The organism is Caballeronia sp. LZ029, assembly GCF_031451275.1.
Taxonomy (GTDB): domain Bacteria; phylum Pseudomonadota; class Gammaproteobacteria; order Burkholderiales; family Burkholderiaceae; genus Caballeronia; species Caballeronia jiangsuensis.
Genome location: NZ_JARUXO010000001.1, coordinates 2965807 through 3022664, shown reverse-complemented (window position 1 = coordinate 3022664; position 56858 = coordinate 2965807). Strand labels below are relative to the sequence as shown.

Annotated in this window: 53 protein-coding genes, 1 tRNA gene and 2 riboswitches; of the genes, 32 read left to right on the top strand and 22 right to left on the bottom strand. The window is 63.8% G+C overall.

The features are described from left to right. Window positions 1–228: 228 nt before the first annotated feature. The 3 genes from flhF to QCE73_RS14245 are packed head-to-tail and all read left to right on the top strand — an operon-like array spanning window position 229 to window position 3691. A complete protein-coding gene (flhF, locus tag QCE73_RS14255) occupies window positions 229–2031 on the top strand; it encodes a flagellar biosynthesis protein FlhF (protein WP_309881748.1) in 1803 nt (600 codons plus the stop codon). After that, window positions 2024–2941 (top strand): flagellar biosynthesis protein FlhG, encoded by a 918-nt coding sequence (locus tag QCE73_RS14250; protein ID WP_035499323.1) that lies wholly within the window; start codon window positions 2024–2026, stop codon window positions 2939–2941. The genes flhF and QCE73_RS14250 overlap by 8 nt, the downstream gene beginning before the upstream one ends. Window positions 2942–2956: 15 nt before the next feature. After that, a complete protein-coding gene (locus tag QCE73_RS14245; protein ID WP_187608075.1) occupies window positions 2957–3691 on the top strand; it encodes an RNA polymerase sigma factor FliA in 735 nt (244 codons plus the stop codon). 1 nt (window position 3692) lies between these two features. On the opposite strand, the gene QCE73_RS14240 is transcribed toward QCE73_RS14245, so the two are convergent. Further along, window positions 3693–4787, bottom strand: coding sequence for a GGDEF domain-containing protein (locus QCE73_RS14240; RefSeq protein WP_309881747.1), 1095 nt, complete (start codon window positions 4785–4787; stop codon window positions 3693–3695). A 190-nt stretch (window positions 4788–4977) separates the two neighbouring features. Between QCE73_RS14240 and QCE73_RS14235 the strand changes: the two genes are divergently transcribed. Continuing rightward, window positions 4978–5985: an aromatic ring-hydroxylating dioxygenase subunit alpha gene (locus tag QCE73_RS14235; RefSeq protein ID WP_309881746.1), complete on the top strand. Its 1008-nt coding sequence runs from the start codon at window positions 4978–4980 to the stop codon at window positions 5983–5985. 84 nt (window positions 5986–6069) lie between these two features. Then, window positions 6070–7269: an acyltransferase gene (locus QCE73_RS14230; RefSeq protein WP_309881745.1), complete on the top strand. Its 1200-nt coding sequence runs from the start codon at window positions 6070–6072 to the stop codon at window positions 7267–7269. Window positions 7270–7316: 47 nt separating this feature from the next. Here the strand turns inward: QCE73_RS14230 and QCE73_RS14225 are convergent. Then, window positions 7317–7392 (bottom strand) — tRNA-Arg (locus QCE73_RS14225). A gap of 303 nt (window positions 7393–7695) precedes the next feature. Between QCE73_RS14225 and QCE73_RS14220 the strand changes: the two genes are divergently transcribed. Next, complete coding sequence (locus QCE73_RS14220; RefSeq protein WP_309881743.1) at window positions 7696–8604, top strand: c-type cytochrome; 909 nt, start codon at window positions 7696–7698, stop codon at window positions 8602–8604. An 84-nt stretch (window positions 8605–8688) separates the two neighbouring features. On the opposite strand, the gene QCE73_RS14215 is transcribed toward QCE73_RS14220, so the two are convergent. Beyond that, a complete protein-coding gene (locus QCE73_RS14215) occupies window positions 8689–10776 on the bottom strand; it encodes a UvrD-helicase domain-containing protein (RefSeq protein ID WP_309881741.1) in 2088 nt (695 codons plus the stop codon). A 146-nt stretch (window positions 10777–10922) separates the two neighbouring features. On the opposite strand from QCE73_RS14215, the gene QCE73_RS14210 reads away from it, so the two are divergent. The 9 genes from QCE73_RS14210 (at window position 10923) to QCE73_RS14170 (ending at window position 21990) form a co-directional block, all read left to right on the top strand. Beyond that, window positions 10923–11969, top strand: a complete 1047-nt coding sequence (locus QCE73_RS14210) for an oxidoreductase (protein ID WP_309881739.1) — start codon at window positions 10923–10925, stop codon at window positions 11967–11969. Between the two features lie 147 nt (window positions 11970–12116). Further along, entirely contained in the window at window positions 12117–12962 is an 846-nt protein-coding gene (locus QCE73_RS14205; RefSeq protein ID WP_309881738.1) for a hypothetical protein, read from the top strand. Between the two features lie 70 nt (window positions 12963–13032). After that, window positions 13033–13136, top strand: a riboswitch (glycine riboswitch). Window positions 13137–13145: 9 nt separating this feature from the next. Next, window positions 13146–13275, top strand: a riboswitch (glycine riboswitch). 118 nt (window positions 13276–13393) lie between these two features. Further along, window positions 13394–14518 carry a glycine cleavage system aminomethyltransferase GcvT gene (gene gcvT / locus QCE73_RS14200; protein ID WP_309881737.1) on the top strand — a complete coding sequence of 375 codons (1125 nt, stop codon included), beginning with the start codon at window positions 13394–13396 and terminating at the stop codon, window positions 14516–14518. A 62-nt stretch (window positions 14519–14580) separates the two neighbouring features. Beyond that, window positions 14581–14961 carry a glycine cleavage system protein GcvH gene (gcvH, locus tag QCE73_RS14195; RefSeq protein ID WP_035499312.1) on the top strand — a complete coding sequence of 127 codons (381 nt, stop codon included), beginning with the start codon at window positions 14581–14583 and terminating at the stop codon, window positions 14959–14961. A 54-nt stretch (window positions 14962–15015) separates the two neighbouring features. Next, the gene (gene gcvP / locus QCE73_RS14190; protein ID WP_309881736.1) at window positions 15016–17946 is read left to right on the top strand and encodes an aminomethyl-transferring glycine dehydrogenase; all 2931 of its coding nucleotides are present in this window, start codon (window positions 15016–15018) and stop codon (window positions 17944–17946) included. Between the two features lie 125 nt (window positions 17947–18071). Continuing rightward, entirely contained in the window at window positions 18072–19175 is a 1104-nt protein-coding gene (locus tag QCE73_RS14185) for an alginate lyase family protein (RefSeq protein WP_035499309.1), read from the top strand. A 21-nt stretch (window positions 19176–19196) separates the two neighbouring features. Next, window positions 19197–20585: an L-serine ammonia-lyase gene (locus QCE73_RS14180; protein ID WP_309881734.1), complete on the top strand. Its 1389-nt coding sequence runs from the start codon at window positions 19197–19199 to the stop codon at window positions 20583–20585. A gap of 161 nt (window positions 20586–20746) precedes the next feature. Continuing rightward, complete coding sequence (locus QCE73_RS14175; RefSeq protein ID WP_309881733.1) at window positions 20747–21244, top strand: hypothetical protein; 498 nt, start codon at window positions 20747–20749, stop codon at window positions 21242–21244. Continuing rightward, window positions 21238–21990 (top strand): hypothetical protein, encoded by a 753-nt coding sequence (locus QCE73_RS14170; protein WP_309881732.1) that lies wholly within the window; start codon window positions 21238–21240, stop codon window positions 21988–21990. Before QCE73_RS14175 ends, QCE73_RS14170 begins: the two co-directional genes overlap by 7 nt. Window positions 21991–21999: 9 nt before the next feature. On the opposite strand, the gene flhA is transcribed toward QCE73_RS14170, so the two are convergent. The 5 genes from flhA to flgA all read right to left on the bottom strand — a co-directional run bounded on the left by flhA (window position 22000) and on the right by flgA (window position 27851). After that, a complete protein-coding gene (gene flhA / locus QCE73_RS14165; RefSeq protein WP_309881731.1) occupies window positions 22000–24108 on the bottom strand; it encodes a flagellar biosynthesis protein FlhA in 2109 nt (702 codons plus the stop codon). After that, window positions 24105–25313 (bottom strand): flagellar biosynthesis protein FlhB, encoded by a 1209-nt coding sequence (flhB, locus tag QCE73_RS14160; protein ID WP_035499302.1) that lies wholly within the window; start codon window positions 25311–25313, stop codon window positions 24105–24107. The genes flhA and flhB overlap by 4 nt, the downstream gene beginning before the upstream one ends. A gap of 209 nt (window positions 25314–25522) precedes the next feature. Then, the gene (locus tag QCE73_RS14155; RefSeq protein ID WP_035499301.1) at window positions 25523–25957 is read right to left on the bottom strand and encodes a flagella synthesis protein FlgN; all 435 of its coding nucleotides are present in this window, start codon (window positions 25955–25957) and stop codon (window positions 25523–25525) included. Between the two features lie 100 nt (window positions 25958–26057). Further along, window positions 26058–26384, bottom strand: coding sequence for a flagellar biosynthesis anti-sigma factor FlgM (gene flgM, locus QCE73_RS14150; protein ID WP_309881730.1), 327 nt, complete (start codon window positions 26382–26384; stop codon window positions 26058–26060). A 180-nt stretch (window positions 26385–26564) separates the two neighbouring features. Continuing rightward, window positions 26565–27851 (bottom strand): flagellar basal body P-ring formation chaperone FlgA, encoded by a 1287-nt coding sequence (gene flgA, locus QCE73_RS14145; protein WP_309881729.1) that lies wholly within the window; start codon window positions 27849–27851, stop codon window positions 26565–26567. Window positions 27852–28055: 204 nt separating this feature from the next. Between flgA and flgB the strand changes: the two genes are divergently transcribed. From flgB to QCE73_RS14095, 10 genes are all read left to right on the top strand, one after another. Continuing rightward, complete coding sequence (gene flgB, locus QCE73_RS14140) at window positions 28056–28535, top strand: flagellar basal body rod protein FlgB (RefSeq protein WP_309881728.1); 480 nt, start codon at window positions 28056–28058, stop codon at window positions 28533–28535. Between the two features lie 9 nt (window positions 28536–28544). After that, window positions 28545–28970, top strand: coding sequence for a flagellar basal body rod protein FlgC (gene flgC, locus QCE73_RS14135; protein ID WP_309881726.1), 426 nt, complete (start codon window positions 28545–28547; stop codon window positions 28968–28970). Between the two features lie 23 nt (window positions 28971–28993). Then, window positions 28994–29713 carry a flagellar hook assembly protein FlgD gene (locus QCE73_RS14130; protein WP_035499293.1) on the top strand — a complete coding sequence of 240 codons (720 nt, stop codon included), beginning with the start codon at window positions 28994–28996 and terminating at the stop codon, window positions 29711–29713. Between the two features lie 49 nt (window positions 29714–29762). Further along, window positions 29763–30980 carry a flagellar hook protein FlgE gene (gene flgE / locus QCE73_RS14125; RefSeq protein WP_309881724.1) on the top strand — a complete coding sequence of 406 codons (1218 nt, stop codon included), beginning with the start codon at window positions 29763–29765 and terminating at the stop codon, window positions 30978–30980. Between the two features lie 47 nt (window positions 30981–31027). Further along, window positions 31028–31780: a flagellar basal-body rod protein FlgF gene (gene flgF, locus QCE73_RS14120; protein WP_035499292.1), complete on the top strand. Its 753-nt coding sequence runs from the start codon at window positions 31028–31030 to the stop codon at window positions 31778–31780. Between the two features lie 35 nt (window positions 31781–31815). After that, complete coding sequence (flgG, locus tag QCE73_RS14115) at window positions 31816–32604, top strand: flagellar basal-body rod protein FlgG (RefSeq protein ID WP_035499290.1); 789 nt, start codon at window positions 31816–31818, stop codon at window positions 32602–32604. Between the two features lie 26 nt (window positions 32605–32630). Further along, window positions 32631–33314 (top strand): flagellar basal body L-ring protein FlgH, encoded by a 684-nt coding sequence (locus QCE73_RS14110; RefSeq protein ID WP_187609648.1) that lies wholly within the window; start codon window positions 32631–32633, stop codon window positions 33312–33314. A 2-nt stretch (window positions 33315–33316) separates the two neighbouring features. Continuing rightward, window positions 33317–34444 (top strand): flagellar basal body P-ring protein FlgI, encoded by a 1128-nt coding sequence (locus QCE73_RS14105; RefSeq protein ID WP_187609647.1) that lies wholly within the window; start codon window positions 33317–33319, stop codon window positions 34442–34444. A gap of 13 nt (window positions 34445–34457) precedes the next feature. Continuing rightward, entirely contained in the window at window positions 34458–35507 is a 1050-nt protein-coding gene (gene flgJ / locus QCE73_RS14100) for a flagellar assembly peptidoglycan hydrolase FlgJ (protein WP_309881720.1), read from the top strand. A gap of 282 nt (window positions 35508–35789) precedes the next feature. Continuing rightward, entirely contained in the window at window positions 35790–36542 is a 753-nt protein-coding gene (locus tag QCE73_RS14095) for a flagellar regulator YcgR PilZN domain-containing protein (RefSeq protein WP_309881719.1), read from the top strand. Window positions 36543–37133: 591 nt separating this feature from the next. Here the strand turns inward: QCE73_RS14095 and QCE73_RS14090 are convergent. Further along, window positions 37134–37364 carry a hypothetical protein gene (locus QCE73_RS14090; RefSeq protein WP_309881718.1) on the bottom strand — a complete coding sequence of 77 codons (231 nt, stop codon included), beginning with the start codon at window positions 37362–37364 and terminating at the stop codon, window positions 37134–37136. 2 nt (window positions 37365–37366) lie between these two features. On the opposite strand from QCE73_RS14090, the gene flgK reads away from it, so the two are divergent. Both flgK and flgL read left to right on the top strand, forming a co-directional pair. Continuing rightward, window positions 37367–39310, top strand: coding sequence for a flagellar hook-associated protein FlgK (flgK, locus tag QCE73_RS14085; protein WP_309881717.1), 1944 nt, complete (start codon window positions 37367–37369; stop codon window positions 39308–39310). Window positions 39311–39321: 11 nt separating this feature from the next. Next, window positions 39322–40557, top strand: a complete 1236-nt coding sequence (gene flgL, locus QCE73_RS14080; protein WP_035499282.1) for a flagellar hook-associated protein FlgL — start codon at window positions 39322–39324, stop codon at window positions 40555–40557. A 682-nt stretch (window positions 40558–41239) separates the two neighbouring features. On the opposite strand, the gene fliR is transcribed toward flgL, so the two are convergent. From fliR to fliF, 13 genes are all read right to left on the bottom strand, one after another. Continuing rightward, the gene (fliR, locus tag QCE73_RS14075) at window positions 41240–42031 is read right to left on the bottom strand and encodes a flagellar biosynthetic protein FliR (RefSeq protein WP_035499279.1); all 792 of its coding nucleotides are present in this window, start codon (window positions 42029–42031) and stop codon (window positions 41240–41242) included. Between the two features lie 10 nt (window positions 42032–42041). Next, entirely contained in the window at window positions 42042–42311 is a 270-nt protein-coding gene (fliQ, locus tag QCE73_RS14070) for a flagellar biosynthesis protein FliQ (RefSeq protein ID WP_008352562.1), read from the bottom strand. A gap of 10 nt (window positions 42312–42321) precedes the next feature. Further along, window positions 42322–43092, bottom strand: a complete 771-nt coding sequence (gene fliP, locus QCE73_RS14065) for a flagellar type III secretion system pore protein FliP (protein ID WP_309881715.1) — start codon at window positions 43090–43092, stop codon at window positions 42322–42324. A 185-nt stretch (window positions 43093–43277) separates the two neighbouring features. After that, complete coding sequence (gene fliO / locus QCE73_RS14060) at window positions 43278–43772, bottom strand: flagellar biosynthetic protein FliO (protein ID WP_035499277.1); 495 nt, start codon at window positions 43770–43772, stop codon at window positions 43278–43280. After that, complete coding sequence (gene fliN / locus QCE73_RS14055) at window positions 43769–44188, bottom strand: flagellar motor switch protein FliN (RefSeq protein WP_371881045.1); 420 nt, start codon at window positions 44186–44188, stop codon at window positions 43769–43771. The genes fliO and fliN overlap by 4 nt, the downstream gene beginning before the upstream one ends. 4 nt (window positions 44189–44192) lie before the next feature. Beyond that, window positions 44193–45191 (bottom strand): flagellar motor switch protein FliM, encoded by a 999-nt coding sequence (gene fliM, locus QCE73_RS14050; protein ID WP_035499274.1) that lies wholly within the window; start codon window positions 45189–45191, stop codon window positions 44193–44195. A 25-nt stretch (window positions 45192–45216) separates the two neighbouring features. Continuing rightward, window positions 45217–45705 (bottom strand): flagellar basal body-associated protein FliL, encoded by a 489-nt coding sequence (gene fliL / locus QCE73_RS14045; RefSeq protein ID WP_035499273.1) that lies wholly within the window; start codon window positions 45703–45705, stop codon window positions 45217–45219. A 761-nt stretch (window positions 45706–46466) separates the two neighbouring features. Then, window positions 46467–47813 carry a flagellar hook-length control protein FliK gene (locus QCE73_RS14040; RefSeq protein ID WP_309881712.1) on the bottom strand — a complete coding sequence of 449 codons (1347 nt, stop codon included), beginning with the start codon at window positions 47811–47813 and terminating at the stop codon, window positions 46467–46469. 34 nt (window positions 47814–47847) lie between these two features. Next, window positions 47848–48297, bottom strand: a complete 450-nt coding sequence (fliJ, locus tag QCE73_RS14035; RefSeq protein ID WP_035499270.1) for a flagellar export protein FliJ — start codon at window positions 48295–48297, stop codon at window positions 47848–47850. Window positions 48298–48362: 65 nt separating this feature from the next. Next, window positions 48363–49925 carry a flagellar protein export ATPase FliI gene (gene fliI, locus QCE73_RS14030; protein WP_051626713.1) on the bottom strand — a complete coding sequence of 521 codons (1563 nt, stop codon included), beginning with the start codon at window positions 49923–49925 and terminating at the stop codon, window positions 48363–48365. Further along, on the bottom strand, window positions 49880–50554 hold the full coding sequence (fliH, locus tag QCE73_RS14025) for a flagellar assembly protein FliH (protein ID WP_309881709.1): 675 nt from the start codon (window positions 50552–50554) through the stop codon (window positions 49880–49882). The genes fliI and fliH overlap by 46 nt, the downstream gene beginning before the upstream one ends. Then, window positions 50547–51542, bottom strand: a complete 996-nt coding sequence (fliG, locus tag QCE73_RS14020; RefSeq protein WP_035499267.1) for a flagellar motor switch protein FliG — start codon at window positions 51540–51542, stop codon at window positions 50547–50549. Before fliG ends, fliH begins: the two co-directional genes overlap by 8 nt. Further along, complete coding sequence (fliF, locus tag QCE73_RS14015) at window positions 51532–53304, bottom strand: flagellar basal-body MS-ring/collar protein FliF (RefSeq protein WP_035499266.1); 1773 nt, start codon at window positions 53302–53304, stop codon at window positions 51532–51534. Before fliF ends, fliG begins: the two co-directional genes overlap by 11 nt. A gap of 276 nt (window positions 53305–53580) precedes the next feature. On the opposite strand from fliF, the gene fliE reads away from it, so the two are divergent. The 5 genes from fliE to QCE73_RS13990 all read left to right on the top strand — a co-directional run bounded on the left by fliE (window position 53581) and on the right by QCE73_RS13990 (window position 56624). Continuing rightward, window positions 53581–53946, top strand: coding sequence for a flagellar hook-basal body complex protein FliE (gene fliE / locus QCE73_RS14010; protein WP_035499265.1), 366 nt, complete (start codon window positions 53581–53583; stop codon window positions 53944–53946). Between the two features lie 223 nt (window positions 53947–54169). Beyond that, complete coding sequence (fliS, locus tag QCE73_RS14005; protein ID WP_035499264.1) at window positions 54170–54589, top strand: flagellar export chaperone FliS; 420 nt, start codon at window positions 54170–54172, stop codon at window positions 54587–54589. A gap of 28 nt (window positions 54590–54617) precedes the next feature. Beyond that, entirely contained in the window at window positions 54618–54947 is a 330-nt protein-coding gene (locus QCE73_RS14000; protein WP_035499541.1) for a flagellar protein FliT, read from the top strand. A 43-nt stretch (window positions 54948–54990) separates the two neighbouring features. Then, entirely contained in the window at window positions 54991–56313 is a 1323-nt protein-coding gene (locus QCE73_RS13995) for a flagellar hook-length control protein FliK (protein ID WP_309881705.1), read from the top strand. Continuing rightward, window positions 56310–56624 carry an EscU/YscU/HrcU family type III secretion system export apparatus switch protein gene (locus tag QCE73_RS13990; RefSeq protein WP_309881703.1) on the top strand — a complete coding sequence of 105 codons (315 nt, stop codon included), beginning with the start codon at window positions 56310–56312 and terminating at the stop codon, window positions 56622–56624. Before QCE73_RS13995 ends, QCE73_RS13990 begins: the two co-directional genes overlap by 4 nt. Window positions 56625–56858: the final 234 nt, after the last annotated feature.

The window sequence follows — 56858 nt, the reverse complement described above, 5'->3', positions numbered from 1 at the left end:
GGCGAGCGCGCGGCCAGAAGCAAAGCGGAATTTTTTCCCGGCGAGCGCGGCCTGTTCGCGCCGTCCGCGGCATTTCCATCAGCCGAAATACCCCTTTTTCTCGCCCCTTATCCAGCGATGGAGAAAGGGTGGAGTTCGCAATAATGGCTTCACTGAAAAGCGGACACGGCAACGAGCCAAGCGGGTCCGCCTCGCAAAGATCGCAGTCTCACCTCATCGGGGGCAAGTTTGAACATTCGTAAATTCATCGGCGCGAACAGCCGCGACGCACTGCGCCAGGTTCGTGAAGCGCTCGGCCCCGATGCCGTGGTGCTGTCCAATCGCACGCTGGATGATGGTTCCGTGGAGATCGTCGGCGTCGCGGACAGCGATATCGCGTCGATCTCGCCGGCCGCGAAGGAACAGGCCGTGCGCTCGGCGGGCTCGTCGCGCGCCGCACTGGCCGCCGCGGCCGCCGCGCTGCCGGCGAAGCAATCCGCCGCGAATCCCTACACGAGCGGCGACGTGTTTTCGTCGGTCTTCGGCGCGAACACCGACGCCGACGATGAAGACGATTTCGCGCACGAACACGAAGCCGCTTCCGACGAAGAAGCGCCGCGCACGATGGCCGACTCGAATCCGTGGCTGATCGAGCACGCGAAGCGCATCGCGCAGCAGGCGACGATGCCGTCGAACCGTCCGCTGACGGCGTCCGCCGCGATCGCTCGCGGAATGGGCGTGCCGGTTCCGGTCGCTGCGCAAGAGACCCGCGCCGAGAGGACCCCAGAAGCAGGCAAGTACGCGATTCGCCAGCAAGCGCAAGCGCAGGCTAACCGCGCGGAAGCGATCGCTCAGGCGCGCGTTCAATCGACCGTCGAAACGCCCGACTGGGCACGCGAAGCCGCGCAGGTCGCCGCACGCCGCGCTGCGCAGAAGATCAACGCGAGCGCGCCGCACTCCGAAGCACCGGCGGCGAGCACCGCGCCGGCTGCGCAGGAAGGCGCCTTCGAAGGTCTGCCGGCGAACGCGGCGGCGGTCGTGACCGAAGCGATTCGCGCACGCATGGAGCAGGTCGTCAACGAAACGGTGATGAACGAGCTTTCGTCGATGCGCTCGATGATGGAAGAGCACTTCTCCGGTCTGCTCTGGGGCGAGCGCCAGCGCCGCAACCCGACGGGCGGCGCGCTGACCAAGCGTCTGTTCGCCGCCGGTTTCTCCGCGCAACTCGTCCGCATGATGGTGGACAACATGCCGGAGATGGAAAGCGTGGAAGGCGCGCTCGAATGGGTGCAGGAAGTGCTCGAATCGAACATCCCGGTGATGGATAGCGAAGATGCACTGATGGAACGCGGCGGCGTGTTCGCGCTGATGGGCCCGACGGGCGTCGGCAAGACGACGACCACCGCGAAGCTCGCGGCGCGCTGCGTGATGCGCTTCGGCGCGAGCAAGGTCGCGCTGCTCACGACCGACAGCTACCGGATCGGCGCGCACGAGCAACTGCGCATCTTCGGCAAGATTCTCGGCGTGTCGGTTCACGCGGTGAAGGACGCCGCCGACCTGCAGCTCGCGCTTTCCGAACTGCGCAACAAACATATCGTGCTGATCGACACGATCGGCATGAGCCAGCGCGACCGCATGGTTTCCGACCAGATCGCGATGCTGTGCGGCGCGGGCCATCCGGTGCAGCGCATCCTGCTGCTCAACGCGACGAGCCACGGCGACACGCTCAACGAAGTCGTGCAGGCATACAAGAGCGCGGCGGATCAGCCGCCGCTCGCGGGCTGCATCCTGACCAAGCTCGACGAAGCGACGAATCTCGGCGGCGTGCTCGATACGGTCATCCGCTACAAGCTGCCGGTGCATTACGTGTCGACCGGCCAGAAGGTGCCGGAGAACCTGTACGTCGCGACCAAGCGTTTTCTCATCAAGAGCGCATTCTGCATTCCCCGCGACGGCTCGCCGTTCGTGCCGCAGGACGAAGAAGTGCCGGCGCTGCTCTCCGCGCTGTCCGCGCGCGCCACGACCGAACTGCATGGGGTGCACTTTGGATAAGTTCGTGCTCGACCAGGCGGAAGGTCTGCGACGGCTGCTCACGCGTGCCGGTTCGCGCGTGGTGGCGGTTGCGGGCGGGCCGGCGGGCATCGGGTGCACGTCGGCGGTGGTGAATCTCGGCGCGGCGCTGTCCGTGCACGGCAAGGATGTGCTCGTGATCGACGAGCATCAGGACGCGGGATCGGTGAGCCGCATGCTGGGTTTGTCCGATGCAGGCGCGCTCGCCGCGGTGATGTCCGGCCGCCGCGCGCTCGCCGATGTCGTCGAGCGCACGCCGTTCGGCTTCTCGCAGATCGCCGCACCGCGCGACGAGCGCATCAGCCATGACGCCGCGCAGTGCCGCGCATTGCTCGATGGTCCGGCCGACATCGTTCTGATCGATGCGCAACTGGACCGTCACGGCGCGCTGTCGACGCTCGCGGCTCAGGCGCATGACTTTCTCATCGTGACGCGGGTAGCCGCGTCGGCGATCACCGAGGCGTATGCGTGCATGAAGCGGCTGCATTACGCCCATGCGATCGGCCAGTTCCGCGTGCTTATCAATCACGTGCAGAACCCGGCTGACGCGGCGGTCGCGTTCGACAACCTGTCGGGCGTCGCGAGCCGGTATCTGGCCGTGTCGCTCGTGCAGGCAGGGTATGTGTCCGAGGATGCGCGCGTCGCTCGGGCAAAGGAACTCTCACGCTGCGCAGTCGAAGCGTTCCCGGCCACGGCCGCGGCCCGCGACTACCGCGCGATCGCGGCGGAGCTCCTCCACTGGCCGATGCGTCCCGCGCCGTACATGCGCGCGGCGAACGGCCAGCCAGACGCGCGAATTCCGGTTGGCGACTCTGAACAGGGCGGGCGGGAGGCGGCGCATCGTGTGGCCGCGCTTCACGACTTTGCAATGAGCAGCACGGCGTCGATGTGATCAAGATAGGTGACCATGATGTATAACGCCCAAGGCAAACTCTCACAGTCGGACGTCCTGACGAAATATGCGCCGCTCGTTCGTCGGCTGGGGCTTCAGCTCGTCGCCAAGATGCCGGCGAGCGTCGATCTCGACGATCTCATCCAGGCCGGCATGATCGGTCTGCTGGACGCGGCGAGCCGCTACAAGGAAGATCAAGGCGCGCAATTCGAAACCTACGCGAGCCAGCGCATTCGCGGCGCGATGCTCGACGAGCTGCGCGCCAACGACTGGCTGCCGCGCAGCATGCGCAAGACGTCGCGCGAAGTGGAATCGGCGGTGCATAAGGTCGAGCAGAACCTCGGCCGCTCCGCGAGCGAGACGGAGATCGCCGAGCACATGAAGATGCCGCTCGACGAATATCAGTCGATGCTCCAGGATCTGCACGGCAGCCAATTGATCTACTACGAAGACTTCGACCGTTCCGCCGACGACGAGCCGTTCCTCGACCGCTATTGCGTCGATCGCTCGGACCCGCTTTCGGCGCTGCTCGACGACAGCCTGCGCGGCGCGCTGATCGAAGCGATCGACAAGCTGCCCGAGCGCGAGAAGCTGCTGATGAGCCTCTACTACGAACGCGGCCTGAACCTGCGCGAAATCGGCGCAGTGATGGAAGTGAGCGAGTCGCGCGTGTGCCAGTTGCACAGCCAGGCGGTCGCGCGTCTGCGCACGAAGCTGCGCGAGCAGGCGTGGACGAGCGTCGAGGCCTGATTCAGCTCGTTTCGAAGTCGCGCGTTTCGGCGAAGACCGTTTTCCCTTCGCCGAGACTTTTCGCGCGATACATCGCACGATCGGCGGCACGCAGCACGGCGGTGATGCCGGATTGCTGCGCGCTCGTCGCGCTGGAAAGCAGACACGCGCCGATGCTCGCCGATACCGACACCGGCCGCTCCTGCACCGATGTCATCGCGCCGAGAATCGAGTGAATGCTGTCGGCCACCGACAGCACCGCCGCGCGGTCGCGCACCTGATGCGCAAGCACGACGAACTCGTCGCCGCCCAGACGCGCGATGGTGTCGGACTTGCGCATGCGCTTCGCGAGCGATTGCGCGAAGGCCTGCAGCAGCATGTCGCCGACGGCGTGACCGTAGGTATCGTTCACTTCCTTGAAGCCGTCGAGATCGATGAGAAGGAGCGCGGTGGCATCGTCGCCATCGGTTTCGCGCGCGGTCATCGCACGATCGACGATCCGTTCGAGCGCGTATCGGTTGGACAGGCCCGTGAGCGGATCGGTCGATGCCTGACGCGCGAGATCGCGATTCGCATTGCCGAGGCGATCGACGAGCACGCTCAAATACACCGATGCGCCCAGCACGCTCAATCCCAGCCCGATCGCGGCGGGAAGATTGGCGCGCCACCACGGCTGCCAGACGCCGAGCGCCATCACGACGACGAGCGCCGTCGCGCATGACACCGCGAGCGTGCGCTTGCCGTAACGGCATCCCGAGCCGATCAGAAACCAGAACATCACCCAGATGAGCGGCAGCGCGATTGCGCCGCCCGCCGCGAGCGCGAGCCCGAGCAGGGTTTGATCGGCGATGGTCGTGACAGTGAGACGCTTCTCCGACGGCGTGCTCATGCGGTTGACGATCAGCAGCGTGGCCGCACCGTAAGACACGTAGAGCGCGATGAGACGCGCGACCGCCAGTGCATCGTAGGAAGGGCGGAGCCACGCGAAGATGCCGTAGGCCAGAAGAACCGCCGCTCCCATCCAGACCCGCAGCGTGGCCTGCTCGCGTTCGGGATTCCGGTGCTCGGACCATGCGAAGGCATAAGGCCGGCGTGCCGGTTGATGCGCCTGCTCCATACTGAACCCCTGGATGGTGATTTCTTTCTTTTATCTTGCTGTCTTTACTGCGGCCCCGTCGCGTGGCATCGGCTGAATGGAGTGGTATCGAATTGCGCCGAGCGAGCGATCCGCTATTTTGCAACGTTTTGCGAAGACGCTGTGTTTCGTGTAATAACGGCTTTCGCACTTCTATTTCCGATTCACCGTGATGCGCGACGAATCCATTTCTCTGGCCGGCGAATGGCTGCCGGTCTGCAATAGCGAAGACGTTCCCGAAGGCGGCGCGCGCGGCTTTGTCGTCGCCGATGAGCGCATCGTCGTGTGGCGCGACAGTATCGGCGCGGCGCATGTGTGGCGCGATTACTGTCCGCATCGCGGCGCGCAGTTGTCGCTCGGGCATGTGATGCGCGATCAGATCGTGTGCCCGTATCACGGCTGGCGTTACGACATCGAAGGGCAGTGCTTGCGGATTCCATCGAATCCGTCTTTGCGTCCTCCGAAACGTGCCTGCGCGACGACGTTCGTCAGCGAGGAGAAGTACGGCGTCGTGTGGATGTGCTTCGGCGAGCCGGCTGACGCGCTCGACTTCTTTCCCGAAGCCGCGATTCCCGGTGGCCGGCGCATCAATCTCGCGCCGCAGACGGTGAGGTCATCGGCGCCGCGCGTCGTCGAAAATTTTCTCGATATGGCGCACTTTTCGTTCGTGCATGTGGGGATTCTGGGCGAGGACGCGCATACGGAAGTGCCGGATTACGAAGTCGTGCAGACTTCCGATGGCGGGCTGGAGGCGCGGCAGTGTCGATACTGGCAACCCGCGGGGATTCCGGGACAGGGCGGCGGCGCGATGATCGATTATGTGTATCGCGTGAAGCGGCCGTTGATCGCGAGTCTCACGAAGATGGCGTCGGGTGGGCAGGGTGCGCTGCATATCCTGCTGGCGGCGTCGCCGGTGACGCAGACGGAGACGCGCGCGTGGCTCGTGTCGATTCACGAGGACGAGACGACGCATTCGGATCAGGCGCTTTACGACTTCAATATGGAAATACTGATGCAGGATACGCCGATCGTCGAGTCGCAATGGCCCCGGCGTCTGCCGCTCGATCTCGATGCGGAGTTGCATCAGCGGTGTGATCGGATGGCGGTGGCTTACCGCAGATGGCTGGCGGGGATGGGGTTTGGGTGGGGGACGTGCGCGGGCGAAGATGTCGAGCGATAGACGACGGCACGCCTGTGCCAAGCCGAAGGTCGTTTCGCGTAATATGCCGTATGAATCGCCAGTCAGTGGATCGGGTTTGTCAACATGAAGCAAGACTTTCGTACCGCACGCGCACAGGAAGATGGTCGTCAGATTCCTGCGCTGGATGGCCTGCGCGGACTCGCGGCGCTATGGGTCTTTCTTTCGCACGTCCGCATTCTGACTGGAATGACGCCCGTGCCGACCCTGCTGGCCTATGGCGAACTCGCGGTCGATCTTTTCATGTTCGTTTCCGGCTTTCTGATGGCGTTCCATTACCTAGAACGCCGTGAGCAGGAACCGTGGAACGCGGGCCGAACATGGCTGCGGTTCTGGTGTCGCCGCTTCTTTCGGATCACGCCGGCGTATTACGTGCTGCTGCTGATCTCGTTGCTCACGGGCGCTTATCTGGGCGATGCGCGCAATGCCGTCGCGCATGTCTGGCCGGAAACGGCCACGGCTGCATCGCGCTATCTGGATCACGGCGTGTGGAACGTCGTGACGCACGTTACCTACACCTTCGGGCTGATTCCACGATACGCGTTCAATACGCCGTTGCCGGACTGGTCGATCGGGCTCGAAATGCAGTTCTATGCGGTCTTTCCGCTGCTCATGCTGTTGATCGCGAGATACGGCGCCTTGCTTGTGATCGCGACGCTCGCCGTCGCCATGTTCGGCGTTCAGATCATTGCACCGGGCTTCTTTTCCTCATTTCCGATGCCGGCCTTCCTGCCGATGAAGCTTTATATGTTCATGACCGGCATGGCCGCTGCACTGACGCGCGGTACGCCTCGGGCAAGCGTCGGCTTTCTGCTGGCGGCGAGTCTACCCGCGATCGAGTTTGCGCTGCATCCCGTCGCTGTCTCGGCAGCGCGCATCGCGATGGTCGCGGTGCTCTTTATCCTTTTTTCCGCGGAATCCATGCGGTTCGGGGCGCTTGCGCTGCCCGTCGTGCGAATCTTGCGGCGCGCACTGGGCATCCGCTTCGGCAAGGTGATGGGCGATCTTGCCTACAGCTTTTACCTCATTCACTTGCTGGTGCTTCTGCCGGTCGCTGGATTTCTGACAAAGTTCGAGAGATATTTGAACGCTCCCGGTGCCGTTCGATTCATCGCAGTCGCCTTGATCGTGGGGACGATCACATTCGGGCTGTCATGGCTGCTACATCGGGCCGTCGAGCAGCCTGGCATCGCGCTGGGCAAACGCCTGCTTAAACGGCGTATCGTGATGACCGGGCGCGAAGGCGCGATCTCGTTTCGTCGCTAGCGAGGGCGGAGAAACGGGGGCTCGGTGAAGTCGTAGTGGTGCTTTCATGGCGCGCCCGGCTGGGATCGAACCAGCAACCCCTGCCTTCGGAGGGCAGTACTCTATCCATTGAGCTACGGGCGCATCGGGGAGAGGCCTTGCGTGAGGGAAGCGCCAAAAGACAAACGGCTGCTGCAAGGCCCAACGAATCCGAGAGAATACCTGTTTTCCGTGACTTCGTCCATCGCACGGGGCTGGGCGCATCGCGCGAAGCATCACACGATTCGGGTAAACGCCCGCACCGCCGCCACAGCCACCTCGCGCCGACAGTTAAGCGTTCCGTCTATAATCGACCGTGCCTTTCCCCAGGCGCGCCCAAGCGCAATGCGGTAGCTGTCACGCTGTCACTGAACCGACTCACACCAAAAAACGGGAGACGAGACAAGCATGAGCGAAGCACCCCACGGAGCCCCGATCAAGACGCCCGGCCAACTCATCGCCGCGATCATCGCGGGATTCGGCATCCCGGTCGCCATCATCATCCTGCTCGCGGTTTATGTGAACAACTCGACGCGTACCGGCGCGGGCACGGACATCGAGCAGTCGGTGAACGAGCGCATCGCGCCCGCCGCGCAGGTCGATATCCGCGACGCCAACGCGCCGCGCGTCTACAAGACCGGCGAGGACGTATTCAAAGCCGTGTGCTCCGCCTGTCACGCAGCGGGCACCGCCGGCGCACCCAAGTTCGGCGATGCCGGCGCGTGGGCACCGCGCATGGGTGAAGGCTACGACACGCTCCTGCACAACGCGCTCAACGGCAAGGGCGCGATGCCCGCGCGCGGCGGCACCAGCCCCGACGATTACAGCGACTTCGAAATTGCGCGCGCGGTCGTCTATATGGCCAACGGCAGCGGCGGCAAACTGGCGGAACCGGCGCAACCTGCGTCGGGTGCGGCGGCGAGCGCGGGCGCATCGGGTGCGGCAGCGGCATCGGGCGCAGCGGCTCCGGCAGGCGCGAGCGCGAATGAGAACGCACAGGCGGCGGCAGCCGTCGCGGCGCTGGCATCGGTGCCGCAGGCTGCGGCGCCGGCGGCGGGCGGCCAAAGCGCGGACGCGGCTCAAGCCGGCAAGGCGCTCTACGAGCAAGTCTGCCAGGCATGTCACGCGGCCGGCGTGCTCAACGCGCCGAAGTTCGGCGACAAGGCCGCCTGGGCGCCGCGCCTGAAGGAGCCGATGGACACCGTCTACAACTACGCATTGCACGGCAAAGGCGCGATGCCGCCGAAGGGCGGATCGAATGCGCCGGATGCGGATGTGAAGGCCGCCGTCGATTACATGGTGAACGCGGCGAAGTAACGTTCACGCGTGCAATGAAAGAACCCTGCGTCGGTTCAAGTGGCGCAGGGTTTTTCATTTTGAAGCGCGAAGAAAGCGAAAGCGTCAGGTCTTCTGCAACATCGCCTTGAGCATCGCCATTCGATCTTTCGGCGACAGCGGTTTTTCCTCGGGCGTCGGCGGCGGTGCATCGTCGAGCAGCATCTCGGGTATGAAGCGCGACGGCTCGCACACCACCGTCTCCCGCGCGCGTTTTCTCTTCTTGCACCAGTTCAGATGCAGACTGCGCTGCGCCCGCGTGATCGCGACATACATCAGCCGGCGTTCTTCCTCGATGCGCGAATCGTCGACGGGCGCGTCATCATCCGAGCTGCCGCGATGCGGCATGATCCCTTCTTCGACGCCCACCAGAAACACGTGCGGATACTCCAGTCCCTTCGACGCATGCACCGTCGAGAGCCGCACCGCGTCCGGATCTTCTTCCTTGCCTTCGAGCATGGACATCAGCGCGACGGTCTGGATCAGGCCGAGCAGGTTCTTGCCTTCGTCGGCGAAACCGTCGGCGGTGTCGTAGCCTGTCTGCTCCGCGCCCGGCGCGGCTTCCGGCTTCGTGCCCTTGCGCTTCAACCATTCGAGAAACTCGAGCACGTTCTGCCACTTCGACTGCGCCTGCCGCTCGTCGTACGCATCGTAGAGATACGACTCGTAGTGGATGGCTTCCATCATGTCGTCGAGCACTTCGGTCGCCGGATCGCGCGCCGCGCGGTCGGACAGCCGCCGAATCCATTCGCAGAATGTGCGTAGCGGCTCGACCTGCCGCGCCGACAGACGCGCCTCGATGCCGCCCATGAACACCGCCTCGAACAGCGACACCTTCGCCGCGCCCGCGAACGCGCCGAGCGCTTCGAGCGTCGTATTGCCGACGCCCCGCCGCGGAGTCGTGATCGCGCGGATGAACGCGGGATCGTCGTCGGGATTGGCGATCAGACGCAGATACGCGATGAGATCCTTGATCTCCGCCTTGTCGAAGAACGACTGCCCGCCCGACAGCACATAAGGAATGCGCTCGCGTCGCAGCACCTGCTCGAAGATGCGCGCCTGAAAGTTGCCGCGATAGAGAATGGCGTAGTCGCGAAACTGCGTGCGCCGCTCGAACTTGTGCGCCGAGAGCCGGAACACCACGGACTCGGCCTCGTGCTCTTCGTCGTTGCAGCCGGTGACGGTGATCGTGTCGCCCATGCCGTGCTCGGACCACAGCTTCTTCTCGAACAGCTTCGGATTGTTCGCGATGACGTTATTCGCCGCCGTCAGAATGCGCACCGTCGAGCGATAGTTCTGCTCCAGCTTGACGACGTGCAGCTTCGGAAAATCCTTGCCGAGCTGCGCGAGGTTTTCGAGGGTCGCGCCGCGCCATCCGTAGATGGCCTGATCGTCGTCGCCGACGGCCGTGAACGCCGCACGCGGGCCGGCAAGCTGCTTCAGCAATTCGTACTGACAGGCGTTGGTGTCCTGATATTCGTCGATCAGCAGATAGCGCAAGCGGTTCTGCCACTTGTCGCGCACCTGCTCGTTCTCGGCGAAAAGCTGCGCGGGCCGTAGGATCAGATCGTCGAAATCGAGCGCCTGATACGCGTGCAGCGTCGCCGCGTAGCTGCGAAAGACGATCGCCGCCTGATGCTCGTCCTCGTTATTCGCGAGCACGGACGCCTGATCCGGCGACACCATCGCGTTCTTCCACAGCGAGATGATCGACTGGATCTTGCGAATCAGGCCCTTGTCGGTCGTGCCGAGCTGTTCCTGCACCATGCCGAAGCAGTCGTCCGAATCCATGATCGAGAACTGCGGCTTCAGTCCGACATGTTCCGCTTCCTGCCGCATGATCTGCACGCCGAGCGAGTGGAAGGTGCAGATCGTCAATTGATTGACGGGAATCTTGCGGCCTTCCTTGCCGGGCGTGGTGAGCGTCTTGCCCTCGAGCAGCTTCGCGGTGCGCTCGCGCATTTCGAGCGCGGCCTTGTTCGTGAAGGTGAGCGCGGCGATGTGCTTCGGCTCGAAGCCGCGTCCTTCGATCAGATGCGCGATCTTCTGCGTGATCACGCGCGTCTTGCCGCTGCCCGCGCCGGCGAGCACGAGACAGGGACCATCGAGATAGCGCACGGCTTCGCTTTGCGCGGCGTTCAGACCAGCGGACATCGTTTTGGGCTTTTGGAGTTCGGGCGCGCTTAGCTGAAAACCTGCGCGCGGAGGAGAGCGCGATGTTAACACGATAGCGGCGGCGCGGTTCCGGCCCCTGTTCGTGCCACAATATCCGATCGAATTCACGACAGGACGATGCCCGCATGAGCACAGCACTGAAAGTCGGCGTAATGGGCTACGGCCTCGCCGGCGCGACGTTTCACGCGCCCGTCATCGAGCACTGCGGCCGGGCGGAAGTCACGGCCATCGCGACGAGCCAGGCCGAACGCGCGTCGGCGGATTATCCGAACGCGCAGATCGTCGCGGACTTCGACGCGCTGCTCGCCGTCGACGGCCTCGAATGCGTGGTCGTGGCGACGCCGAACGACACGCACTTCGATCTCGCGCACCGCGCGTTGTCGGCGGGCAAGCATGTGGTCGTCGACAAGCCGGTCACGCTTTCCGCGCGCGACGCCCGCACGCTCGCCGATCTCGCGCAGCAGAAAGGGCTCGTGTTCGCGCCGTTCCACAATCGCCGCTGGGACGGCGATTTCATGACCGTGCGCGCGCTCGTCGAAAGCGGGCGGCTCGGGCGAGTCACGCATTACGAATCGCATTTCGACCGTTTTCGCCCGAAAGTGCCGCAGCGCTGGCGCGAGGAAGCGGAGCGCGGCGGCGGCCTGCTGTTCGATCTGGGGCCGCATCTGATCGATCAGGCGCTGACGCTCTTCGGCGCGCCGCAGACGGTCACGGCGTTCGTGAAGGCGCATCGCGATCACGCGCACGCGCCGGATTACGTGCATCTCGTGCTCGGTTACGAGGACAAGGAAGTGATCCTGCACGCGAGCGCGCTCGCGGCGCTGGAGCCGCCGCGTTTCGCGATCCACGGCACGCGCGGCAGTTACGTGAAGAACGGGCTCGACACGCAGGAAGATCAGTTGCGTTCCGGCATGCGGCCGGGCAATCCGGAGTTCGCGAAGAATCCGCCGGGCGCGCTGCGCGAAGTCGATGGCGATCACGACCTGCGTCAAGAATTCGCCACGAAAGATGGTGCTTATGTCGAGTTTTATCGCGCGCTGGCGGCGTCGATTCAGGACGGCAAGCCGTTTCCGGTTTCGCCGCAGGACGCGGTTGATACGATGACGATCATCGAGCTGGCGATTCAGAGCGACAGGGAAGGAAGGCGGGTGGAGTTCGCCCGATTGCGCTGACGCGAAGCGGCATCAACATGGTGTGACCGAGTGGAATATGACAAACATTAACTCGCTTTGACTCTTGGAGATGGCGGACAATATTTCTGATTTTCATCTGTCATTTGTCGTGAGGCAGAGTAAAGTCAATAACGGGTCGAATTCGTCATGTCTGTCACATTCAAACATTCCGGTCATCTGGGCGATATCGTCTATTCGCTGCCTGCAATGCGGACGATCGCCCGGCAGTGCGGCGTCCGCGTGACGCTTTACATTCCGAACGACGTCGATTCGGGTTACGGCCCGGACAGGCGTCACCCCGCCGGCGACAAGATGATAGATGACGCGACGTTCGATTTCGTCGCGCCATTGCTGCGGTCTCAGGCTTATATCGAGGCCGTGCATTTCGTTCCCGGCAACGACATTCCATGCGACGCCGTCAACTTCGATGCTTTTCGCGGCGGAAGCGTTAATGTTTTGGCCGGAAACATTAAGGATTACTATTTCAAGATTTTCGCGCTGCTCGCCGAGTCGCCGTCTCGCTGGCCCAAACGGTCCGGCGGAGTCCACTCGTACGCGAAACCCTATGACATCCTGATTGGCCGTTCGATGCGCTATTTGAATCAGGCGATCGATTACGGCGTGCTCGCGCAATTGGACTTGCGTATCGGATTTATCGGACTGGAGAATGAATTTACGGAATTCCGTTCACGCTTTCCTTCCTTGGCGATCGAACATGTGCCGACGCGCCACGCACAGGACGCCTGCGATCGGATTGCGGAGGCGTCGCTCTTTATTGGCAATCAGTCGGTTTTCTTCGCAATCGCCGAAGGATTGCAGTCAAACAGGCTGCTCGAGGTATTCGAACCGGTTCCGAACGTCGTGCCATCCGGGGGCCGCACAGGCCAGTTTCTGACGACCGCGGGGCTGGCGCGGCTGGTCAGCGCCTTTTTTTCACGAACGATCACACTGCCGGATCCCGACGCGGCGTTGAGAAGCGAATATATGCACTGAGCAATACCTGACGCGGTCGCCCGGAATTTCGAACGAAATTGACATTGCGCGAGGCGTCGCGTAAATTCTGCCGCACGCGTCGGGAGAGCGCGTGGTCTCGTTCATGCAGCGAAGATCGCGCCGCCGAAGGGGCACACCCGCAAACTCTCAGGCAAAAGGACCGACTGCGTCGAGGAATTCGTTTCCTCGCACTCTGGAGAGCGGCAGCGGCTTCAACATGAAGCCAGTTGCCCACCGAAGGGGCGCGCGATGAACCATCAGTCACGCTGATGGTTCGCGCAATCTCTCAGGTACCGAGGACAGAGGGGTCACGCATCGCAACCGCTTCGCGGCATGCGCCTTGCGCGCTGCATCAGGCAGCGCGAAAGGCGCATCCGGCCAGGCGAAATGTGCGCTGCGTGGCCTTTTTTGTTTCGCGAACCGAGGCCCTGATGACCGAACTCCAACACACGCCCCTGCACGCCGCCCACCTCGCGCTCAACGCGCGCATGGTCGATTTCGGCGGCTGGGACATGCCCGTCAACTACGGTTCGCAGATCGACGAGCATCGCGCGGTGCGCACCGACGCCGGCATGTTCGACGTATCGCATATGCGCGTCGTCGATTTCGAGGGCGACGCCGTCCGCGAATTCTTCAAGCACGCGATCGCCAATAACGTCGACAAACTCACGACGCCGGGCAAAGCGCTCTACTCGTGCCTGCTCAACGGCAACGGCGGCGTGATCGACGATCTGATCGTCTACTACTTCTCCGAAACGAATTTCCGCGTCGTCGTGAACGCGGGCACGGCGGAGAAGGACATCGCCTGGTTCGGGCAGTTGAACGCCGAAGGCAAATTCAATCTTTCGATTACACCGCGCCGCGATCTCGCGATCATCGCCGTGCAAGGCCCGAACGCGCGCGAAAAGACCTGGCAAGTGCTGCCGGACACGCGCGCGCAAACCGAATCGATCAAGCCGTTCAACGCGGCCGTTTTCCCGTCGACGCAATACGGCGAACTGATGCTCGCGCGCACCGGCTACACCGGCGAGGACGGTTTCGAGATCGTCGTTCCGGCGACGCAAGTCGAGGCGTTGTGGAACGCGCTCGCCGCCGCGGGCGTGAAGCCCGCAGGCCTCGGCGCGCGCGACACGCTGCGCCTCGAAGCCGGCATGAATCTGTACGGCCAGGACATGGACGAGAACGTGTCGCCGCTCGACGCCGGCCTCGCGTGGACCGTCGATCTGAAAACGGAACGCGATTTCGTCGGCCGCAGCGCGCTGGAGGCGAACGGCTCGAAGGCGAATTTCGTCGGGCTCGTGCTGATCAAGGAAAACGGCAAGGCGGGCGGCGTGCTGCGCGCGCATCAGAAAGTCGTCACGCAACACGGCGACGGCGAGATTACGAGCGGCACTTTTTCGCCGTCGATGCAGGAATCCATCGCGTTCGCACGCGTGCCGACGGGCGTTGCCGTCGGGGACACGGTGCAGGTCGTCATCCGCGACAAGCAACTTCCGGCGCGCGTGGTAAAACTTCCGTTCGTGCGCAACGGCCGAGTGTTGGTCGAGCTTTCGTAACGCCGTCGCGCCCGTTCCCTCCGATCAAGAAACTCACGAAAGAACCACGCAAGGAGCATCCAATGAGCATCCCGGCCGATCTGAAATACACCGAATCGCACGAATGGGTCCGCACCGAATCCGATGGCACGCTGACCATCGGCATCACCGATCACGCGCAGGAAGCGCTCGGTGACATCGTGTTCGTCGAACTGCCCGCGGCGGGCAAGACCGTTACGGCGGGCGATGCGATCGCCGTCATCGAATCGGTGAAGGCGGCATCCGACATTTACGCGCCGGTTTCGGGCGAGATCGTCGAATCGAACGACGCGCTCACCTCGGCGCCCGATCAGGTGAACGGCGCGCCGTACGAAAGCTGGCTCTTCAAGATCAAGCCGGCGGGCGACGCCGGTCTGGACAAGCTGCTCGACGCCGAAGGCTACGGCAAGTCGATCGGCGAATAACTCATCTCAATGACGATTGCGGCTCGGTCGCGAGCCGCAATCGCAGGACAAAACATGAAGCTCGAACACCCGGATCGCCTGATGAACCGCACCTCCCTGTCACTCGCCGCGCTCGAATGCCACGACGCATTCGCCGAGCGGCACATCGGCCCCGATGACGCGGACCAGCGCGCAATGCTCGATGCGCTCGGTTTCGCGTCGCGCGCGGCCTTCATCGACGCGGTGATTCCTGAATCGATCCGCCGCAAGGAAACGCTGCCGCTCGGCGCGTTCACGCAGCCGAAAAGCGAGGCGGAAGCGCTCGCGTCGCTGCGCAAGCTGGCGGACGAGAATCTGGTGTTTCGAACCTGGATCGGACAGGGTTACTACGGCACGCACACGCCGGCGGTGATCCTGCGCAACGTGCTCGAAAATCCGGCGTGGTACACGGCATACACGCCGTATCAGCCGGAGATTTCGCAAGGCCGTCTCGAAGCGCTGCTCAATTTCCAGCAGATGGTGATGGATCTGACGGGCCTCGCGATGGCGAACGCCTCGCTGCTCGACGAAGCCACCGCCGCAGCCGAAGCGATGACGCTTCTGCAACGCGTCGGCAAGCCGAAATCGAACGTGTTCTACGTCGCCGACGACGTGCTGCCGCAGACCATCGAAGTGGTGCAGACGCGCGCGAAGCCCGCGGGCATTGAAGTGAAGGTCGGTCCGGCCGCGGATGCCGCGAGTGCGAATGCGTTCGGCGTGCTGCTGCAATATCCCGGCGCGAATGGCGATGTGCGCGACTATCGCGCGCTCGCGGAAGCAATCCACGCGGCGGGCGGCCATGTCGTCGCGGCGGCGGATCTGCTCGCGCTGACGCTCATCACGCCGCCGGGCGAATGGGGCGCGGATGTCGCGATCGGCAATACGCAGCGTTTCGGCGTGCCGGTCGGCTTCGGCGGCCCGCACGCGGCCTACATGGCCGTGCGCGACGAATTCAAGCGCCAGATGCCGGGGCGTCTCGTCGGCGTGACCGTCGATGCTCAAGGCAACTCCGCGCTGCGCCTCGCGCTGCAAACGCGCGAACAGCATATTCGCCGCGAGAAGGCGACGTCGAATGTCTGCACGGCGCAGGCGCTGCTCGCGATCATGGCCAGCATGTATGCCGTCTATCACGGTCCGCGCGGCCTGAAGACGATCGCGTCGCGCGTGAACCGCGTGGCGTCCATCTTCGCGGCGGGCGTGAAGAAGCTCGGCTACACGATCGCCAACGACACGTTCTTCGACACGATCACGATCGACAGCGGCGCGAGCACGACCGCGCTGCATCAGGCTGCTTACGCCGCGCATGTCAATCTGCGCCACGTGAGCGCGACGCAAGTCGGCGTATCGCTCGATGAAACCACCACGCGCGACGATCTGCTCAAGCTCTTCGCGTTGTTCGCCGAAGTCGCGGGCAAGACCGAAACATTCGATATCGACGCGCTCGATCAGGCCGCTGCCGATTCGCTGCCTGCCGAACTGCATCGCACGAGCGAGTACCTCACGCATCCGGTCTTCAACCGCCATCATTCCGAACATGAAATGCTGCGCTATCTGCGCAGCCTCGCCGACAAGGACCTCGCGCTCGACCGCACGATGATCCCGCTCGGCTCCTGCACGATGAAGCTCAACGCGACATCGGAAATGCTGCCCGTCACGTGGCCCGAGTTCGCGCAGATTCACCCGTTCGCGCCGGCGGAGCAGACGCTCGGCTATCGCACGATGATCGATCAGCTCGAACAGATGCTCGTCGCGTGCACGGGTTACGCGGCCGTCTCGCTGCAGCCGAACGCGGGCTCGCAAGGCGAATACGCGGGCCTGCTCATCATCCACGCGTATCACGAATCGCGCGGCGAAGGGCATCGCAACGTGTGTCTGATTCCGGCGTCCGCGCACGGCACGAATCCGGCGTCGGCGCAGATGGCGGGCATGCAGGTCGTCGTCGTCGCTTGCGATGCGAACGGCAACGTCGATATCGAAGATCTGAAGGCGAAGGCCGGGAAGCATTCCGCGAATCTCGCGGCGATCATGATCACGTATCCGTCGACGCACGGCGTGTTCGAGCGCAACGTTCGCGAGATTTGCGACATCGTGCATTCGCACGGCGGCCAGGTGTATGTCGATGGCGCGAACATGAACGCAATGGTCGGCCTGTGCGCACCCGGCCAGTTCGGTGGCGACGTGTCGCACCTGAACCTGCACAAGACGTTCTGCATTCCGCACGGCGGAGGCGGACCGGGCGTCGGTCCGGTCGCGGTCGGCGCGCATCTGGCGAAGTTCCTGCCGAATCAGGCATCGACCGGATACAAGCGCGATGACGCGGGCATCGGCGCGGTGTCGTCGGCGCCTTACGGCTCGGCCGCGATCCTGCCGATCTCGTGGATGTACATCGCGATGATGGGCGCACAAGGTCTCACCGCCGCCACCGAAAGCGCGATTCTCGCCGCGAACTATGTCGCGAAGCGACTCGCGCCGCACTATCCGGTGCTGTACAGCGGCTCGGGCGGACTCGTCGCGCACGAATGCATTCTCGATGTGCGGCCGATCAAGGAATCGAGCGGCATCTCGGTGGAAGACGTGGCGAAGCGTCTGATCGACTACGGCTTCCACGCGCCGACGATGAGCTTCCCGGTGCCCGGCACGCTGATGGTCGAGCCGACGGAATCGGAATCGAAGGAAGAGCTCGACCGCTTCATCGACGCGATGATCGCGATCCGCGAAGAAATTCGCGCGGTGGAAGAAGGCCGCGCCGACCGCGACGACAACGTGCTGAAGAACGCGCCGCACACGGCGGCGGTCGTCACTGCGGACGACTGGACACACAAGTACACGCGCGAAGCGGCGGCGTATCCGGTGAAGTCGCTGGTGGCGCGCAAGTACTGGTCGCCGGTGGGCCGCGCGGACAACGCGTATGGCGATCGCAACCTGATGTGCTCGTGCGTGCCGGTATCGGAGTATGCGGACGAGTAAGGTTCGCGCAGAACCTGAGAGAAAGCGCCGCCCGAAAGCGTAAAGCATTGTCGGGCGGTTTTGCGGCGCGTTCCAGAACAGCTAACATCTCACCCCGGACCAAAAAGCCAAACCAGGGAGTTCACATGGCGTTCAAGGTGCGAGAGGTGAAAGGGACAATCCGCGCGCGCGGGGTGCGGGCGATGTTGGCGGCGATGCTCATCGTCGCGTCGTCCGCGCAGGCCGCGATGAATTTCTGCGCCGCGCCCGCGATGCAGACGAGCGAGCGCACCAATGCCGATCCCGGCGTGAAGGCGCTGGTGAAGATGGTGCAGTCGCACGTGAACGATCAGCCGAAGGCGCGCGCGAAGCTGCACACCGAAGGCACGCTGCCGCACGAGGGCATCTACGACGAGAGCGTCGAAGCGGAGAAGGACCTCGGCCTGATGCGCGATGCCGCGCTCGCGTGGCGCGCGACCGGCGACGAACGCTATCTGCGGCTCGTCGACCGCTTCCTGCTCGCATGGACGACGACCTATCAGCCGAGCTTCAATCCGATCGACGAGACGAATTTCGAATCGCTGATCCTCGCATACGACCTCACGGCAAGCGCGTTGCCGGTCAGGACGCGCAACACGGCGAACGCGTTCATCACGAAAATGGTGACCGGCTACATCGCCGATATGGACAAGCAGCCCCGGCCGCTCACGGGCAATTACCGGAACAACTGGCAGAGCCATCGCGTGAAACTGGTGGCGATGGGCGCGTTCACGATCGACGACCGCAAGCTCATCAACGCGGCGCAGCGGCTGTTCGTCGAGCATATCGGCGACAACATCGCGCCGGATGGATCGACGGTCGATTTCGCCGAACGCGACGCGCTCCGCTACGTCACATACGATCTTCAGCCGCTCGTGACGGCGGCGCTCGCCGCGCGGCGGCACAACCGCAACTGGCTGCCGGAACGCGCGCAGTCGGGCGCGACGCTCGCCGAAGCGCTCAACTGGCTCACGCCTTACGCGCTCGGCACGAAGACGCACGATGAATTCGTGAAGTCGTCCGTGCCGTTCGACGCCAAGCGTCGCGAGGCGGGCTTGCCGGGCTTTTCGGGTCAATGGGACCCGAAGAACGCGGCGGAACTCTTTCATCTGGCGGCGCGGCTCGACGGCCGCTACGCGCCGGTCGCGCTGCGGCTCGCGCCGACACCGCCCGCGTGGCTCGCGGTGTGTCTGCCGCTGCCGGCGCGCTAACTCTTACAGGCAGGAGCAGTCATGGCAGTCAGCGTATTCGACCTCTTCAAGATCGGCATCGGACCTTCCAGCTCGCACACCGTGGGACCGATGCGCGCCGCGTTGATGTTCGCGCAAGGGCTCGAGCGCGACGAGCTGCTGGAATCGACCGCATCCGTGAAATGCGAGCTGTACGGCTCGCTCGGCGCGACGGGCAAGGGCCACGGCACGGACCGCGGCGTGATGCTCGGCCTGATGGGCGACGCGCCCGATACCGTCGATGCATCGGGCATCGTTCCCCGGCTCGAAACCGTGCGTACATCGAAGACGCTCGCGCTCCTGGACAAGCGCAAGATTCCGTTCACGATCAAGGAGAACATCGCGTTCTATCGGCAGGCGTTGCCGGAGCATCCGAACGGCATGAAGCTCTACGCTTTCGATGCGAACGGCGCGTTGCTGCGCGAAGCGACGTATCTGTCGGTTGGCGGCGGTTTCGTCGTGACGGCGGGCGCGGCGAACACGGCGGTGCTGACGGCGCACGAGCACTTGCCGTATCCGTTCCATACCGGCGACGAGTTGATGAAGATGTGCGCGGAATCGGGCAAATCGATCGCGCAACTGATGTGGGAAAACGAGCGCGTCTGGCGCAGCGAAGACGAGATTCGCGCCGGGCTTCTGCGCATCTGGGACGTGATGCAGGATTGCGTCGCGCGCGGGTGCGGCATCGGCAATCCGGCGGCGGAAGGACACTTGCCGGGGCCGTTTCAGGTGAAGCGACGCGCGCCGCAGTTGTACAAGGCGCTCACGGGCAAGCCGGAGCAGGCGCTGCGCGATCCGCTTTCCATGATCGACTGGATCAATCTCTACGCGATCGCGGTGAATGAAGAGAACGCAATCGGCGGGCGCGTCGTCACGGCGCCGACCAATGGCGCGGCGGGGATCATTCCGGCAGTGCTGCACTACTACGACCGGTTCGTGCCGGGATCGAACACGCAGGGCGTCGTCGATTTTCTGCTGACGGCGGCCGCCATCGGCATTCTGTACAAGATGAATGCGTCCATCTCCGGTGCGGAAGTCGGATGCCAGGGGGAAGTCGGCGTCGCCTGTTCGATGGGGGCGGGTGCGTTGGCTGCGGTGCTCGGTGGAACGCCGGCGCAGGTGGAGAACGCCGCCGAGATCGGTATGGAGCATAACCTCGGGCTGACTTGCGATCCGGTCGGCGGGATGGTGCAGATTCCGTGCATCGAACGAAATGCGATGGGTTCGGTGAAAGCCGTCAACGCCGCGCGGATGGCGATGCGCGGCGACGGGTCTCACTACGTTTCGCTCGATTCGGTCATCAAGACGATGAGGGAGACTGGCGCGGATATGAAGACCAAATATAAGGAAACGTCGCGCGGGGGGTTGGCGGTGAATATTGTGGAGTGTTGAGAAATCGATGCCTTCGGGCAGGCGTCATCTCGACGACTGAAACATTCGTTGGATGGCGCTCGAAGCGCGGAATGAAGCAGTTAGCATCGGTAGAACAAGAACGCCTCTACCGATCGCGATCTCGAACCCATGCGCTCGGTAGAAATACCTGAGAGATCGCATTGGAACCGAAGGAACTTGCTGCGCATAGAAAACTGCGCAAGACGTTGAGCGGCGCATTGCCATTCAAGCCAATGAACAAGACGAAGTGGCCGAAGCCGTTCAACAGAATGGCGCGGCCACGCGTTCACGCTACTGAGCTTACTCGCGTTTCCGACGATCACTCCGTGCTTTTCATGTGGCGCGATGGAGACGAGCTCGAAGATCGCTCATTCTATGGGCATCTGGTTTGCGTGTTGCCGCGCGGCGATCTGTACCCGCTGCTCGAATTTCACTATCACCCGAGTCACAAGGGCTTGCATTGCAAAATGCCTTGTCAGACTGCCTTCGATTACCGGAATCGCTTGCTGCCCGGAGCGCCCGAGCTTAACCTGAAAACTTCGAGACGTTTCGATCCGCGTATGGCCGAAGATCGGGCTGCGTTGATCGTCCTGTTCTGCGAGACGGCGGGCATATCGATTTCAAACGAACAATACGGGCAAGGCGACTTGTTGTGCTGACGGACATTCTCAAGCGAACGATCTGCACGCTGTTCGAGGTGCACGACGACAGCAACGGTGTGCAGCGTATCGTCACGCCTCTGCAGTATCCCGGAACGGGAGATCACGTCATCGTCCGCATTCGCCCTCGCGACGACGGTTGGGTCATAGACGAGAACGGCGAAGCCTGCTTTTCCGCGAGCATGGCGGGCGGCGACGTCGAATCCGGCACCGTCGAGCATTGGGCTAAAGAACACGCGCGACTCAGTCCGGCGCGACTGTGTGACGACGAGGTGATTCGCGCGACGACCACCGACGAGCGGTTTATCGTGCCGTACGTGTTTCGCGTGGCCGAGGCAGCCCAGCAGCTTTACGCGGTCGCGACCTCGCGGCCCGAGCGTCAGTCGAGCAGCGATTTCAAGGAGCGGCTGACTCGCATCATCGCCGAGATAGCCGACGAGTTCGGTCTCGGACACCGCTCCGAAGTCGAACTGCCGATTTCGGGCGGCTTGATTGCGGACCACGTGATCGAGACACCCACGCCGTCGATCATCATCGCCGCGACCAGCGCGAACCGGTTGCTCCAGGGTGAACTCATACACATGCAGTATCGCGCCATGCACATGCCGGGACATGTGCTTGCCATTGCGGAAAATCAGCAGGCAGTAGGCAAGACCGAGTTCGAGCGTGCGAACTATTACACGTGGAAGACCGTCGTCTTCGATGCGAAGAACCTTCGGAGTCTGATCGGTTCAGTGCTTCATTGACGCGTTGCTTCACGCTCCAATCAAATTCACCACCTTCACATTCCTGGTATCCGGCACTTCCGCATAAGACAGCACCTTCAACTGCGGCAGACTTCTGCGCAGGAACCTCGCCAGCATCGCACGCAGCGAGTGCTGCACGAGCAACACCGGCGGCAAGCCCAGATTCTGCTGACGCATGATCGCGTTCTGCGTCGAGTTCATCAGCGTCTGCGCGAGGCCCGGTTCGAGCCCGGGATTCGTCCCCGTCGACAAAGCCTGCGACAACACACGCTCCAGCGTCGGATCGAGGCCCATCACCTGTAAATCGTCGGCGCCGGGATACCACTGCTGCGTGATCGCGCGGCCCAGCGCGAGACGCACCGCCGCCGTGAGATCGTACGGATCGGACATGCGCGGCGCGTGCTCCTGCAACGCGTCGAGGATCGTGCGCATATCGCGGATCGGCACGCTTTCGTCGAGCAGGTTCTGCAACACCTTCTGCAGCGTCGTAAGCGACAGCACCTTCGGCACCAGATCGTCCGTGAGCGATGGCGTGTCCTTGCCGATGCGCTCCAGCAGCGCCTGCACTTCCTGACGCCCGAGCAACTCGGCCGCGTGAGTCACCACGAGATGATTCAAATGCGTCGCGACGACCGTGCTCGCATCGACGACCGTATAGCCATAGACCTGAGCCTGCTCGCGCAGATTCGTGTCGATCCACACCGCCGGCAGGCCGAACGCCGGATCCTGCGTCTGCGTGCCCGGCAGCGCGGCCGACACCTGACCCGGATTGATCGCGAGCCACTGGCCCGGGAACGCTTCGCCGACACCCACCTCGACGCCCTTCAGCGCGATGCGATAGCCATTCGGCCGAAGTTCGAGATTGTCGCGAATATGAATGACCGGCGGCAGAAACCCGATTTCCTGCGCGAACTTCTTGCGAATGCCCTTGATGCGCTTGAGCAGTTCACCGTCGCTGTTGCGATCGACGAGCGGAATCAGCCGATAGCCCACTTCCAGCCCGAGCGGATCGATGAGCGATACATCTTCCCAGCTCGCTTCCGCATTCTCCGCCGACGCGGCCGCCGCGCTTGCCGTGAGCGGCGTCACATCGGTGACGGCGCCCGCTTTCTTCTTCGCTTCGGCGCGCTTGTTCATCGAGCGCGCGCCGTAGATGAGACCGCCGCCGAGCAGCATGAACGCGAAGTGCGGCATGCCCGGAATCAGACCCATGATGCCGATGATCACGCCCGTGATCATCAGCACGCGCGGATTCTGGAACAACTGGCCGGTAAGCTGCGTGCCGATGTCCTCTTCGGTCGCGACGCGCGAGACGATCACGCCCGCCGCCGTCGAGATGATGAGCGACGGAATCTGCGCGACGAGACCATCGCCGATGGTAAGCAGCGTGTAGTTGGTCGCCGCGTGCGCGAAGTCCATGTCGTGCTGGAGCATGCCGACGATCAGCCCGCCCACCACGTTGATCACCATGATCAAAAGGCCGGCGATCGCATCGCCGCGCACGAACTTGCTCGCACCGTCCATCGAGCCGTAGAACTCGGCTTCCTGCGCCACGCTCTGGCGGCGCTTCTTCGCGGTTTCTTCGTTGATGAGGCCGGCGTTCAAATCGGCGTCGATGGCCATCTGCTTGCCGGGCATCGCGTCGAGGGTGAAGCGCGCGCCCACTTCCGCGATACGTCCCGCGCCCTTCGTGATCACCATGAAGTTGATGATCATCAGAATCACGAACACGACGATCCCGACCGCGAAGTTCCCGCCGACGAGAAAGTGCCCGAACGATTCGATCACCTGACCCGCGGCATCCGGGCCGGTGTGGCCTTCAAGCAGCACGATACGCGTCGACGCGACGTTCAGCGACAGGCGCAGCAACGTCGAGAACAGCAGCACGCTCGGGAACGCCGCGAAGTCGAGCGGCTTTTGCGTGTACATGCTGACGAGCAGCACCATCACCGCCAGCGCGATGTTGAAGGTGAACAGCAGATCGAGCAGGAACGCAGGCAAGGGCAGAATCATCATGCCCAAGATCATGCAGATCAGGATCGGGCCGGCGAGGGCTCGCAAGTTCTGCGTGCCCAGCGCGTCGGGCCGTTTGGCGAAAAATCCAGCGCGCGCGTTCATGCGGCGGCTCCATTGTCAGTGTTGTCGCCAGCCAGGGCCTCTGCGGCTTCCTGATCGGCGTCGGCGTCGGATACGCCGCCTTTGTCGAGTTCCTTCGGCACGTCGAGATCGGACGGTTCGTCCGGCTTCACGCCGCCATCTTCCTTGTAGCGCTTGAGCTGGTAGACCCACGCCAGCACCTGCGCCACCGCGCCGTAGAGCGCGCCCGGAATCTCGCGATTGATCTCGACGTTGTGATACAGCGCGCGCGCCAGCGGCGGCGCTTCGAGCAGCGGCACGTTGTGCTCGCGGCCCAATTCGCGGATGCGCCCCGCCACCAGATTCACGCCCTTCGCGACGACCTTCGGCGCGCGCATCTGGCCATCGGCGTACTTCAGCGCGACGGCGAAGTGCGTCGGGTTCGTGACGATCACGTCGGCGGTCGGAATCGCCTGCATCATGCGGCGGCGGGCGGCCGCGCGCTGCTGTGCGCGAATCTTGCCCTTGATGTGCGGATCGCCTTCGTTTTCCTTGTGCTCGCGCTTCACTTCTTCCTTCGTCATGCGCAGCTTCTTCGCGTGCGAGTAGAGCTGATACGGCACGTCGACGGCCGCGACGAGAAAGAGCCCGCCGATCGCCATGCCGCAGCACACGAAGATCAGGTGCATCGCATCGGCGAGCGCGAGATCGAGCGGCTTCGTCAGAAGGCCGAGCACTTCGGCCTTGCGGCTCCAGATCGCCGAGCCCGCCATGCCGCCGACGACGATCGTCTTCAGCATCGACATGCCGAGCTGAACCGGTCCTTGCACCGAGAAAATCTTGCCGAGACCGCTGATCGGATTCAGACGGCCGAAGTTCGGCGCGAGCGGCTTCGTCGTGATGAGCCAGCCGCCGAGCGCCATCGGCGCGGCGAGCGCGGCGAAACCCGTCAGCAGCAGAACCGGCAGGACCGCGAACATCCCTTCCTTGCCCGCGTTCGCCGCGCCGATCATCATCTGGCGCGAGTCGAGCACGGTCGCGTGATCGAAGGTGAACGCGCCGCGCAGAATCGACTGCAAATGCTGACTGATCGGCCCCGACAAACCCCACACGCCGAAAAATCCCGCCGCCAGCAACGCGAACGACGCGAGTTCCCGCGAACGCGCAACCTGGCCTTCCTCCCGCGCCTTTTCCAGGCGCTTGGGAGTGGCTGATTCGGTTTTTTCGAGATCGCTTTCTTCTGCCACCGGGCCTTACTCCGTTGCTTCCATCGTTTGCACATGCGAGCGGCGCGAAGCCGCTTTTGGATGAAAGCGATTATTGCGGAAGGCGTCGAGCGGCCATCGGCGGATAAAGCCGGGGAAAAGGGGGTTATTCGGTAGATGAAAGCGCGGGAAACGAAAGCGGCGCGTGCCTCGCGGGAAGCACGCGCCGTTCGGAATGCGCAAAACGGTGATCAGGCGCCGGGTACGCGGCCATCCGGTCCGTAGAAGCCGCTTTTCGACGGCGCGACCTGCAAAGCGGCGAGCGCCTTGCGGTTGTATTCCATGCGCGTGCGGATCAGGACGCCGTTGTTGTTGTTGCCTTGTTTCGCGCGACGCGCGGCGGCGGTCAAGAGCGCCCATTGCGCGGCGATCGCGTCGTCGTCCGCGGCGGCGGCTTCCATGCCGACGAAGCCGCCGGGGAAACCGAGCGCGTTCAACTGCTCGTCGCGCGCCTGTTCGAGCGCGGAAATGCGCTCGGTGAGCGCGGTCTTGTGCTCGATGATTCCAGGCAGCGCCGGCAGCGGTTGCGCCGCGATCAGCGCTTTTTCCTCATCGACGAGGAGGGATTCGAAGGCCAGAACAGCGGCGACTTCTTCGGTGACAGTGGCAAGCAGGGCGTCTCTCATTGCATCGCTCGAATAGCGGTTTCACAAAAGCCGCCGGTGCCATGAACGCCGCTTGCCGCCGCGCGCCTGTTTCTCGCAAGGCGCGGCCGGGTCACTGCGTTCAGCCGCCGGTCGGCGGGGTTCTCGTTTGCAGCAGATCGCGGGCGGTGCTCAGAATGCCGTCGGCGATCTTGCTCGTGTCCATCTTCAGCCTGCCGTCGCGGATCGCGGCCTTGATCGACTCGACTTTCGCCGTGTCGATGTCCGAGCTGTTCGATGCGCGCAGGTCCGTCGACAGCGACGACAGGCTCACCGTCGAATTCTTCGCCGTGCTCGTGCCCGATTGCTGCACGGTGCTCGCGGCGCCCTTCGCGTCGTTTTGCGACGCGCGTTGCAGGTTGTCTTGAAGGCCTGCCAGTGTGGTGTTGCTAGTCGTATCGATCTTCACGATGTCCATTCCCGAACGTGTTGAGTCCTTTAACGGCGAGGGAGCTTGAAAACTTTACCCTGCCGGGGGAACCGCAACCGCCGTTCGGCGCGCTCATCGCCCTCAAAGCCTTGTCGGGCGGGCCTTCAGCGCATTTGAAACAAAATGAAACAAGCGTGGGGAACCGAACATAAGCCCGCTTCAGAGGGCGATTTCCACCGTCTGACTGTCCTTCAATATGCCGGTGATGATCTGGCCGCCGGCAGTTTTTACACGTACTTGCTGGCCGGGCGCCGCGTTGTTCATCGCGGTGCCTTCGGCCGAAATCGAAAAGCCGGAGCCGCCGGCGACCACATGCACGCTCTGGCCGATCGCCACCGAGCTTGCCGCGCGCAGCATGTCGGTGCGCAACGGCAGGCCCGCGGGCACGCGCGACAGCGCGACCGCGCCGACGGCCTGCGCCGGATCGGTGACGATGGCCTGCGGCATCGCGGTGATGTCGCCGTCGCGGGCGACCAGATCGGCGTTGCTCAGCACTTCGCCCGGCGCGATGGCGCGTGCGGCTGTATAGAAAGTGGCGTTGATCGATACGCGCGCCTGCACGTAGAGCGTCCACGGGCGCTCGCCGACGCAGCGCACGCCGACGGTCATGCGGCCCCAGAGGCGCGCGCCGGTCGGCATGAACGGATCGAGCGCGGAACAGGCGGCGAGGCCGCGCGGGAAAACGGGCGTGACGGTGATTTCGACCTTGCCCGGCAAGCCGGCCGCCTGCTGCTGCAGAAAACCGAGCGCGGCGACGCGGATCGATTCGCCGTCCTGCATCGTCGCGGGTGCGCCCGGCGCTTGCGGCAACGCGGCGGCGACGGGCGCGGCTACTGCCGCCGATGGATTGAAGCTCACGCGTCTCATCGGCGAAGCGGCGCCGGCGACGGGCGTCGCAGGACTCGCCGCGACGGGTTTCGCATTCGTGCCGCGAGCGATGCCATCGTCGCGCGTCACGACGACAGGCGTCACATCGCGCGATGGAGAAAGCGCGGGCGCCCTGACGAGCGCGGGAGCCGGAGCAGCGGCCGCGCGCGCGGGCTTCGCTTCGCTCGGGCCGGGAATTACGATCATGCCGCTCGCATCGTTCATCGATTCATCGGCGGCGTCGGCGCGGGCGTCTAGTTCGAGCGCGGCGTTGCGCATCGCGGCGTCGGCGGCTTTCGTCGCGGCGCGATAGCCGCTCGCACGCGCGATTTCAGACGCGGGCATCGCCGCGACGGGAGCCGATGCGCGCGAAACGGGCGCATTCAGGCTCTTCGCCATATCGGCAGCTGCGGCCGGATTGGTTTCGGCGTTGCCCGGAATGACGATCGGGCCGTCGCTCTGCTGGGCATGCGCGAGCAGAGCGACGCCCATGAAAAGGGATGCGCCCAGCGTGCGGCGCGCGAACGTCGCTGCGACGCGAGCCGTGGGGTTCGATGCACGCTTCGCCGACCTGCTCATCAACTTTCTCCGTACCTGATCCGATCGAGCCGCGAAAAACACGCGGCAACTTCCAACGAAACGAATTCTAGATATCGGCGGGCGCGGGCAAGCGTCGAATAGAGGCCCCGTTTCCCGGTTATTCGTCGGATTAGTTCTTGCGCGCCGCTCCTAAGATTCGTGTCATGCAAAAAGGCCTCGGCGCTGCCGACAGGAGAAACCGCAATGCTAGACAGACTCGACAAGGAATTCGCTTTTGGCCGTGAGGCGCTCGATGTGCGCGCGTATCGGCAGGAATTGCTGTCGTCGAATATCGCCAACGCCGACACGCCCGGCTACAAGGCGCGCGACGTCGATTTCTCGAGCGCGCTCGCGGGTGCGCTCAAGCAGGGCGGCGGCGCGACGAACAACACGACGCTCAAGATGGCGCAACCGGTCAGCGTGAGCATGAGCGGCGGCCTGGCCGCGACGGCCAAAGGCCACATGAGCGGCACGTCGACGCTTTCGGCATCGGGCGGTTCGAGCGACGACTACGGCAAGCTCGCCTACCGCGTGCCGAACCAGCCGTCGCTCGACGGCAACACGGTCGACCTCGACGCCGAGCGCGTGCAGTTCGCGGACAACGCGTTGCACTTCGAGGCGGGCATGACGGTGCTGTCGTCGCAGATCAAGTCGATGCTCTCGGCGATCACATCGAACAGTTAAGGAACAGCGATGCCCTCTTTGATGAACATCTTCAACGTCGCCGGCTCGGCGATGTCCGCTCAGGCGCAGCGCCTGAACGTCACCGCGTCGAACCTCGCGAACGCGGACAGCACGACCGGCCCGGACGGCCAGCCGTACAAGGCGAAGCAGGTCGTGTTCGCGGTCGATCCGCTCGGCGGCGCGCGCACCGCGTCGGGCCAGCAGGTCGGCGGCGTGCAGGTGACCGGCGTGATCGACGATCCGAGCCCGATGAAGACCAGCTACGACCCGAGCAACGCGGCGGCGAACGCGGACGGCTACGTGACGCTGCCCAACGTCGATCCGGTGCAGGAGATGGTCAACATGATTTCCGCGTCGCGTTCCTATCAGGCGAACGTCGAGACGCTCAATACCGCCAAGCAATTGATGCTCAAGACTTTGACCATCGGAACCTGATCGAGAAACTTAAGGAACACCACGTGAGCTCCTCCAGCACCACTATCGGCAGCAACGGCACGACCGTCTCGCAGACGCTGCTCGACACCATGAACGGCGCGTCGTCGTCGAGTTCGTCGACGTCATCCACGTCGGGCACGTCGGCGCAGGATCTGCAGAACACTTTCCTCACGCTGCTCGTGACGCAGTTGAAGAACCAGGACCCGACCAATCCCGCCGACAGCTCGCAGATGACCTCGCAGCTCGCGCAGATCAACACGGTGTCGGGCATCGGCCAGCTGAACACGTCGCTGTCCTCGCTCGCGACGCAGCTTTCCGCCGGACAGCAGACGCAGGCCGCGCTGCTCATCGGCTCGAACGTGCTCGCGGCGGGTAACGGCGTGACCGTGTCGAAGGGCGCGTCGTCGAGCTTCGGCGTGCAACTGGCGAGCGACGTGAGCGACCTGCAGATCGTCGTGAAGAACTCGTCGGGCCAGATCGTCAACACGCTCGATCTCGGCGCGCAGGGCGCGGGCGTCGTGCCGGTGACGGGCTGGACGCCGGTCGATTCGAAGGGCGCCACGCTCGCCGACGGCAGCTACACGATCACCGCGCAAGGCACGATCAACGGCCAGCAGGCGACCGCGACGACGCTGTCGGCTTCGCAGGTGCAAAGCGTCGTGCAGATGTCGGGCGGTGCGCCGGGTCTCAAGCTCTCGAACGGCTCGACGGTCGCGCTGACGGGCGTCGCTTCGATCCTCTGATTCCACATTCATTTTGGACGAGCGTGGTCTCGTCACGGAGAAACATCAAATGAGTTACCAACAAGCACTGAGCGGTCTGGGCGCTGCATCGAGCGATCTCGACGTGATCGGCAACAACATCGCGAACGCGAACACGGTCGGCTTCAAGCAAGGCGCGGCGCAGTTCGCCGACATGTACGCGAACTCGATGGCCACGGCCGTCAGCAACCAGATCGGCATCGGCACGCGTCTCGCCGAAGTGCAGCAGCAGTTTTCGCAAGGCACGATCACCACGACCAATCAGGCGCTCGACGTCGCGATCAACGGCAACGGTTTCTATCAGTTGTCGAACAACGGCTCGGTCGTGTACTCGCGCAACGGCGTGTTCCATCTCGATAACACCGGCAACATCGTCAATTCGTCGGGCCTGCAACTGATGGGCTACGCGGCGGATTCGGGCGGCGTCGTCAACAGCGCGAGCACGGTGCCGCTCACGGTGCCGACGGCGAACATCGCGCCGACCGCGACCAAGAAGATCACCGCCGCGTTCAACCTGAACTCGCAGGACGACGTCAAGGCAGCCGCCGACTTCGACCCGACCAACGGCAACACCTACAACGCGTCGACCTCCGTCGATGCATACGACTCGGTCGGCGGCACGCAGAAGGTGTCGGTGTACTTCACGAAGTCCGGCACGAACTCGTGGGAAGCATTCGCGGGCTACGGCGATCCGGTCTCGCAGAAGACGGATCTCGGCCCCGTCACGTTCGATTCGTCGGGCAACCTGACCTCGGGCAAGACGTTCTCGTTCACGATCCCCGACGGCGCGAGCGCGACCTCCGGCGCGACCCAGACGCTCACGCTCGATCTCTCCGGCACGACACAGTACGGCGCGAAGAGCGGCCTCACGAACCTGCATCAGGACGGCAACAGCACGGGCGAACTGACGGGCTTCACGGTCGGCAGCGACGGCATGCTGACGGGCAACTACTCGAACGGCGAAACCAAGGCGCTCGGCCAGATCGCGATCGCCAACTTCAACAACCAGAACGGCCTCCAGAACCTCGGCGGCAACGTGTACGCGCAGACGGCGGCTTCGGGCGCGGCGCAGGTTTCCGTGCCGGGCTCGACCAACCACGGCACGCTGCAGGGCGGCGCGGTGGAGAACTCGAACGTGGACCTGACGAGCGAGCTCGTGAACCTGATCACCGCGCAGCGCAACTATCAGGCGAACGCGCAAACGATCAAGACACAGCAGACCGTCGATCAGACGCTGATCAATCTGTAAGCATCGGTCGCACGCAATAAACGCATCAGGGAAGAAGGAAGCGATTCATGGACCGTCTGATCTACACCGCGATGACTGGCGCAAGCCAGGCGCTCGAACAGCAAGCCGTCGTGGCGAACAACCTCGCGAACGCGTCGACCACCGGTTTCAAGGCGCAGCTCGCCGCGTTCCGCCAGGTGCCGATGTCGTTCGAGAACCAGTCCGCCGATGGCACGACGCGCACCTTCGTGCTGTCGTCCACGCCGAACGCGGACTACTCGGCGGGGCCGGTGCAGCAGACCGGCAATCCGCTCGATGTCGCGGTTCAGGGCCCCGGCTGGCTGTCCGTGCAGGCGGCGGACGGCAGCGAGGCGTACACGCGCGCGGGCAATCTGCACGTCGATCAGAACGGCCAGCTCGTCACGGCGAACAATCAGCCGGTGCTCGGCGGCGGCGGTCCGCTGTCGATTCCGCCGGGCGCGGAAGTGACGATCGGCAAGGACGGCACGATCTCCGCGCTGATTCCGGGCGACCCGCCGACGGCGATCGCGGTCGTGGATCAACTGAAGCTCGTGAATCCCGATCCGGCGACGCTCACGCGCGGCGACGATGGCCTCTTCCGGACCGCGACCGGCGACCCCGCCGATGCGGACCCGAACGTGGTCGTCGCGGGCGGCGCGCTCGAAGGCAGCAACGTGAATCCCGTCTCCGCGATGGTCTCGATGATCACCAACGCGCGGCAGTTCCAGATGCAGACCAAGCTGATGGAATCGGCGGACCAGAACGAACAGTCGGCCAACAAGCTGCTCAACTTCTCCTAAGCGGCGAACGCAAGCTAAACAGGACACGAAAGAACATGAATCGCTCTCTCTACATCGCCGCGACCGGCATGAATGCGCAACAGGCGCAAATGGACGTGATCTCGAACAACCTCGCCAACGTGGGCACGAACGGCTTCAAGGGCTCGCGCGCGGTGTTCGAGGATCTGCTGTATCAGACCACGCGCCAGCCGGGCGCGAACTCGACGCAGCAAACCGAACTCGCATCGGGCGTGCAGCTCGGCACCGGCGTGCAACAGGTCGCGACCGAGCGCCTCTACACGCAGGGCAATCTGCAGCAGACCGGCAATTCGAAGGACGTCGCGATCAACGGCCAGGGCTTCTTCCAGGTGACGATGCCCGACGGCACGACCGCCTACACGCGTGACGGCTCGTTCCAGACCAATGCGCAAGGTCAGCTCGTCACGTCGAGCGGCTATCAGCTGAACCCGGCCATCACGATTCCGCAGAACGCGACGTCGATCACCATCGGTTCCGACGGCACGGTGTCCATCACGCAGCCGAGCAGCACGGCGAACACGACGGTCGGCGCGATCCAGCTCGCGACCTTCATCAACCCGGCCGGCCTCGAAGCGCGCGGCGAAAACCTGTTCTCCGAGACGGGCAGCTCGGGCGCGCCGAACGTGTCGCAGCCGGGCCTGAACGGCGCGGGCTCGCTCCAGCAGGGTTACGTGGAAGCGTCGAACGTGAACGTGGTGCAGGAACTCGTCAACATGATCCAGACGCAGCGCGCCTACGAGATCAACAGCAAGGCCGTGACCACGTCCGACCAGATGCTGCAGACGCTCTCGCAGATGCAGGTTTGAAGTAACGCTTAACCAGAGTCACCACGATGTCGCCTACTCAAATCCTCTCGCGTGCAACGATTGCCGCGCTCATTGCAGCGCTCGGCGCGTGCGGCCTCGTGCCGAAAGAGCCGATCGTCCAGCAGCCGATGACCGCGCGTCCGCCGCAGCCGCCCGTCGGCACGCGTTCGCCCGGCGCGATCTACAACGCGGGCTACGCGGGACGGCCGCTGTTCGAAGATCAGCGTCCGCGCAACGTGGGCGACATCCTGACCATCGTGATTTCGGAAAACGTCAACGCGACGAAGTCGTCGGCGGCGAACACCAACCGCGCCGGCAACGGCTCCTTCGCCGTGCCGACGACGCCGGCCCTCTTCGGCGGCCTCTTCAACAACACGAACCTGTCGGCCACCGGCGCCAACAAGTTCGCCGCGACGGGCGGCGCGAGCGCGGCCAACACGTTCAGCGGCACGCTCACGGTTACCGTCACGGACGTGCTGCCCAACGGCAACCTGATGGTGAGCGGCGAAAAGCAGATGCTCATCAACCAGGGCAACGAATTCGTGCGCTTCTCGGGCGTCGTCAATCCGACGACCATTTCGGGCACCAACACCGTGTTCTCCACGCAAGTCGCCGACGCGAAGATCGAATACTCGGCGAAGGGTTACATCGACGAAGCGCAGAACATGGGCTGGCTCCAGCGCTTCTTCCTCAACGTCGCGCCGTTCTGATCATGAATCCGTTTCTTCGTTTCGTTTCGTTCTCGCTCGCGGCCGCGCTCGTCGCGATCGGCTCCGCACCGCACGCACACGCCGAGCGTCTGAAAGACCTCGTCTCGTTCCAGGGCGTGCGTGACAATCCGCTGATCGGTTACGGTCTCGTCGTCGGTCTCGACGGCACCGGCGACCAGACGATGCAGACCCCGTTCACGACGCAGTCGCTCACCAACATGCTCGGCAATCTCGGCATCACGGTGAATTCGGCGACCACGCAAAACATGCAGTTGAAGAACGTCGCCGCCGTGATGGTGACCGCGACGCTGCCGCCGTTCGCGCGCCCCGGCGAAGCGATCGACGTGACCGTGTCCTCGCTCGGCAACGCGAAAAGCCTGCGCGGCGGCACGCTGCTGATGTCGCCGCTGAAGGGCGCGGACGGCCAGGTGTACGCGATGGCGCAGGGCAACCTCGTCGTCGGCGGCGCGGGCGCGAGCGCGAACGGCAGCAAGGTGCAGGTGAACCAGCTCGCGGTCGGGCGCATCTCGGCGGGCGCGATCGTCGAGCGCGCGGTGCCGTCGGCGTTGCAGCAGCAGGGCGGCGTCATGCAGATGGAGCTGCGCGAGATGGACTTCGACACGACGCAGCGCATCGTCGCGGCGGTGAACAATCAGTTCGGCATGGGCACGGCGCTCGCGCTCGACGGCCGCACGATCCAGTTGCGCGCGCCGCAGGATGCGAGCGAGCAGGTGTCGTTCATGGCGCAGTTGCAGAACATCGACGTGCGTCCGGCGCAGGCCGCCGCGAAGGTGATTCTGAACGCGCGCACCGGCTCGATCGTGATGAACCAGATGGTCACGCTGCAGAACTGCGCGGTCGCGCACGGCAACCTTTCGGTGGTCATCAACACGAAGACGGCGGTGAGCCAGCCGGGCGCGTTCTCGAACGGGCAGACGGTGGCGGCGAAGGAATCGTCGATTCAACTGAAGCAGGACAGCGGCGCGCTCAAGATGCTGAACGCGGGCGCGAATCTCGCGGATGTCGTGAAGGCGCTCAACGCCCTCGGCGCGACGCCGGCGGATCTCATCTCGATCCTTCAGTCGATGAAGGCCGCGGGCGCGCTGCGCGCAGACCTCGAAATCATCTAAGGAACGAAAGCGCATGAACTCGAACACGACCGGCATCGCCAGCACCGCGTTGGCATCGACCGATACGACGAGCGGCTTTTCGAGCCTGTCGAACCGTTTCGCGCTCGACACGCAGGGCTTCGACGCGCTGCGTGCACAGGCCGGCGCGAATCCGCAGCAGGGACTCAAGGAAGCGGCGAAGCAATTCGACGCGGTCTTCACGCAGATGATGCTCAAGAGCATGCGCGACGCGACGCCTTCGGACAGCCCGTTCGAATCGAACGATACGAAGTCGTTCACGTCGATGCTCGATCAGCAGCTCTCGCAGCAGATGTCGTCGAAGGGAATCGGCGTCGCTGACATGATGTTGAAACAGCTCATGCGCAACGCGGGCGGCCAGCCCGACGCGAGCGGCAAGGGCGGCGCCGGCGCGATGAACGCGATGCAGGCGCTCGGCGGCATGTCGGGCGGCGGCGGCGACCTCGAAGCGAACGCGGGCAACATCGCCGCGATGAACGCGATGGCGAAGGCGTACGCGGCGGCGCAGGCCAACAAGAGCCAGGCGTCGCTCGCGGGCAAGGGCTACACGGCGGCGGATTCGCTCGAAGCGCCGGCGCGCGGCAACGGTTCGGACAAGGTCAACGCGTTCGTCGACCGCCTTGCGGTGCCGGCGCAGGCCGCGAGCGCGGCGACGGGCATTCCGGCGCGCTTCATCATCGGTCAGGCGGCGCTCGAATCGGGCTGGGGCAAGCGCGAGATCAAGAACGCGAACGGTTCGACGAGCCACAATATCTTCGGCATCAAGGCGTCGAGCAACTGGACCGGCAAGACCGTCGATTCGGTCACGACCGAATACGTCAACGGCCGGCCGCAAAAGGTCGTCGAGAAGTTCCGCGCCTACGATTCGTACGAGGAAGCGCTGACCGATTACGCGAGCGTCATCAAGAACAATCCGCGCTATGCGCCGGTGATTCAGGCTTCGCGCGATGTCGCAGGCTTCGCGCACGGCATGCAGAAGGCGGGCTACGCGACCGATCCGCAGTACGCGAAGAAGCTCATCTCGATCATGCGCCAGATCGTCTGACGCAATCAGCCGATGTTTGCGGCCGTCCTTTTGCTGGAGACGGCGTCGCGCGCGCGGATTCCGGTGCGCGGACAGCGCAATTGTTCGGATCTTTTACGGCAGCAAACGTTTTACGTTCGTAGGGACGGCGCACCACATACATTTTTCGGTGGCCAACCCTAAACTTTTGAAGACGTATGCCGCTAACCTGAATAATCGAAGTGCCGGACCGATACTGGTTCGGATCGACGCGCGACGTCCGACGATTCGGGCGGCGCGAGCACAATGAACACGGCTAGCACCATGAACACCTATCTCAAGCATGACGTTGCCGACGATGACATTGCGCCGAACGTGGATTTCGGCCGGCGCAATCCGCTCGAAATCGGCGTGGCGCTGCGCAATCTCGCCAATCGCGGCGACTTTCTGACGGCGCAATATGGCGACGGGCAAATCGTCACGCGTTTGCTTGACGTCGATGTGACCGCGCATCGATTCACTTTCGACTGGGGCGGCGTGGCGGAGCAGAACCGCGGCGTGCTCGCATCGCAGAAGCTCATTTTCAACGCGGCGCCGGAAGGCGTGCGGGTAGAGTTCACGACGCCGACGCCGCGTGAGACGGTGTTCGACGGACGCCCGGCGTTCGAGGCCGAGTTTCCGACGGTGCTGTATTACATGCAGCGGCGCGAGTATTTCCGCGTCGAGGCGCCGGTGCTCGATCCGTACATCTGCACGGGCTCGCTGCCAGAAGGGGAGCGGTTTCGCTTCGAGGTGCATGATTTGTCGCTGGGCGGTGTCGCTTTGCGTACGACGGATGAGCGCGTTGCGAATCTCGAAATGGGCATCGTGATTCAGGATGCCGAGCTGCATTTCAGCGCTAATGGGAAGGTTACGCTGGATATGAAGCTTGTTTCGCATCGGGAATCGACTACGGCGAAGGGTGATTGCCGGTATACCATCGGGTTCAAGTTTGTTTCGATGCCGGGGTCGGCGGAGAATACGCTGCAGCGGCTTATTACTCAGTTGGAGATGAAGCGGCGGTCGTTGGCGAAGTAGGGTTTTTGGTTTTGCTTTCGCTGGATCCCGTTATCGCGTCGGTCTATTAGCACTGCCCCTCCCCGGGGCGGGGGTCACTTTCTTTGCTGCTGCAAAGAAAGTAACCAAAGAAAGCAGCTTCTCATCGCCCGCGGTCACACGCACGTTGGCCATGCTTGCCAGCCCGCGGTGACACTCGCCTAAGTGTCGCCCTCAAAGACCCAACCGGGCTTGGCTCGCGCACGGTCTGCCACCTCGCATCGCTTGCGTCACTGGTTCAGCACCAAACGGCTCCGGCCCGCTTCGCGGCCGATGGGTCAAGCGGATCGGCGTGCGCTTCTTCGACGGTTTCCCCTGCATACCCCACGGCAGCGCGTAGCGCTGTGCCGATGCTCTTTTGTGCTGAACCAGCGCGCTGAATCGTCTCGGGCGGCAGAACGTGCGCGATCCAAGCCCTTGTCTGCTTGTGGGGGCACTCTCTACTGCCGGGCCATTCAGCCAATCGTCTGTGCCGCGGCCGGTGTGAAGTGCTTAGGCTGGGGATAGCTGTTTCTTTGGTTACTTTCTTTGCAGCAGCAAAGAAAGTGACTGCCGCCCCGCACAGGGGCAGTGCTAATAGACCACCACGAACACGGGATCCGGCGAAAAAAAACCAAAACCAAAGAAATAAGCCATAAAACCGCCGCTCTTCCGGCAATAGCCATTGCCGCCCCCCTCCGATAATGGCCCCATCGCGACAACCGTCCGCAAAGCGCGCAAACGCTCAACTTCCCCGGCAATCGGCCGATATACAAAACAGCCATGCGGCAGCGCACGCTCAAACGCCGCCTCACCAGGATTCACGCATGTCCAATAACATCTTCAGCATTGGTCTTTCCGGTCTGAATGCGGCCCAGTGGGGCCTGACGACCACGGGACAGAACATCAGCAACGCCGCGACGCCGGGCTATACGCTCGAGAAGGTCTCGTATCAGGAGTCGTCCGGTCAGTTCACCGGCTCGGGTTATCTCGGCAATGGCGTTCAGGCCGTCACCGTCACGCGTCAGTACAGCCAGTACCTGACGACGCAAGTGAACAACACGCAGGCGTCGAGCAGCGCGGCGAGCACGTATTACTCGCTGATCTCGCAGCTCAACAATCTCGTCGGCGATCCGACCAAAGGCATTGCGCAAGGCATCACGAATTACTTTTCCGGCCTGCAGTCGGTGGCGAATTCCGCGAGCAGCACCGCCGCGCGCCAGTCGCTGATGAGCAGCGCGCAGACGCTCGCGGATCAGATCAACTCGGCCGGCCAGCAATACGACCAGTTGCGTCAGAGCGTCAACACGCAACTGACGAGCGCCGTCTCGCAGATCAACAGCTACTCGCAACAGATCGCCGATCTCAACAAGCAGATCAACATCGCCAGCGCGAGCGGCCAGCAGCCGAACCAGTTGCTCGATCAACGCGATCAGCTCGTCACGAACCTGAGCTCGATGATCGGCGTGCAAGTCGTGCAGCAGGACGGCAACTACAACGTGTTCATCGGCAACGGGCAGCCGCTCGTCGTCGGCAATACGCAATACGGGCTGCAAGCGGTGCCGTCGGCTTCCGATCCGAGCGAACTCGCGGTCGCGTTCAAGAGCCGCGACGGCACCACGCAAACCGCCGCAAACACGCAATACGTCGACAACTCGGCGCTCACGGGCGGCGTGGTCGGCGGGCTCATCGACTTTCGCACGCAAACGCTCGATCCGGCGCAGGCGCAACTCGGCGCCATCGCGACGAGCTTCGCCAGCCAGTTGAACGGCCAGAACGCGCTCGGCCTCGACCTGAACGGCCAGCCCGGCGGCAAGCTGTTCGCGACCGGCGATCCGAACATCATCGCCAACGCGCGCAACAAGGGCACCGGCACGCCGACGGCGACGATCGTCGATGGCACGCAGCCGCCCGCCAACGATTTCACCGTCACCTACGACGGCAGCAAGTACACAGTGACCGACCCGGCGACCGGCCAGCAGCTCGGCTCGATCGATCCGGCGACGGAGACGCAGAAGACGATCAACGGCCTGAACATCGACGTGTCTTCGCTGACCGGCGTGCAGAAGGGCGATTCGTTCACGATCCAGCCGACACGCGCCTCGCTCGACAACTTCAAGCTCACGACGAGCAACGGCGCGGCGATCGCGGCGGCATCGCCCGCGGTGACGTCGGCGGCGAGCACGAACACGGGCACGGCGTCGATCTCGTCGGCGACAGTGACGAGCAACGCGATGTCGTCGGACATCAACCTCACGTACAGCGCGGCGGCGAACGGCTTCACGTCGGACGTCGCGGTGACCGTCGGCGGGACGAGTTACGCCGTCGGCCAGACGATTCCCTTCGATGCGACGAAGGGCCTGACGGTCTCGGCGAACGGCGTTTCCGCGACCATCAGCGGCACGCCGAAGGACGGCGACGCGTTCAAGATCGCGCAGAACAAGGGCGGCACGAGCGACGGCAGCAACGCGCTCGCGATGGCGAACCTGGTGTCGGCGAAGTCGCTCAACGGCGGCACCGACACGCTGACGAGCTCGTACGCGAGCTACATCAACACGATCGGCAACACGACCAACCAGCTCAAGGCGACGAGCACGGCGCAGACCGCGCTCCTGACTCAAGCAACTTCGGCGCAGCAATCGGTGCAGGGCGTGAACCTGAACGAAGAAGCGGCCAACCTGATTCAGTATCAGCAGCTCTATCAAGCGAACAGCAAGGTGATTCAGACCGCCGCGACGCTGTTCCAGTCGCTGCTCGGCATGTTCAACTGAGGTTAAACGCGATGCGTATTTCCAGTTCCCAGTACTTCAACATGAACGTCGCTTCGATGAGCGACCAGCAGAGCACGCTCGCGTCGATGTATCAGCAGATCTCATCGGGCAAGCGCATTCTCACCGCGTCCGACGATCCGCTCGGCGCGGCGCAGGCCGTGCAGCTCACGTTGAAGAGCGGCGCGCTCGCGCAGTACGGCACGAACCAGACGATCGCGCTGTCGTCGCTGCAGCAGGAAGACTCCACGTTGAGCAACGTGAGCAACGTGATCCAGAGCATCCAGACGCAGATCGTGCATGCGGGCGACGGTTCGCTCACCGATTCGGATCGCTCGGCGGTCGCGGACACGATCAAGGGTTTGCGCGATCAGCTCTTCGGTCTTGCGAACACTACGGACAGCAACGGCAACTACATCTTCTCGGGGCTCAAGGGCGGGACGGCGCCGTTCTCGAACAATGCGTCGGGCACCGGCGCGAGCTATTCCGGCGACCAGGGCCAGCGCACGGTGCAGATCAGCGACGGGCGTTCGATTCCTGTCGGCGACACGGGCCAGTCGATCTTCCAGAGCGTATCGCCGATGGAAAGCGATCCGGTGTCGCGCGCGGCCGACACGAACACGGGCACGGCGACGATCAGCGCGGTAAGCGTGAGCGACACGAGCAATCCGGGCAACGCGAGCAAGTACACGATCTCGTTCTCGGTTTCGCAGACGGATGGATCGACGACGTATTCGATCACGTCGGACCCGGCGGACAACACGCTGCCGACTAACGTGGCCTACACGGGCAAGACCGACATCACGCTCGGCGGCCAGAAGGTGACGCTCGACGGCACGCCCGCGGACAAGGACTCGTTCACCGTGCAGCCGGCTGCGACCGACAACAACGACATCTTCGCGACGCTCGACACGATCGTGAGCGCGCTCAAGCAGCCGACAGGATCGCCGAGCGCCCAGGCAGCGTTGACGAACGCGTTGACGACGGCGGGCACGAAGATCAACAACACGTTCAACAACGTGCTGTCGGCGCAGACGGTGGTGGGCGGACGCGAGCAGCAAGTGCAGTCGACGCAGACCGCGATGCAGACGAGCCAGACGCAGACGGCGAGCGATATCGCGAATTTGACGAGCATCGATCTGGTATCGGCGATCAGTGGGTATGAGTTGACGCAGAACTCGTTGCAGGCTGCGCAGATGGCTTTTTCGCAGATTCAGAAGATGTCGTTGTTTGATTACATCGGGAGTTGATTGGGGGTTTTTTTGCCCTTTGGTATCGGGGGGACCGCGGTGCTCTTTTTTTCGCTGGATCCCGTTATCGTGGTGGTCTATTAGCACTGCCCCTCCCCGGGGCGGGGGTCACTTTCTTTGCTGCTGCAAAGAAAGTAACCAAAGAAAGCAGCTTCTCATCGCCCGCGGTCACACGCACGTTGGCCATGCTTGCCAGCCGCCAATGGCACTCGCCTAAGTGTCGCCCTCACAGGCCCACTCGGGCTTGGCTCGCGCACGGTCTGCCGCCCGAGACGTTTCAGCGCGCTGGTTCAGCACCAAAGAGCTTCGGCACAGCGCTACGCGCTGCCGTGGGGTATGCGAGGGAAACCGTCGAGGAAAAAGCGCACGCGCACCCGCACCCGATTGACCCATCGGCCGCGTAGCGGGCCGGAACTATTTGGTGCTGAACCAGTTTGTTCTGTGGTGCGATGTGTCAGACCGTGCGCGAGCCAAGCCCTTGTCTGCTTGTGGGGGCACTCGCTACAGCCGGGCCATTAGGCCAATCGCCTGTGCCGCGGCCGGTGTGAAGTGCTTAGGCTGGGGATAGCTGTTTCTTTGGTTACTTTCTTTGCAGCAGCAAAGAAAGTGACTGCCGCCCCGCACAGGGGCAGTGCTAATAAACCGACACGAAATCGGGATCCGGCGAAAGCAAAAGCCCCCCCTAAAGCCCCCCCACCACCCGCCCCACCTCCCCAATCCCCACATCGAAAATCCGCTGAAAAAACGGCATCAAATTCGGCACCATAAGCTGCAACAAAAGCAACCCGACGAGCATCGTCACCGGAAACCCAACCTGAAAAATCCCGATCTGCGGCGCCGCCCGATTGAGAATCCCGAGCGCGAGATTGGCGATCAACAACGCCGCCACGATCGGCAACGCGAGCAGCAGTCCCGTCGAAAAAACACTGCCGCCATATCCCACAAGAACGCGCCACCCTTGCGCATGCGACGCCGCCGCAACGACGTTCGCCTCGATCGGCACGCTGTGAAACGTAGCGATAAGCGCACTGATCAACTGCAAATGCCCATCGAACACGAGAAACGCGAGCATCGCGAGCGTGTTCAGATAGCGCGAAACGACCACCGCATTGCCGCCCGCACGCGGATCGTAAAGCATCGCGAAGCCGAGGCCCATCTGCTGGCCGATGAACTCGCCGGCCGCATCGACGGCGGCGAACGCGATCTGCATCACCATGCCGATGGCCGCGCCGATCAGAAACTGATTGACGATGATCCACACGCCCGCCGCGGAAAACACCGTCGCCTGCGGCATGGCGGGAAGCGTCGGCGCGACGATCAGCGAAATGAACGCGGCGACCGCAATCTTCACGCGCATCGGAATCGCCATATGGCTCAGCACGGGCGCCGTGGCGATCAGCGCGAGGATGCGCACGAACGGCCATAGAAACGCCGTGAGCCAGCCGTTCAGTTGCGCATAGGTGACGGAGAACATCGAACGAAACTCAGCCCGTGATCGCAGGCGTGATCGTGAAAACGTGACGCATGTAATCGAGCAATGTCGACAGCATCCACGGTCCCGCGATCACCAGCGTCACCGCGACGGCGATCAGCTTCGGAATGAACGACAGCGTCGATTCGTTGATCTGCGTCGCCGCCTGGAACAGGCTCACGACCAGACCGACGACGAGCGCGACCAGCAACAACGGCGCGGCGAGCAACAAGGCGACGTACATCGCCTGATGCGCCATCGTCATGACGGATTCGGGTGTCATGCGCGTCTCCTCAGGATACGAAGCTTTGAGCCAGCGAGCCGATCAGCAACTGCCAGCCATCGACGAGCACGAACAGCATCAGCTTGAACGGCAGCGCGATGGTCGTGGGCGACACCATCATCATGCCCATCGACATCAGCACGCTCGCCACCACCATGTCGATGATGAGAAACGGAATGAAGATCGTGAAGCCGATCTGGAAGCCCGTCTTCAACTCGCTCGTGATGAACGAAGGCACGAGCAGCGAAAGCGGCACGTCCTCCGGACCGTTCATCGGCGCGGCCTTCGAAATGCGTGCGAAGAGCGCGAGATCCGTTTCGCGCGTCTGCTTGAGCATGAACTGCTTGAACGGCGCGACGCCGCGCGTCATCGCCTGATCCATCGCGATCTGGCCTTCGGAGAAGGGCTTGTACGCGTCGTTGTACGCGCGATCGAGCACGGGCGACATCACGAAGAACGAGAGAAACAGCGCGAGGCCGACGAGCACCTGATTCGGCGGCGTGCTCGTCGTGCCGAGCGCCTGGCGCAACAGCGACAGCACGATGATGATGCGCGTGAAGCTCGTCATCATCAGGACCATCGCGGGAAGGAACGAGAGCATCGTCAGCAGCAGCATCGTCTGCACGCTGAGCGAATACGTGGTGCCGCCGTTCGGGCCGGGGCTCGTGTTGAAGGCCGGCAGACCCGCCGTGCTCTGCGCGAACGCGAGATACGGCATCAAGCCGAGGATGACCGGAAGCGCGATCTTCAAACTACGCGCGATGTTACGACTGACCTGCATTAAGTGCTCCTGCCGACGAACTCTTTCGATAGGCTGGATTGTCGGCCACGCGGATGCCGGACGATGGCGCGAACAGAGGGGAAAACCCGCGCCAACTCGTTCTATTGCGAAGCGCCCGCCGTAAACGAACATCGGGCGTCGATCCTTGCGGACCACGCCCGATGTATCGGTCGAACCGAACGAACTTACTTGACGAACTTCTGGAGCCTCTTGTTGGCTTCGCCTGCAAGGGCGTCGCGGAACTTCGCGCCGAAGCTGCCGGCCGACGACGGCGCCGTAACGCCCACGCCTTCCACTTCGGCCGATCCGGCGGGCATCGTGTGCAGGAGACGCACGTTGCCGGGACCCGCGCCGAGCACGAGCCACGTATCGCCCACTTCGACGACCGCGACGCGTTCCTTGTTGCCGAGCGATGCGCCGCCCACCACCTTCACGAGACCGCCGCGCTTGCCGCCGTGAACGCCGAACTTGCGCGCAAGCCACGCGCAGCCGAATACGAAGCCGATGACGACGACGAGTCCGACGAGCGTCTGCAGCACCGCGCCGAAACCGAGCGACGGCACCGCCGTGCCCGCGCCGACGCCCGAGGCGATCTGCGCGGCGTGGTTCACCGCGTTCATGTCGGCGGCGACGGAAAGAAGAGGCGCCGAGCAGAGCAGCGCGACGGCCAGGCGTTTCATCGATTCAGCTTCCGGATACGTTCGGACGGCGTGATGATGTCGGTCAGGCGGATGCCGAACTTGTCGTTCACCACGACCACTTCGCCCTGCGCGATGAGACAGCCGTTCACGAGCACGTCCATCGGTTCGCCGGCGAGGCCGTCGAGTTCCACGACCGAACCCTGCGCGAGTTGCAGCAGGTTGCGGATCGCGATCTTCGTGCGCCCGAGCTCCACCGTCATCTGCACGGGGATGTCGAGAATCATGTCGATGTCGTTGCGCGTCGAGGGCGCCGCCGCCTTCGACAGCGGCTGAAACACGCCTGCGCTCGCTGCCACCGGCGCATCGTTGCCGTTCTGCTCGGCGAGCGCGCTCGCCCAGTCGTCCAACAGGAGCTCGTCGCCTTTTTCCTGCGCGCCGGGCGCATCGTTCTGCATCAGATCACTCATATCCACCTTCCTTCATCGTGTCGCTTGCGCTGATCATCTTTTGCACGCGCAGCGCGTATTGACCATTGAACATTCCGTAGCCGCATTCCATGACCGGCACGCCATCCACTTTCGCGACGACCTGCTCCGGTATATCGATCGGCAGCACGTCGCCCGCGCGCATGTTGAGAATCTGTTCGAACGACGAGCGAATCTCGGCGAGATCCACCGTCAACTCCACTTCGGCCGATTGCACCTGCTGCGACAGCACGCGCACCCAGCGGCGGTCCACTTCGAGCGCTTCGCCCTGAATCGGCGATGAGAGCACGTCGCGGATCGGCTCGATCATCGAGTACGGCATGCAGATGTGCAGCGTGCCGCCTGTCGAGCCGAATTCGATCGTGAACTGCGTCACGATGACGATTTCGTTCGGCGTCGCCACGTTGGCGAACTGCGTGTGCATCTCCGAGCGCATGTATTCGAATTGCAGCGGCTTCACGCTGCGCCACGACGTCGCGTAGTGCTCGAACACCAGATTCAGCAGCTTGCTGATGATGCGCTGCTCGGTCTGCGTGAATTCGCGGCCTTCGACGCGCGTGTGAAAGCGCCCGTCGCCGCCGAACAGGTTGTCGACCACGAAGAACACGAGGTTCGGGTCGAACACGAACAGCGACGTGCCGCGCAGGGGCTTCACATGGACCAGGTTGAGGTTGGTCGGGATCGGCAGGTTGCGCGTGAATTCGCTGTACTTCTGCACCTTCACCGGCCCGACGGAAATTTCCGCCGAGCGCCGCATGAAGTTGAAGATGCCCACGCGCATCAGGCGCGCGAAGCGATCGTTGATGATTTCGAGGCCGGGCATCCGGCCCCGGACGATGCGTTCCTGCGTCGCGATGTTGTACGGACGTACACCGACTGGCTTTTTCTCGTCAGCTTCCTGATCGATTTCGCCGGTGACGCCTTTGAGGAGGGCATCGACCTCCTCCTGCGACATGAACTCTTCGTGGCCCATGACTCTTTTACTCGCTGATGCGGCGTTACTGGACGACGAATTCGGTGAACAGCACCTCTTCGACTCGCACTGGCTTCTCGGCCGAGCTCGCCGCGGTTTCGACCGCTGCGCGCAGCTCGCCCGCGAGCTGTTTCTTGCCGTCGACGGTCGCGAGATCGTCGGGGCGCTTGCCGGAGAGCAGGAGCAGCACGCGGCTGCGGACTTCTGGCATGTGCTCGGTGACGAGCAACTGGACCTTTTCGTCCTTGAGCTTGAGCGTGAGGCCGGCGCGCAGATAGTGCATGGTGCCGTCGTCGGACTGGAGGTTCACCGTGAGCGATTCGAGCGGGAAGAACACGGGCGGCGGTTCGGGCGCGGGTTTCGCCGCGCCGTGATTTTTACCGAGGAAAAAGTAAGCGCCGCCGGCTCCCGCGCCGAGGAGCACGATCGCGCCGACGGCGATGATCAGGATCTTTTTGAGCTTGCCGCTCTTTGCGGGAACGATGGGTTGCTGGTTTGCGGTCGTGGTAGCCATGAATGCGTGCCTCTTTCGATAGGTTGAATTGTTGGCTATCGCCGTGTAAAGCGATGGGTCGAACAGAGGGGGGATTTGGGGTTATTCCATCTGATTGCTTTTGTCTTTCGACTTTGGGGGCTTGGTTGGGTTAACGGGGCGTTTTCGGGAAACTTGTGTTCGTGGTGGTCTATTGGCACTGCCCCTCCCCGGGGCGGGGGTCACTTTCTTTGCTGCTGCAAAGAAAGTAACCAAAGAAACAGCTATCCCCAGCCTAAGCACTTCACACCGGCCGCGGCACAGACGATTGGCTGAATGGCCCGGCAGTAGAGAGTGCCCTCACAAGCAGACAAGGACTTGGCTCGCGCACGGTCTGCCGAGCCGTAACATTAAGCGCGCTGGTTCAGCACGAAAGAGCATCGGCACAGCGCTACGCGCTGCCGTTGGGTATGCAGGGGAAACCGTCGAAGAAGCGCACGCGGACCCGATTGACCCATCGGCCGCGAAGCGGGCCGGAGCTATTTCGTGCTGAACCCGTGACGCAAGCGATGCGAGGTGGCAGACCGTGCGCGAGCCAAGCCCGGTTGGGTCTTTGAGGGCGACACTTAGGCGAGTGTCACCGCGGGCTGGCAAGCATGGCCAACGTGCGTGTGACCGCGGGCGCTGAGAAGCTGCTTTCTTTGGTTACTTTCTTTGCAGCAGCAAAGAAAGTGACCCCCGCCCCAGGGAGGGGCAGTGCTAATAGACCACCACGCTAACGGGATCCAGCGAAAAACCGAAAATCAAGCAAACGTATCAACAAGCCCCACGGTGCGCCGCACCGGCACACTCACACTGGCGGAAGCCGAAGAATCGACCCCACCAATCCCACCAGCGCCCCCACCCCCGCGCGAGCCCGACGAGCGCTCCTCCTGCTGCGATTGCCTTCCAAACGCCGACCCATCCGAAACCGAAGCACTCCCGAGACTGATGCCATTCGCCTCCATCGCCTCACGCAGCTTCGGCATGGCGGCCTCGACCGCCTCGCGCACCTGCGCATGCTGCGACACGAACAGCGCGTGCGCGTGGCTTTCGGAAACCTGCAACGTCACCTGCAACGGCCCGAGATCTCTCGGATTCAAAGTCAGCTCGGCGCTCTGCTGATCCGCCTTCGACAGAAACACGACCTTCTGACTGAACGCATCGTCCCAGCCGGACGCGCCCACGTGCGGCGCAATCGCCGCGCTCGTCGCCGATGCCATCGCGCCTTGCGGACTCGACACCGCCGAATTCGCCGATGCCGCCTGCATCGACACCGCGTGCGCAGCCGCATCGGCGGCTTGCTTGTACGCGGCAGTCGCGGCATCCGCGGGCATCGTCGCGACAGCCAGCGCGGTCGCGTCGGTCGCCTTCGAATCCGCGTTCACGTTGTTCGCCAGCACGGCGAGACTCGCGCCCTTTCCACCCTTGGCAAACAAACCGCCCTGATCCTCGCTGTCCGCACCCTCGCGCGCCGTCGCCACGGAACCGTTCGCCGGCACTGCGTTCGGCGCAACGTTGTTCATCGCCGCGAGCGCCGCCTGAAGCGCGTCCTGCGCCGGTTTTGCATCGGCGCTCTTGTGCGTCTCGCCGGTCGATTTGGTGTCGTCGGTCGAAGCGGTGGCCGTCGCCGCAGTGGCCGCGTCCGTCAGATCGGCGAGCGTGGTGTCCGCGTCGGCATCGTCGGCGTTGGCGGCGTCGGCGCGTGCCTTCGCCTGCGCCGCAGCCGTCGCCGCATCCGACGCGGAACCGGGCGTCTGCGCCGCCGGCTTCGATGCGTCCGCCGTATCGGCCTTGCCCGTATTCTTCGATGCCTCTTTCGGCGCGTCGGCATGATCGGGCTTCGCGGCGGCCTGCGCATCCGATGCGTCATCGCTCTTCGACGCAGCCACGGACGCGCTGTCATCCGGCTTCGGCGCGTCATGCACGCTCGATTTGTCGGCGGAAGAATCCGCCAGCGCCTTCGCCGCCTGCGCGTCGGCATTGGCGCGGTCGGTGATGCCTTGCAGCGTCATGCCGAACGACGCGCCCGCGCTCGCCGCGCGCTGCGCCGCAGCCTTGCTCGATGACGTGGCGGCGGTCATCGCGCCGAGAAGTGATACGGAGGACATACGAGTCTCTCAAATGCAATGGTTGGGTAACGGCTCAGGCACGCTCGGCGCGCATGCGCAGTATCTTCGCGGCGTGCTCGTCGGATTCGCGCTGCTCGACGCGCGCGGCCTTCTTCGCGAGCATCGCCTCGCCGCGCGCGGCCAGCACTTCGTAACTGCCGAGCTTCTGTTTCTTGAGACGCCAGTCGGGTTTCGCCGCCTCGATGCGCTGATCGGCCATGACGAGCGCCGTGCGTTGCTGCGCGATCGCCGAATCGAGCGTGTCGACGAACGCCTGGAAGTTGCGCAGCGTCTGCGCCGTGGTGCCCTCCTGCGCCGATGCCGTGAATCGTGCGTGGTACTCGTCACGGTAGGTGATGAGCGAGTTCAATTGCGTTTCGACTTCGTTGCGTTCCTGCTGCAGCTTGCCTAGCTTCTTCGTGGCGGCGTCGAGTTCCTCTTCGGCAAGGCCGATGAGGGTGTTGATCGGCAGATTCTTGGACATGGCGTGGCGGTCCCGTATGGTCTTTTGGCTTTCTTGTGATGAATGATTCGGATACTAGTCGAAAACTATTCGAAGAGTTGATTCAACATCGCGATGCTCGGCTCGAACGGCGCCTGCTCGCGAAAACCCTGCTGCAAAAACGACTCCATGCGCGGATACAGCGCGATCGCGCGGTCGAGGAGCTGATCGCGCCCGCTCGAATACGCGCCCACGTTGATCAGATCCTTGTTGCGCTGATAGCGCGAAAGCATCTGTTTGAAGAGGCGCACGCGTTCGAGATGCTTGTCGTCGATGAGCGCGGTCATCGCGCGGCTGATCGATTGTTCGATATCGATGGCCGGATAGTGCCCCGCCTCCGCGAGCGAGCGGTTCAGCACGATATGGCCGTCGAGAATCGCGCGCGCCGAGTCGGCGATCGGGTCCTGCTGATCGTCGCCTTCGGTGAGCACGGTGTAGAACGCGGTGATCGAGCCGCCGCCTTCCGGTCCATTCCCGGTGCGCTCGACGAGCGCCGGCAGCTTCGCGAACACCGAAGGCGGATAACCCTTCGTCGCCGGCGGCTCGCCGATCGCGAGCGCGATCTCGCGCTGAGCCATCGCGTAGCGTGTCAGCGAATCCATCAGCATCAGCACATGCTTGCCCTGATCGCGGAAATATTCGGCGAGCGAGGTCGTGTACGCGGCGGCCTGCATGCGCAGCACGGGCGATACATCCGCCGGCGCCGCGACGACGACCGAGCGCGCGAGACCTTCCTCGCCGAGAATCTGCTCGATGAATTCCTTCACTTCGCGGCCACGTTCGCCGATCAGCCCGATCACGATCACTTCCGCGCTCGTGTAGCGCGCCATCGTGCCGAGCAGCACCGACTTGCCGACGCCCGAACCCGCGAACAGGCCCATGCGCTGGCCGCGCCCGACCGTCAGCAGCGTGTTGATCGCGCGCACGCCGACATCGAGCACCTTGTGGATCGGTTCGCGGTTCAGCGGATTGATGACCGGCGAGGAGAGCGGCGCATCGACCTTCGCGCCGAGCGGGCCAAGCCCGTCGAGCGGACGGCCGGACGCATCGACGACGCGGCCGAGCATTTCCCAGCCCACGGGCAAACGCTTCGCGCCCGCCATCGGATCGTTGATCGGCGCGCTTTCGAGCGGATAGACGCGCGCGCCGGGCAACAGGCCGGCCACTTCGGTGGTCGGCATCAGAAAGAGCTTGTCGCCCGCGAAGCCGACGACTTCGGCTTCCGCGGTCGGAATCGCGCTGCCCGGCGGCAGTTCGATCATGCATTCGGAACCGACGCCCATCTTCAGGCCGACCGCTTCCAGCACGAGTCCGGCCGCGCGCGTGAGACGCCCGCACGGACGCAGCGGCTTCGCGATGGCGTTGCGCGACCTGAGCGCGTCGAGCTTCTCACGCCACGTATCGATGTGCGGATTGCCGGCGATATGCGCCAGTTCCGCGATGGTGCGCGCGGCGAGTTCGTCGGCGGATTCGTCGCCGACGGATTCATCGACGGCGAGCGGGCCGAACGAAGCGCGTGCGAGCTCTTGCTCCAGCTCGCTCAAACCATCCTGAGTGATTCGGCTCACCACGGCTTGTTTCTCCCCAGAGCAGCCACGACGCGCTCCCATCGCGACACGATGGTCGCGTCGATTTCGCCGGTCGCGGCGTGCGCCTTGCAGCCGCCGCGCTCGACATCCGGATCGGAACGCACGGTCCAGCCCGCGGACTCGAGTTCGTCTTTCAGATAAGCATCGACGATCGGCATGTCGGCCGGATTCACGACGAGCGTGGGCGCGCCCGAAAGCTCCGGCTCGGCGGCGATCACTTCGCGCGCCACGGCGACGAGCGCGGTCGGATCGAGCGCGAGATGCTGACGCACGACCTGCTGCGCGATATCGATCGCGAGTTCGGCGAGCGACTCCGCGATGGCCGCATCGGCGGCCTGCAACGCGGTCCTGAACGTATCGGCGATTTCGGAAAGACGCGCGGCCTGGGCAAGCGCTTCCTTGCGGCCATCCTCGAAACCCTTCGCCTGACCTTGCTCGTAACCCGCCTGATAACCGAGCGCCTGGCCCGCGACATGACCCTTCGCGAGCCCTTGCTGATGCGCGTCTTCTTCGACGCGGCGCAAGTGCGCTTCGAGCGCGGCCTGTTCCGCCGCGCTGGTGTCGACCTTGATTTCGACAGGATCGAACGACGCCATTTCCCAGCGCTGATACGCCGAGAGCGGAGTCTTCTGCACGCGAGCGTCAGACATATGCATCCTCCGCCTTGCCGCCTAGCTGGATCTGGCCGTTTTCCGCGAGATTGCGGACGATCTGGAGAATCTTGCGTTGCTGCTGCTCGACTTCCGACACGCGCACCGGACCGCGCGAATCGAGGTCTTCGGCGAGCAGTTCGGCCGCACGCTGCGACATGTTCGACAGGAATTTCTGGCGCAGCGCCGGCTGTGCGCCCTTGAGCGACACGATCAGCGTCTCCGACTCCACTTCCTTCAAGAGAAGCTGGATCGCGCGGTCTTCCAGGTCGAGCAGGTTCTCGAACACGAACATCTGGTCGATGATCTTCTGCGCGAGTTCGGCGTCGTATTCGCGCACGTTCGCGATCACGCCTTCCTCGTGGTTGCTCGACATGAAGTTGAGAATCTCGGCCGCCGTGCGGATGCCGCCCATCGGCGCGCGCTTCAGGTTGTCGCTGCCGGAGAGGAGCGTCGTCAGCACGTCGTCGAGTTCGCGCAGCGCGGCGGGCTGAATGCCGTCGAGCGTCGCGATGCGCAGCAGCACGTCGTTGCGCAGACGGTCGGCCAGCAGCGACACGATTTCCGAAGCCTGATCGCGGTCCAGATGCACGAGGATCGTCGCGATGATCTGCGGATGCTCGTTCTTGATCAGTTCCGCGACCGCGCCCGAGTCCATCCACTTCAGGCCTTCGATGCCGCTCGTATCGCTGCCTTGCAGGATACGGTCGATCAGCGCGCCGGCCTTGGTTTCGCCGAGCGCCTTCGTCAGCACCGAGCGGATGTACTCGCTCGAATCGAGCGACAGCGCGGTGTGCTGCTCCGCTTCCGAAACGAATTCGGTCAGCACGTTGTCGAGCTGCTCGCGCGTCACGTTTTTCAGCGCCGCCATGGTCGCGCCGATCTTCTGCACCTCGCGCGGAGCGAGGTACTTGAAAACTTCGGCGGCTTCTTCCTCACCGATCGACATCAGGAGGAGAGCGGCTTTATTCAGGCCTTCAGCGTTCATCGGACACCCAGTTCTTCACGACCGTCGCAACGATTCTCGGGTCCTGACGCGCCACCATGCGCGCGTAGTCGAGGTTGCGATCGAATTTGGCCTTCTTGCTTTCATGACCGAGGAGACTGACCTCGGCATCCTTGTCCTCGTCTTCATTCTTCTGGCCGCCGTCGAGCGACGGGCCATCGAGCAGCGAGAGTTCATCCGGTGCGCCGAGCGCGGGCGCGGCTTCGGGCGGCGGCGGGAAGGCGCGGCGCATCGCCGGCTTCACCATGCTGAAGTACAGGAACAGCCCGACGATGCCGATGCCCACATACTTCGCCGCCTGGATGCCCCACGCGATCATCTGCGGGGTGCGCCACCACGGCACGTCCGGCGTCACGTTCAGATCGGCCGAGAACGCGCTGTTCACCACGTTCACCGAGTCGCCGCGCTTTTCGTCGAAGCCCATCGCGTCCTTCACGAGCTGCTGGACCTGCGCGAGCTTGTCGGCGGCGAGCGGCGTCATCGTGACGTTGCCCTTCGCGTCGACCTTCTTGTCGTAGTTCACGACGACCGCCACGGACAGGCGCTTGATGCCGCCCGTCGCCTGCTCGAAATGGCGCACGGTGCGATCGACTTCGTAGTTGGTCGTCGTGTCGCGGCGCTGGTTTTGCGGCGTCGCCTTCGTACCGACAGCGCCCGACGCTGCCGCGTCGATCGGCGCGGAAGCCGGCTGCGGCGGCTGGTTCGAGAGCGCGCCCGGCACGCCCGATGCGCCGCCGCCCGTCGTTTCGCTCGATTCGCTCGACTGCTGGCTGCGGATCGCCGTGCTTTGCGGGTTGCCGTTCGGGCCGTAGCTTTCGGCGGTCTGTTCGAGCTTCGAGAAGTCGATGTCGGCGCTCACCTGCGAGCGGGCGTTGCCGGCGCCGAAGAGCGGCGCGAGAATCGCGTCGATGCGCTTTTGCGTGTTGTGCTCGATCTGCTGCACGTACTTCAGTTGCGACGCGTCGAGGCCGCTGGCGGCGCTCTGGCTCGTGAGCAGGTTGCCGTCCTGATCGACGATATTCACGTTCTTGACCGGCATGTCCGCGACGCCCGAAGCGACCATGTGCGCGATCGCGACCACCTGGCCTTCGTCGAGCACGCGGCCCGGATACAGATTGACCATCACCGACGCGGTCGGCAGTTCCTTGTCGCGCACGAACACGCTCGGCTTCGGAATCGCGAGATGCACGCGCGCCGATTTCACCGACGAGATCGCGCCGATCGTGCGCTCCAGCTCGCCTTCCAGCGCGCGCTGATAGTTGACCTGCTCGGCGAACTGGCTGATGCCGAACTTCTGGTTGTCCATCAGCTCGAAGCCGACCGAGCCGCTCTTCGGCAAGCCCTGGCTCGCGAGACGCAGACGCGTTTCGTGAACCTGCTCGGCCGGCACGAGAATGGCGCCGCCGCCGTCGGACAACTTGTAGGGAATGTTGCCCTGCTGGAGCGCGGCAACGATTGCGCCGCCGTCCCGATCGGAGAGATTGGAGAAGAGGACGCGGTAGTCCGGCTGGCGCGACCACATGACGAGGCCGGCAATCACCATCGCCAGAATCGCGACGGCCACGATGAGCGGCACACGCGGATTCGAGCGGAACTGGTTGAGCATCGGCACGCGCTGCGCGAAACCGCCGAAATCGGCGCCACCCGCGAGTCCCGGCGCGGCCGTTCCGGCTGCCCCCGGTTGTGCGCCCGCCAGGCCCATTCTGGCGTCGGGCGTGATGAGTGAGTTGTTGGGCGTATCCATTTAGCGTCGAAGCTCCGAATCCTGAGGTTCTCCTCCCGCCGCTTCCCGCTTTTCATGTAAGCGGCGGTGGAGGACTTTTCACGATGGGGATTATCCGCAGAAGATTGCAACTCGATTCGCTGAATAGAGCGGGGTTTTCCCCGTTCTTCCCGCGCTTTGAAAAACCGCCGGCTGCTAATCTTTTTCGTACTCGGCGAACCTCCGCGAAACGCATCCCGAGCACCCAGGTCCACGCCACGCGAGGCGCCGGCTTTCCCCCTGTCACCCGGAGTCAACATGAACTTTCCGATCAATCCGCTTTCCGCCGCGCTCTCGGCCATTCAGTCGCTGGCATCGCAAGCTGCGGGCGGCGTGTCCGGCCCGACCAGTGCGGCCGGTGCCGTCACGGGCCAGAGCGGGACATCGGGCGCGGCGAGCGTCGGCAGTTTCTCCGATGCGCTGAAATCGTCCATCGACAAGATCAGCGACAACCAGACCAAGGCGCTCGGTGAGGCGCACGCATTCGAGATCGGCGCGCCGAACGTGTCGCTCAACGACGTGATGGTGGACATGCAGAAGGCGAACGTCGGACTGCAATTCGGGTTGCAGGTGCGCAACAAGCTCGTGTCGGCCTACAACGACATCATGCAGATCTCCGTCTGACGACCCGTACGCGATCCAGCCCCCAATCGTTGCTGTGACGGCTCTGGAGTCCTGAGTCCTAAAGCTTTGCCGCGTTTCTCCGATAACCCCGATAACGGCACGGCGAACGATGGTTCGTTTGCCCGCGCCGGTTTTTGCCGGGCGCACGGGGATCCGGACGAGAAGCAGGGCGTCCGTTCGAAGCAAGCGGAACGCCGCGGCATCGCATAAGGAGAATCGAGAGATGTATTCCCCAGGACACGCTGGAGCCAATGCCTACGCACGCGTGGGCGTGCAGACAGGAGTGATGGGAGCCAGCCCGCACCGTCTGATCGTGATGCTGTATCAGGGCGCACGCCAGGCGATCGCGCAGGCGCGCATGCACATGCAGCAGAACAACATCGGCGCGCGCGGCACGGCGATCAGCAAGGCCATCAGCATCATCGAGAGCGGCTTGCAGCAGGCGCTCAACAAGGATGCGGGCGGCGAGATCGCGGAACGGCTGGACGCGCTGTACACGTATATGACGCGCCGGTTGCTCGAGGCGAACCTGAAGCAGGACGAGACGATGCTCGTGGAGATCGACAACCTGCTCGCGACGCTCGAAGACGCCTGGGTGGGAATTGGACCGGAAGTGGCGCAAATGACCGCCGCGCCCGTTTGACGGGATGCGCGTCGACTGCCTCGAAAGAATGAAGACGACACAAGAATATTTCGCCCATTACGAAGCCATCGCCGCGGTTTCCGGCCAGATGCTGGCGGCCGCGCGCGGCGGCGAATGGAGCGAGCTGAAGGCGTTGCAGGGCACGTACCGCGAGTTGGTCGAGCAACTGAAGCTTGTGGATTCCGGCTCGGAGCTCGACGAAAACGCCCGGGCGCGCAAGCTGGACCTCGTGAAGAAGATTCTCGCCGACGACGCCGCGATCCGCGATCTGACGTCGCCGAGCCTCGCGCGTCTTTCGGCGCTGTTCACGGTCAACAGCCCGGCGCGCGTACTGAAAAAAATGATCGGACTGCGCTAGGCGCTGGTCCGCGCCCGATCGCGGCGCATATGAGGATGTGGGCATGACTGGACTCGATACCGCGATCGCATCGTTGCTCGCCAGTCGCACCGAGCTCCTGTTGTCCGCGATCCGTGCGCCGAACGGAGTGAGCGGCAGCGGCGTCACCGGCGCGAGCGTCGGACAGACGACGACGCAGACGGACATGCCGCAGACCGTCGGCACGTCTCCCGGCGCGGCGACGCCGGCGGCATCGGCGCAAACCGCGTTTTCCAGCGTCGCGCGCACGCTCGACGTGATCTCGCGCTTTCCCGGCGCGGCGCCCGCGCTGACCGGCGACGCCCCGCTCTGGCCGACGCCGCCGCGCCCCGCGAGCGCCTTCGCCGCGCTCACGACGGGCCTCTTCGATACCGCTTTCTCTTCCAACGCCGCCGCGGTTGCCGCAGCGCGCGCCGCGACGCAGAATCTGCCGCCGCTGCCGGCCGCCGCGCTCGCGACCGCGCTGGCGAAGACCGTCGACGAAAGCGGGCTCTTCTACGAAGCGCATCTGGTGCAATGGCTTGCGGGCCAGCGCAGCGCCGCGTCGCTCGGCAACGAGCCGCAGGCGCGCGCCGATGCGCGTTCGATGTCCTTGCCGTTCGATTTCGCGAACCTCGCGACGCCCGGCGACGCCTGGCTGGACGACGCCCGCGCGCCGCAGCCCGTACTCGATCTGCCCGACTTTCACGGACGCCCGGTCGCGACGCCGCAGACGCCGCAGCAGGCGGCCGCGCTCGCGGCGTCGGTGCGCGATGCGCCGCCGTCGGCGCTTTCGAATTCGCAGAGCGGAAACGTCAGCGGCGGTATGAACGCGCAGAGCGCGCAGCCGAGCCAGCAGGAATCGGCGTTGCAGGCGTCGGTCGCGGCGGGCATCCATCCGGCGACGCTCAATGTCGTGCGCCAGCAACTCGAGGTGCTCGCGAATCAGCAATTCCGCTGGCAGGGCGAGGCGTGGCCCGGCACGCGCTTCGAGTGGGAAGTTGCCCGCGAGCCGCACGATCCGCGCACCGCCGACGATGCCGCCGACGAACGTGCGTGGCGCACGCGCATCACGCTGTCGTTGCCCGCGCTCGGCACCGTCGATGCCGAACTCGTGCTGACGGGCGAAAAGCTCGTCGCGCGGATCAAGGCGGGCGATTCGGGTGCGCGCCGTCTCGCCGCCGATGGCGTCGCGTTCGCGCGTCAACTGGAGGCGGCGGGCATCGCGCTGGCATCGCTTTCCGTTCGCTCGATGGATGGCACGACCGATCTTGCGCTGTCCGGCGACAATGCCGCCGCGAAAAAACCGGTGCGCTCGCCGCTCGAACATCTGTTCCGTCCGCCGCAGGGCGAGGGGAGTGGAGCATGAGCGCACAGGATCATCCGCTGTACACGCGCAGGCAGGCGACCGCGCTCGCCTACGAGGCGGGCAATCGCGAGGGGACGCCGCGTGTCGTCGCGAAGGGCTATGGCATGGTCGCGGAAATGATCGTGCAGCGCGCGAAGGAAGCGGGTTTGTATGTGCACGAGTCGCCGGAGATGGTGTCGCTGCTGATGCAGGTCGATCTCGATGCGCACATTCCGCCGGCGCTTTATCAGGCGGTGGCGGAGTTGCTGTCGTGGGTTTATCGGCTGGAGAACGAGGAGCCGATGCGGGAAAGTGGGCGGGGGGTGAGGTGATGTTGGCTGGGCTTTTGTGGATGGCCTGAATACGCGGTGGTCTATTAGCACTGCCCCTCCCCGGGGCGGGGGTCACTTTCTTTGCTGCTGTGTATGGACCGGAGACATGGGTAACAGGTGTGTCAGGACATGGGGAACACATTTAGCTCCTTTCGCCGCGTTCCTTCAAGTCGATGGTATCGATGCGATGATGAACAAAGTACACGTCGTAGCAGCCGTCAGTTTCGCTACAGG

Coding starts and splice junctions, on each gene's coding strand:
- fliJ (WP_035499270.1), bottom strand. CDS start 48,297: ATGTCCAAGAATCTGCCGATCAACACCCTCATCGGCCTTGCCGAAGAG.
- QCE73_RS14210 (WP_309881739.1), top strand. CDS start 10,923: ATGAGCACAGCACTGAAAGTCGGCGTAATGGGCTACGGCCTCGCCGGC.
- gcvT (WP_309881737.1), top strand. CDS start 13,394: ATGACCGAACTCCAACACACGCCCCTGCACGCCGCCCACCTCGCGCTC.
- QCE73_RS14040 (WP_309881712.1), bottom strand. CDS start 47,813: ATGTCCTCCGTATCACTTCTCGGCGCGATGACCGCCGCCACGTCATCG.
- QCE73_RS14185 (WP_035499309.1), top strand. CDS start 18,072: ATGGCGTTCAAGGTGCGAGAGGTGAAAGGGACAATCCGCGCGCGCGGG.
- fliH (WP_309881709.1), bottom strand. CDS start 50,554: ATGTCTGACGCTCGCGTGCAGAAGACTCCGCTCTCGGCGTATCAGCGC.
- QCE73_RS14215 (WP_309881741.1), bottom strand. CDS start 10,776: ATGTCCGCTGGTCTGAACGCCGCGCAAAGCGAAGCCGTGCGCTATCTC.
- QCE73_RS14220 (WP_309881743.1), top strand. CDS start 7,696: ATGAGCGAAGCACCCCACGGAGCCCCGATCAAGACGCCCGGCCAACTC.
- fliI (WP_051626713.1), bottom strand. CDS start 49,925: ATGGGAGCGCGTCGTGGCTGCTCTGGGGAGAAACAAGCCGTGGTGAGC.
- fliF (WP_035499266.1), bottom strand. CDS start 53,304: ATGGATACGCCCAACAACTCACTCATCACGCCCGACGCCAGAATGGGC.
- fliE (WP_035499265.1), top strand. CDS start 53,581: ATGAACTTTCCGATCAATCCGCTTTCCGCCGCGCTCTCGGCCATTCAG.
- fliS (WP_035499264.1), top strand. CDS start 54,170: ATGTATTCCCCAGGACACGCTGGAGCCAATGCCTACGCACGCGTGGGC.
- flgF (WP_035499292.1), top strand. CDS start 31,028: ATGGACCGTCTGATCTACACCGCGATGACTGGCGCAAGCCAGGCGCTC.
- QCE73_RS14095 (WP_309881719.1), top strand. CDS start 35,790: ATGAACACCTATCTCAAGCATGACGTTGCCGACGATGACATTGCGCCG.
- QCE73_RS14230 (WP_309881745.1), top strand. CDS start 6,070: ATGAAGCAAGACTTTCGTACCGCACGCGCACAGGAAGATGGTCGTCAG.
- flhA (WP_309881731.1), bottom strand. CDS start 24,108: ATGAACGCGCGCGCTGGATTTTTCGCCAAACGGCCCGACGCGCTGGGC.
- QCE73_RS14240 (WP_309881747.1), bottom strand. CDS start 4,787: ATGGAGCAGGCGCATCAACCGGCACGCCGGCCTTATGCCTTCGCATGG.
- fliM (WP_035499274.1), bottom strand. CDS start 45,191: ATGGGCCACGAAGAGTTCATGTCGCAGGAGGAGGTCGATGCCCTCCTC.
- fliO (WP_035499277.1), bottom strand. CDS start 43,772: ATGAAACGCCTGGCCGTCGCGCTGCTCTGCTCGGCGCCTCTTCTTTCC.
- flgG (WP_035499290.1), top strand. CDS start 31,816: ATGAATCGCTCTCTCTACATCGCCGCGACCGGCATGAATGCGCAACAG.
- QCE73_RS14000 (WP_035499541.1), top strand. CDS start 54,618: ATGAAGACGACACAAGAATATTTCGCCCATTACGAAGCCATCGCCGCG.
- fliP (WP_309881715.1), bottom strand. CDS start 43,092: ATGCAGGTCAGTCGTAACATCGCGCGTAGTTTGAAGATCGCGCTTCCG.
- flgA (WP_309881729.1), bottom strand. CDS start 27,851: ATGAGCAGGTCGGCGAAGCGTGCATCGAACCCCACGGCTCGCGTCGCA.
- fliR (WP_035499279.1), bottom strand. CDS start 42,031: ATGTTCTCCGTCACCTATGCGCAACTGAACGGCTGGCTCACGGCGTTT.
- QCE73_RS14110 (WP_187609648.1), top strand. CDS start 32,631: ATGTCGCCTACTCAAATCCTCTCGCGTGCAACGATTGCCGCGCTCATT.
- QCE73_RS14105 (WP_187609647.1), top strand. CDS start 33,317: ATGAATCCGTTTCTTCGTTTCGTTTCGTTCTCGCTCGCGGCCGCGCTC.
- fliG (WP_035499267.1), bottom strand. CDS start 51,542: ATGAACGCTGAAGGCCTGAATAAAGCCGCTCTCCTCCTGATGTCGATC.
- QCE73_RS13995 (WP_309881705.1), top strand. CDS start 54,991: ATGACTGGACTCGATACCGCGATCGCATCGTTGCTCGCCAGTCGCACC.
- QCE73_RS14235 (WP_309881746.1), top strand. CDS start 4,978: ATGCGCGACGAATCCATTTCTCTGGCCGGCGAATGGCTGCCGGTCTGC.
- QCE73_RS14245 (WP_187608075.1), top strand. CDS start 2,957: ATGATGTATAACGCCCAAGGCAAACTCTCACAGTCGGACGTCCTGACG.
- QCE73_RS14180 (WP_309881734.1), top strand. CDS start 19,197: ATGGCAGTCAGCGTATTCGACCTCTTCAAGATCGGCATCGGACCTTCC.
- flgK (WP_309881717.1), top strand. CDS start 37,367: ATGTCCAATAACATCTTCAGCATTGGTCTTTCCGGTCTGAATGCGGCC.
- flgJ (WP_309881720.1), top strand. CDS start 34,458: ATGAACTCGAACACGACCGGCATCGCCAGCACCGCGTTGGCATCGACC.
- gcvP (WP_309881736.1), top strand. CDS start 15,016: ATGAAGCTCGAACACCCGGATCGCCTGATGAACCGCACCTCCCTGTCA.
- fliN (WP_371881045.1), bottom strand. CDS start 44,188: ATGCAGAACGATGCGCCCGGCGCGCAGGAAAAAGGCGACGAGCTCCTG.
- gcvH (WP_035499312.1), top strand. CDS start 14,581: ATGAGCATCCCGGCCGATCTGAAATACACCGAATCGCACGAATGGGTC.
- fliQ (WP_008352562.1), bottom strand. CDS start 42,311: ATGACACCCGAATCCGTCATGACGATGGCGCATCAGGCGATGTACGTC.
- flgE (WP_309881724.1), top strand. CDS start 29,763: ATGAGTTACCAACAAGCACTGAGCGGTCTGGGCGCTGCATCGAGCGAT.
- fliL (WP_035499273.1), bottom strand. CDS start 45,705: ATGGCTACCACGACCGCAAACCAGCAACCCATCGTTCCCGCAAAGAGC.
- flgL (WP_035499282.1), top strand. CDS start 39,322: ATGCGTATTTCCAGTTCCCAGTACTTCAACATGAACGTCGCTTCGATG.
- flgC (WP_309881726.1), top strand. CDS start 28,545: ATGCCCTCTTTGATGAACATCTTCAACGTCGCCGGCTCGGCGATGTCC.
- QCE73_RS13990 (WP_309881703.1), top strand. CDS start 56,310: ATGAGCGCACAGGATCATCCGCTGTACACGCGCAGGCAGGCGACCGCG.
- QCE73_RS14155 (WP_035499301.1), bottom strand. CDS start 25,957: ATGAGAGACGCCCTGCTTGCCACTGTCACCGAAGAAGTCGCCGCTGTT.
- flgB (WP_309881728.1), top strand. CDS start 28,056: ATGCTAGACAGACTCGACAAGGAATTCGCTTTTGGCCGTGAGGCGCTC.
- QCE73_RS14205 (WP_309881738.1), top strand. CDS start 12,117: ATGTCTGTCACATTCAAACATTCCGGTCATCTGGGCGATATCGTCTAT.